The organism is Vibrio sp. 397, assembly GCF_033339395.1.
GTDB classification, from domain to species: Bacteria; Pseudomonadota; Gammaproteobacteria; order Enterobacterales; family Vibrionaceae; genus Vibrio; species Vibrio alginolyticus.
In genome coordinates, this window is the sequence record NZ_JAWOUN010000002.1 from 57,672 (window position 1) to 114,573 (window position 56,902).

58 protein-coding genes and 1 pseudogene (1 of these 59 running past the window's edge) are annotated in these 56,902 nt (G+C 43.6%); 21 read left to right on the forward strand and 38 right to left on the reverse strand.

Annotation, left to right across the window (positions count from 1 at the left end):
* Positions 1–38: 38 nt before the first annotated feature.
* Positions 39–662 (reverse strand): helix-turn-helix domain-containing protein, encoded by a 624-nt coding sequence (locus R7P36_RS03355; RefSeq protein WP_005376429.1) that lies wholly within the window; start codon positions 660–662, stop codon positions 39–41.
* Positions 663–1,041: 379 nt separating this feature from the next.
* On the opposite strand from R7P36_RS03355, the gene R7P36_RS03360 reads away from it, so the two are divergent.
* The 3 genes from R7P36_RS03360 (at position 1,042) to gcvP (ending at position 5,762) form a co-directional block, all read left to right on the forward strand.
* On the forward strand, positions 1,042–2,337 hold the full coding sequence (locus R7P36_RS03360) for a serine hydroxymethyltransferase (protein ID WP_005376430.1): 1,296 nt from the start codon (positions 1,042–1,044) through the stop codon (positions 2,335–2,337).
* A gap of 53 nt (positions 2,338–2,390) precedes the next feature.
* Complete coding sequence (gene gcvH / locus R7P36_RS03365) at positions 2,391–2,771, forward strand: glycine cleavage system protein GcvH (protein ID WP_005376432.1); 381 nt, start codon at positions 2,391–2,393, stop codon at positions 2,769–2,771.
* A gap of 126 nt (positions 2,772–2,897) precedes the next feature.
* Positions 2,898–5,762: an aminomethyl-transferring glycine dehydrogenase gene (gene gcvP / locus R7P36_RS03370; protein WP_213899970.1), complete on the forward strand. Its 2,865-nt coding sequence runs from the start codon at positions 2,898–2,900 to the stop codon at positions 5,760–5,762.
* 238 nt (positions 5,763–6,000) lie between these two features.
* Here the strand turns inward: gcvP and R7P36_RS03375 are convergent, their stop codons facing one another.
* The 3 genes from R7P36_RS03375 to R7P36_RS03385 form a co-directional block, all read right to left on the reverse strand.
* Entirely contained in the window at positions 6,001–6,402 is a 402-nt protein-coding gene (locus R7P36_RS03375; RefSeq protein ID WP_005388788.1) for a VOC family protein, read from the reverse strand.
* A 217-nt stretch (positions 6,403–6,619) separates the two neighbouring features.
* On the reverse strand, positions 6,620–7,447 hold the full coding sequence (locus tag R7P36_RS03380; RefSeq protein ID WP_238762565.1) for an MBL fold metallo-hydrolase: 828 nt from the start codon (positions 7,445–7,447) through the stop codon (positions 6,620–6,622).
* Between the two features lie 266 nt (positions 7,448–7,713).
* Positions 7,714–8,604: a LysR family transcriptional regulator gene (locus R7P36_RS03385; RefSeq protein ID WP_230849480.1), complete on the reverse strand. Its 891-nt coding sequence runs from the start codon at positions 8,602–8,604 to the stop codon at positions 7,714–7,716.
* A 108-nt stretch (positions 8,605–8,712) separates the two neighbouring features.
* Between R7P36_RS03385 and R7P36_RS03390 the strand changes: the two genes are divergently transcribed.
* The 3 genes from R7P36_RS03390 to R7P36_RS03400 all read left to right on the forward strand — a co-directional run bounded on the left by R7P36_RS03390 (position 8,713) and on the right by R7P36_RS03400 (position 11,127).
* Positions 8,713–9,624: a DMT family transporter gene (locus tag R7P36_RS03390; protein ID WP_213899968.1), complete on the forward strand. Its 912-nt coding sequence runs from the start codon at positions 8,713–8,715 to the stop codon at positions 9,622–9,624.
* 196 nt (positions 9,625–9,820) lie between these two features.
* Entirely contained in the window at positions 9,821–10,282 is a 462-nt protein-coding gene (locus tag R7P36_RS03395; RefSeq protein ID WP_213899967.1) for a carboxymuconolactone decarboxylase family protein, read from the forward strand.
* A 104-nt stretch (positions 10,283–10,386) separates the two neighbouring features.
* On the forward strand, positions 10,387–11,127 hold the full coding sequence (locus tag R7P36_RS03400) for a helix-turn-helix domain-containing protein (protein ID WP_170960428.1): 741 nt from the start codon (positions 10,387–10,389) through the stop codon (positions 11,125–11,127).
* A gap of 119 nt (positions 11,128–11,246) precedes the next feature.
* Here R7P36_RS03400 and R7P36_RS03405 read toward each other — a convergent pair.
* Together R7P36_RS03405 and R7P36_RS24785 are read right to left on the reverse strand one after the other, a co-directional pair.
* Positions 11,247–11,399, reverse strand: a pseudogene (locus R7P36_RS03405) (YcxB family protein); the annotation flags it as partial.
* Between the two features lie 235 nt (positions 11,400–11,634).
* A complete protein-coding gene (locus tag R7P36_RS24785) occupies positions 11,635–11,832 on the reverse strand; it encodes a transposase (protein ID WP_033906523.1) in 198 nt (65 codons plus the stop codon).
* A 352-nt stretch (positions 11,833–12,184) separates the two neighbouring features.
* On the opposite strand from R7P36_RS24785, the gene R7P36_RS03410 reads away from it, so the two are divergent.
* Together R7P36_RS03410 and R7P36_RS03415 are read left to right on the forward strand one after the other, a co-directional pair.
* Complete coding sequence (locus tag R7P36_RS03410) at positions 12,185–12,733, forward strand: DUF6795 domain-containing protein (RefSeq protein ID WP_033906564.1); 549 nt, start codon at positions 12,185–12,187, stop codon at positions 12,731–12,733.
* On the forward strand, positions 12,733–13,929 hold the full coding sequence (locus tag R7P36_RS03415) for a lipase family protein (protein WP_318122011.1): 1,197 nt from the start codon (positions 12,733–12,735) through the stop codon (positions 13,927–13,929). The genes R7P36_RS03410 and R7P36_RS03415 overlap by 1 nt, the downstream gene beginning before the upstream one ends.
* A 310-nt stretch (positions 13,930–14,239) precedes the next feature.
* Here R7P36_RS03415 and R7P36_RS03420 read toward each other — a convergent pair whose 3' ends face one another.
* From R7P36_RS03420 to R7P36_RS03440, 5 genes are all read right to left on the reverse strand, one after another.
* Positions 14,240–14,410, reverse strand: a complete 171-nt coding sequence (locus R7P36_RS03420) for a hypothetical protein (protein ID WP_162564176.1) — start codon at positions 14,408–14,410, stop codon at positions 14,240–14,242.
* Between the two features lie 343 nt (positions 14,411–14,753).
* Positions 14,754–15,248: a YcxB family protein gene (locus R7P36_RS03425; RefSeq protein WP_213899966.1), complete on the reverse strand. Its 495-nt coding sequence runs from the start codon at positions 15,246–15,248 to the stop codon at positions 14,754–14,756.
* A gap of 224 nt (positions 15,249–15,472) precedes the next feature.
* Positions 15,473–15,733, reverse strand: a complete 261-nt coding sequence (locus tag R7P36_RS03430; RefSeq protein WP_005376453.1) for a DUF5062 family protein — start codon at positions 15,731–15,733, stop codon at positions 15,473–15,475.
* An 82-nt stretch (positions 15,734–15,815) separates the two neighbouring features.
* On the reverse strand, positions 15,816–16,892 hold the full coding sequence (locus tag R7P36_RS03435) for a threonine aldolase family protein (RefSeq protein ID WP_213899965.1): 1,077 nt from the start codon (positions 16,890–16,892) through the stop codon (positions 15,816–15,818).
* A 137-nt stretch (positions 16,893–17,029) separates the two neighbouring features.
* A complete protein-coding gene (locus R7P36_RS03440) occupies positions 17,030–17,890 on the reverse strand; it encodes an immunity 49 family protein (protein ID WP_213899964.1) in 861 nt (286 codons plus the stop codon).
* Positions 17,891–18,246: 356 nt separating this feature from the next.
* Here R7P36_RS03440 and R7P36_RS03445 point away from each other — a divergent pair, with 356 nt between their 5' ends.
* From R7P36_RS03445 to R7P36_RS03455, 3 genes are all read left to right on the forward strand, one after another.
* The gene (locus tag R7P36_RS03445) at positions 18,247–18,861 is read left to right on the forward strand and encodes a PolC-type DNA polymerase III (protein ID WP_005376459.1); all 615 of its coding nucleotides are present in this window, start codon (positions 18,247–18,249) and stop codon (positions 18,859–18,861) included.
* Positions 18,862–19,034: 173 nt separating this feature from the next.
* Entirely contained in the window at positions 19,035–20,795 is a 1,761-nt protein-coding gene (locus R7P36_RS03450) for an ABC transporter ATP-binding protein/permease (protein WP_154204331.1), read from the forward strand.
* Between the two features lie 492 nt (positions 20,796–21,287).
* Entirely contained in the window at positions 21,288–21,680 is a 393-nt protein-coding gene (locus R7P36_RS03455; RefSeq protein ID WP_005376463.1) for a hypothetical protein, read from the forward strand.
* Positions 21,681–21,720: 40 nt separating this feature from the next.
* On the opposite strand, the gene R7P36_RS03460 is transcribed toward R7P36_RS03455, so the two are convergent.
* The 4 genes from R7P36_RS03460 to R7P36_RS03475 form a co-directional block, all read right to left on the reverse strand.
* Positions 21,721–22,725, reverse strand: a complete 1,005-nt coding sequence (locus R7P36_RS03460; protein ID WP_213899963.1) for a metal-dependent hydrolase — start codon at positions 22,723–22,725, stop codon at positions 21,721–21,723.
* Positions 22,726–23,053: 328 nt separating this feature from the next.
* Positions 23,054–23,512 carry a hypothetical protein gene (locus tag R7P36_RS03465; RefSeq protein WP_005388759.1) on the reverse strand — a complete coding sequence of 153 codons (459 nt, stop codon included), beginning with the start codon at positions 23,510–23,512 and terminating at the stop codon, positions 23,054–23,056.
* A 93-nt stretch (positions 23,513–23,605) separates the two neighbouring features.
* Positions 23,606–24,634 (reverse strand): phospholipase A, encoded by a 1,029-nt coding sequence (locus tag R7P36_RS03470; protein WP_213899962.1) that lies wholly within the window; start codon positions 24,632–24,634, stop codon positions 23,606–23,608.
* 226 nt (positions 24,635–24,860) lie between these two features.
* Complete coding sequence (locus tag R7P36_RS03475) at positions 24,861–25,364, reverse strand: DUF2938 domain-containing protein (protein ID WP_047101474.1); 504 nt, start codon at positions 25,362–25,364, stop codon at positions 24,861–24,863.
* Positions 25,365–25,448: 84 nt separating this feature from the next.
* On the opposite strand from R7P36_RS03475, the gene R7P36_RS03480 reads away from it, so the two are divergent.
* A complete protein-coding gene (locus R7P36_RS03480) occupies positions 25,449–25,856 on the forward strand; it encodes a helix-turn-helix domain-containing protein (RefSeq protein ID WP_031778925.1) in 408 nt (135 codons plus the stop codon).
* Positions 25,857–25,928: 72 nt separating this feature from the next.
* Here the strand turns inward: R7P36_RS03480 and def are convergent, their stop codons facing one another.
* The 6 genes from def to R7P36_RS03510 all read right to left on the reverse strand — a co-directional run bounded on the left by def (position 25,929) and on the right by R7P36_RS03510 (position 31,646).
* Positions 25,929–26,435 (reverse strand): peptide deformylase, encoded by a 507-nt coding sequence (def, locus tag R7P36_RS03485; protein ID WP_005388756.1) that lies wholly within the window; start codon positions 26,433–26,435, stop codon positions 25,929–25,931.
* A gap of 234 nt (positions 26,436–26,669) precedes the next feature.
* Complete coding sequence (locus tag R7P36_RS03490) at positions 26,670–27,134, reverse strand: ABZJ_00895 family protein (protein WP_017635325.1); 465 nt, start codon at positions 27,132–27,134, stop codon at positions 26,670–26,672.
* A gap of 32 nt (positions 27,135–27,166) precedes the next feature.
* On the reverse strand, positions 27,167–27,496 hold the full coding sequence (locus R7P36_RS03495) for a YceK/YidQ family lipoprotein (RefSeq protein ID WP_017820979.1): 330 nt from the start codon (positions 27,494–27,496) through the stop codon (positions 27,167–27,169).
* Between the two features lie 416 nt (positions 27,497–27,912).
* Positions 27,913–29,358, reverse strand: a complete 1,446-nt coding sequence (locus R7P36_RS03500) for an AGE family epimerase/isomerase (protein ID WP_213899961.1) — start codon at positions 29,356–29,358, stop codon at positions 27,913–27,915.
* Between the two features lie 113 nt (positions 29,359–29,471).
* The gene (locus tag R7P36_RS03505) at positions 29,472–30,008 is read right to left on the reverse strand and encodes an AAA family ATPase (RefSeq protein ID WP_149192057.1); all 537 of its coding nucleotides are present in this window, start codon (positions 30,006–30,008) and stop codon (positions 29,472–29,474) included.
* Positions 30,009–30,302: 294 nt separating this feature from the next.
* Complete coding sequence (locus tag R7P36_RS03510) at positions 30,303–31,646, reverse strand: magnesium transporter (RefSeq protein ID WP_033906508.1); 1,344 nt, start codon at positions 31,644–31,646, stop codon at positions 30,303–30,305.
* Between the two features lie 215 nt (positions 31,647–31,861).
* On the opposite strand from R7P36_RS03510, the gene R7P36_RS03515 reads away from it, so the two are divergent.
* Positions 31,862–32,737, forward strand: coding sequence for a universal stress protein (locus R7P36_RS03515; RefSeq protein ID WP_318099296.1), 876 nt, complete (start codon positions 31,862–31,864; stop codon positions 32,735–32,737).
* 43 nt (positions 32,738–32,780) lie between these two features.
* Here the strand turns inward: R7P36_RS03515 and R7P36_RS03520 are convergent, their stop codons facing one another.
* Entirely contained in the window at positions 32,781–33,170 is a 390-nt protein-coding gene (locus R7P36_RS03520; RefSeq protein ID WP_005376487.1) for a MazG nucleotide pyrophosphohydrolase domain-containing protein, read from the reverse strand.
* A gap of 26 nt (positions 33,171–33,196) precedes the next feature.
* On the reverse strand, positions 33,197–33,625 hold the full coding sequence (locus R7P36_RS03525) for a PaaI family thioesterase (protein ID WP_017820983.1): 429 nt from the start codon (positions 33,623–33,625) through the stop codon (positions 33,197–33,199).
* A 211-nt stretch (positions 33,626–33,836) separates the two neighbouring features.
* On the opposite strand from R7P36_RS03525, the gene gloA reads away from it, so the two are divergent.
* Both gloA and R7P36_RS03535 read left to right on the forward strand, forming a co-directional pair.
* A complete protein-coding gene (gene gloA, locus R7P36_RS03530) occupies positions 33,837–34,223 on the forward strand; it encodes a lactoylglutathione lyase (protein ID WP_005376490.1) in 387 nt (128 codons plus the stop codon).
* Between the two features lie 11 nt (positions 34,224–34,234).
* The gene (locus R7P36_RS03535; protein WP_213899958.1) at positions 34,235–35,335 is read left to right on the forward strand and encodes an alkene reductase; all 1,101 of its coding nucleotides are present in this window, start codon (positions 34,235–34,237) and stop codon (positions 35,333–35,335) included.
* 117 nt (positions 35,336–35,452) lie between these two features.
* Here R7P36_RS03535 and R7P36_RS03540 read toward each other — a convergent pair whose 3' ends face one another.
* Complete coding sequence (locus tag R7P36_RS03540; RefSeq protein ID WP_213899957.1) at positions 35,453–35,728, reverse strand: nitrogenase-stabilizing/protective protein NifW; 276 nt, start codon at positions 35,726–35,728, stop codon at positions 35,453–35,455.
* A 241-nt stretch (positions 35,729–35,969) separates the two neighbouring features.
* On the opposite strand from R7P36_RS03540, the gene R7P36_RS03545 reads away from it, so the two are divergent.
* Entirely contained in the window at positions 35,970–37,820 is a 1,851-nt protein-coding gene (locus R7P36_RS03545; RefSeq protein ID WP_213899956.1) for an acyltransferase family protein, read from the forward strand.
* 79 nt (positions 37,821–37,899) lie between these two features.
* Here the strand turns inward: R7P36_RS03545 and R7P36_RS03550 are convergent, their stop codons facing one another.
* From R7P36_RS03550 to R7P36_RS03565, 4 genes are all read right to left on the reverse strand, one after another.
* Positions 37,900–38,370 (reverse strand): RES family NAD+ phosphorylase, encoded by a 471-nt coding sequence (locus R7P36_RS03550; protein ID WP_005376497.1) that lies wholly within the window; start codon positions 38,368–38,370, stop codon positions 37,900–37,902.
* A gap of 1 nt (position 38,371) precedes the next feature.
* On the reverse strand, positions 38,372–38,824 hold the full coding sequence (locus R7P36_RS03555; RefSeq protein WP_017820987.1) for an antitoxin Xre/MbcA/ParS toxin-binding domain-containing protein: 453 nt from the start codon (positions 38,822–38,824) through the stop codon (positions 38,372–38,374).
* 174 nt (positions 38,825–38,998) lie between these two features.
* A complete protein-coding gene (gene katG / locus R7P36_RS03560; RefSeq protein ID WP_213899955.1) occupies positions 38,999–41,173 on the reverse strand; it encodes a catalase/peroxidase HPI in 2,175 nt (724 codons plus the stop codon).
* 186 nt (positions 41,174–41,359) lie between these two features.
* Positions 41,360–42,901, reverse strand: a complete 1,542-nt coding sequence (locus tag R7P36_RS03565; protein ID WP_318122012.1) for a glutamate synthase-related protein — start codon at positions 42,899–42,901, stop codon at positions 41,360–41,362.
* A 156-nt stretch (positions 42,902–43,057) separates the two neighbouring features.
* Between R7P36_RS03565 and R7P36_RS03570 the strand changes: the two genes are divergently transcribed.
* A complete protein-coding gene (locus tag R7P36_RS03570; RefSeq protein WP_005376501.1) occupies positions 43,058–43,537 on the forward strand; it encodes an aminoacyl-tRNA deacylase in 480 nt (159 codons plus the stop codon).
* 175 nt (positions 43,538–43,712) lie between these two features.
* On the opposite strand, the gene R7P36_RS03575 is transcribed toward R7P36_RS03570, so the two are convergent.
* The 3 genes from R7P36_RS03575 to R7P36_RS03585 all read right to left on the reverse strand — a co-directional run bounded on the left by R7P36_RS03575 (position 43,713) and on the right by R7P36_RS03585 (position 46,386).
* Positions 43,713–45,125 (reverse strand): coniferyl aldehyde dehydrogenase, encoded by a 1,413-nt coding sequence (locus R7P36_RS03575; protein ID WP_213899953.1) that lies wholly within the window; start codon positions 45,123–45,125, stop codon positions 43,713–43,715.
* Between the two features lie 125 nt (positions 45,126–45,250).
* The gene (locus tag R7P36_RS03580; protein WP_005376503.1) at positions 45,251–45,823 is read right to left on the reverse strand and encodes a GNAT family N-acetyltransferase; all 573 of its coding nucleotides are present in this window, start codon (positions 45,821–45,823) and stop codon (positions 45,251–45,253) included.
* 104 nt (positions 45,824–45,927) lie between these two features.
* Positions 45,928–46,386, reverse strand: a complete 459-nt coding sequence (locus tag R7P36_RS03585; RefSeq protein ID WP_213899952.1) for an NUDIX hydrolase — start codon at positions 46,384–46,386, stop codon at positions 45,928–45,930.
* 169 nt (positions 46,387–46,555) lie between these two features.
* Here R7P36_RS03585 and R7P36_RS03590 point away from each other — a divergent pair, with 169 nt between their 5' ends.
* Complete coding sequence (locus R7P36_RS03590) at positions 46,556–47,461, forward strand: DMT family transporter (RefSeq protein ID WP_033906499.1); 906 nt, start codon at positions 46,556–46,558, stop codon at positions 47,459–47,461.
* A 79-nt stretch (positions 47,462–47,540) separates the two neighbouring features.
* Here the strand turns inward: R7P36_RS03590 and R7P36_RS03595 are convergent, their stop codons facing one another.
* Entirely contained in the window at positions 47,541–47,855 is a 315-nt protein-coding gene (locus R7P36_RS03595; RefSeq protein WP_005376506.1) for a DMT family transporter, read from the reverse strand.
* A 394-nt stretch (positions 47,856–48,249) separates the two neighbouring features.
* On the opposite strand from R7P36_RS03595, the gene R7P36_RS03600 reads away from it, so the two are divergent.
* Positions 48,250–49,614 (forward strand): endonuclease/exonuclease/phosphatase family protein, encoded by a 1,365-nt coding sequence (locus R7P36_RS03600; RefSeq protein WP_086047445.1) that lies wholly within the window; start codon positions 48,250–48,252, stop codon positions 49,612–49,614.
* Positions 49,615–49,898: 284 nt separating this feature from the next.
* Here R7P36_RS03600 and R7P36_RS03605 read toward each other — a convergent pair whose 3' ends face one another.
* The 4 genes from R7P36_RS03605 to R7P36_RS03620 all read right to left on the reverse strand — a co-directional run bounded on the left by R7P36_RS03605 (position 49,899) and on the right by R7P36_RS03620 (position 52,751).
* The gene (locus R7P36_RS03605) at positions 49,899–50,432 is read right to left on the reverse strand and encodes a hypothetical protein (protein ID WP_033906497.1); all 534 of its coding nucleotides are present in this window, start codon (positions 50,430–50,432) and stop codon (positions 49,899–49,901) included.
* On the reverse strand, positions 50,426–50,812 hold the full coding sequence (locus R7P36_RS03610) for an MAPEG family protein (protein WP_033906496.1): 387 nt from the start codon (positions 50,810–50,812) through the stop codon (positions 50,426–50,428). Before R7P36_RS03610 ends, R7P36_RS03605 begins: the two co-directional genes overlap by 7 nt.
* A 208-nt stretch (positions 50,813–51,020) precedes the next feature.
* Positions 51,021–51,926 carry an EamA family transporter RarD gene (rarD, locus tag R7P36_RS03615; protein ID WP_086047617.1) on the reverse strand — a complete coding sequence of 302 codons (906 nt, stop codon included), beginning with the start codon at positions 51,924–51,926 and terminating at the stop codon, positions 51,021–51,023.
* A 102-nt stretch (positions 51,927–52,028) separates the two neighbouring features.
* Positions 52,029–52,751 (reverse strand): sulfite exporter TauE/SafE family protein, encoded by a 723-nt coding sequence (locus tag R7P36_RS03620; RefSeq protein WP_042520743.1) that lies wholly within the window; start codon positions 52,749–52,751, stop codon positions 52,029–52,031.
* A gap of 444 nt (positions 52,752–53,195) precedes the next feature.
* On the opposite strand from R7P36_RS03620, the gene R7P36_RS03625 reads away from it, so the two are divergent.
* Entirely contained in the window at positions 53,196–53,726 is a 531-nt protein-coding gene (locus tag R7P36_RS03625) for a prepilin-type N-terminal cleavage/methylation domain-containing protein (protein ID WP_042520741.1), read from the forward strand.
* 49 nt (positions 53,727–53,775) lie between these two features.
* Here the strand turns inward: R7P36_RS03625 and R7P36_RS03630 are convergent, their stop codons facing one another.
* Positions 53,776–54,756: a chemotaxis protein gene (locus tag R7P36_RS03630; protein ID WP_025998672.1), complete on the reverse strand. Its 981-nt coding sequence runs from the start codon at positions 54,754–54,756 to the stop codon at positions 53,776–53,778.
* A gap of 684 nt (positions 54,757–55,440) precedes the next feature.
* Between R7P36_RS03630 and R7P36_RS03635 the strand changes: the two genes are divergently transcribed.
* On the forward strand, positions 55,441–56,049 hold the full coding sequence (locus R7P36_RS03635) for a response regulator transcription factor (protein ID WP_017821556.1): 609 nt from the start codon (positions 55,441–55,443) through the stop codon (positions 56,047–56,049).
* On the opposite strand, the gene R7P36_RS03640 is transcribed toward R7P36_RS03635, so the two are convergent.
* Positions 56,046–56,902: the 3' portion of a LysR family transcriptional regulator gene (locus tag R7P36_RS03640; protein WP_033906494.1), read on the reverse strand. The gene runs 31 nt beyond the window's last position; the window shows 857 of its 888 coding nt (coding positions 32–888); its start codon lies off the right edge, out of view — the gene reads right to left on this strand; it ends in the stop codon at positions 56,046–56,048. The two genes, R7P36_RS03635 and R7P36_RS03640, sit on opposite strands and share 4 nt — an antisense overlap.

Below are 56,902 nucleotides of genomic sequence, written 5' to 3' on the forward strand. Positions count from 1 at the left end.
GTTTGCTTTCACTATAGGAAATTTACAAGTATTTATCACTATTTGGCTGTCACCCACAAAATGAGCGCATCTTCCTCGCTAACACTGGTCAACATATGTCCCATATTTGCATCGTAATAAACGCTGTCTCCCTCGCTTAAAACAACAGGTTCGTAAAACTCAGAATAGAACATAACCTCGCCAGATAAGATAAGTAAAAATTCTTCGCCGTCATGACGAACCCAGTCTTTATATTCATCAAAACTACGAGCTCGAATTTGGCTCTTAAACGGCATCATTTTCTTATTGGAAAGTTGTGTCGCGAGCAGTTCATGTTCATAGGTTTGTGTTGGGTGTGGTTTACCTTCATTCTTCTTGGTAACATCCCTGCGCCCTGTCGCTACCTTTTTTCTAGGTGGCTCAAAGAGTTGTGGCATGTCAATTTGTAAGCCTAGTGCCAATTTTTGCATCGCTTGAAACGTCGGGGAGATCTGCTCATTTTCTATTTTGCTCAGTGTAGATCGAGCAAGCCCGGTTCGCTGACTGGCCTCTTCTAATGTGATACCGAGTTTCGAGCGGATATCCTTAATACGCTGGCCCAGTTTTAACGGCTCAATATTTTGGTCATGTTGCTCTTTTGCCAACGTCATCGATGGGTATTCATCGTAAATACTTTCTGCCATAAATCCCTCTATAGATATCCATATTTTTTGTCTTACTCGCATTGTGCATGAAGCACATAGTGGATAGAAGTCCACCAAGTGAATTAAACCGTGCTCTTGTTAACAAATTTTGAAATCTTGTTTCCTATAGGAAATTTTTGGTTGATTGTTCCCGCCACAGGCGCTATGTTACCAACTTGTTAGATGTAGAGATGCATATTTCCGTAAGAGATTGGTAAAAGAAACACGCAATCCAACGGAGTTTTTGCCCAAATTTAGGGCCGGATGTTCACTCTGTTCTGCTACGCAGTTCAGCTGTTTTTGAGGATAAATGAACCACAACCGCAAATCATAACTCATCTATTGCGGGTTCATTTTCAGATTTGGAAGGTCAACTACCATGAATAAGAGTTACCCTAACCACAGCTTGGAAAACTTTTTCTCTACCAACCTCTCTGCGACAGATGATGCTGTCTTTGCTGGAATTCAAGCGGAATCCGCTCGCCAAAACGAACAAATCGAACTTATCGCTTCTGAGAACATTGTTTCTAAAGCGGTAATGCAAGCTCAAGGCACATGCCTAACAAACAAATACGCTGAAGGGTACCCAGGTCGCCGTTACTATGGTGGTTGTGAGCACGTAGATACAGTGGAAGCCATTGCTATCGAACGCGCAAAAAAACTTTTCAATTGTGAATACGCAAACGTTCAACCACACTCAGGGGCACAAGCAAACGGCGCAGTAAAGCTGGCACTGCTTCAACCTGGTGACACCATTCTTGGTATGTCTTTAGACGCAGGTGGTCACCTGACGCACGGCGCACGCCCTGCACTTTCTGGTAAATGGTTTAATGCAGTTCAATACGGTGTTGATCGCGAAACACTAGAAATTAACTACGAAGATGTTCGTGAGCTAGCACTTGAGCACCAACCTAAAATGATCATCGCAGGTGGTAGCGCTATTCCACGTACTATCGACTTTGCAAAATTCCGTGAAATCGCAGACGAAGTAAATGCAATTCTTATGGTCGACATGGCGCACATCGCTGGTCTTATCGCAACAGGCGCACACCCTAGCCCATTGCCACACGCACACGTTGTTACGACTACAACACACAAAACATTGCGTGGCCCTCGCGGCGGTATGATTCTTACTAACCACGAAGACATCATTAAGAAAATCAACTCAGCCGTATTCCCTGGCCTACAAGGTGGCCCACTGATGCACGTTATCGCAGCCAAAGCGGTCGCATTTGGTGAAGCGCTTGGCCCTGAATTTAAAACTTATATTGATTCGGTGATCAATAACGCAAAAGTCCTAGCGGAAGTATTGCAAACTCGCGGTTGCGACATCGTAACTGGTGGCACAGACACGCACCTAATGCTGGTTGACCTTCGTCCGAAAGGGTTGAAAGGCAATAAAGCAGAAGAAGCTCTAGAGCGTGCTGGGATCACATGTAACAAAAATGGCATCCCATTCGATACAGAGAAGCCTATGATTACATCGGGCATCCGTTTAGGAACGCCTGCGGGTACAAGCCGCGGCTTTGGCGCTGAAGAATTCAAACTCATCGGTAATTGGATTGGTGACGTACTGGACGGTTTAGTGAACAACCCTGAAGGTGACGCAGAAGTTGAAAAACGCGTTCGCAAAGAAGTAAAAGAACTTTGCAGTCGCTTTCCTCTATACCAGTAAACGATTTTTTTGAAATCATAATAATTCCTGACAAGTTATTCGGAGATTAAGCAATGGACAAAACACTGAAGTTTGCAGATAGCCACGAGTGGGTACGTGACAACGGTGACGGCACAGTAACAATTGGTATTTCTGAGCATGCACAAGAAATGCTAGGTGACGTGGTATTCGTTGACCTACCAGACGTAGAAGACGAAGTTGAAGCAGGTGAAAGCTTCTCTCTCGTTGAATCTGTAAAAGCAGCGTCAGACATCTACGCACCAATCACTGGTGAAATCGTAGAAATCAATGAAGAACTAGAAGACAGCCCAGAGCTAATTAACGAAGAGCCGTACGAAGGTGGCTGGATCGTAAAAGTGAAGATGTCTGATGTATCTGAACTAGATAACCTGAAAGACGCAGACGAATACCTAAACTCTATCGAAGAAGAGTAATTAGGATGTGACGAAAGCTGTTCCCTAGCCTGTTTAGAGAACAGCTTTTTTTCTAGGTTCGGACGTATAATTTAATTTATCAGTAACGCAAATCCGTTACCCGAACCAAGGAGTAGGTAAAGGACAATGACTGAATTACTTCAAAGCCTCAGCACACAAAACGAGTTCGTTGCTCGCCACAATGGACCAAACAAATCTGACCAACAGAAAATGTTGGAAGCGATCAACGCAGTTAGCCTAGATTCGCTTATCGACGAAACCGTACCAGCACAAATTCGCCTAGAGCAACCAATGAGCTTGGCAGAAGCGAAAAGCGAAGCAGACATGCTGGCAGCCATGCGTAAGTTCGCCGATCAGAACCAAGTTAAACGTACATTCATTGGTCAGGGTTACTACAACACCTTCACGCCGAACGTGATTCTACGCAACGTGATGGAAAACCCGGGCTGGTACACTGCTTACACCCCTTATCAACCAGAGATCTCACAAGGTCGTTTAGAAGCACTTCTAAACTACCAACAAATGGTGATGGATCTTACTGGTATGGAAATCGCGAACGCGTCATTGCTCGATGAAGCAACGGCAGCAGCAGAAGCGATGACACTTTGTAAGCGTGCGGGTAAAAGCAAGAGCAACGTATTCTTCGTTGCTGACGACGTTCACCCACAAACCATCGAAGTGGTAAAAACTCGTGCGAAATTCATCGGCTTTGAAGTCTTGGTTGGTTCTTTAGAATCACTACCAGAGCAAGACGTGTTCGGTGCACTAGTTCAATACCCAAGTACAACAGGTGAAGTTCGTGACCTAACGGACATCATCGCTAAAGCGCAAGCAAACAAAACACTAGTGACTGTAGCAACGGACCTTCTTGCTTCTACCCTACTTAAACCTGCAGGTGAAATGGGCGCAGACGTAGCAATCGGTTCAGCACAACGTTTTGGCGTGCCGATGGGTTACGGCGGTCCACACGCTGCTTTCATGGCAACTCGTGATAAGCACAAGCGTACAATGCCTGGTCGTGTTATCGGTGTTTCTATCGATACCAACGGTAACCAAGCACTGCGTATGGCAATGCAAACGCGTGAACAGCACATCCGTCGTGAAAAAGCGACTTCAAACATCTGTACTGCTCAAGCACTGCTAGCGAACATGGCGTCTTTCTACGCGGTTTACCACGGCGCAGAAGGTCTACGCACGATTGCTCGTCGTACGCACCACATGACAGCCATCCTAGCCGCTGGCCTAACTAAAGGCGGCTTCGAGCTTGCTCACAACAGCTTCTTCGACACCATCACTATCAACACAGGTGCACAAACTGAAGACCTATACGCGAAAGCACTAGCCGCAGACATCAACCTACGTAAGTTGGGTACTCAGCTAGGTGTGAGCTTCGACGAAACCACAACCGTGGCAGATGTAGAAGCCCTATTCGCAGTATTCGGTGTGAAAGAAGAAGTCGCAGCACTATCAACTGAAATCGCAGGCAACGAGTTTGCAGCCATTCCAGAAGCATTGCGCCGCACAACAGAATATCTAACACACCCTGTGTTTAACACGCACCACAGCGAAACACAGATGATGCGTTACCTAAAACAGCTAGAGAACAAAGACTTCTCACTCACGCACGGCATGATCCCACTGGGCAGCTGTACGATGAAGCTGAACGCAGCAGCAGAGATGATTCCAGTAACTTGGCCTGAGTTTGGTTCGATCCACCCGTTCGCACCAGCAGAACAAGCAGCTGGTTACGCAGCACTCGCAAAAGATCTTAAAGAAAAGCTATGTGAAATCACTGGCTATGACGCATTCTCACTACAACCAAACTCTGGTGCATCGGGTGAGTACGCAGGTCTTATCGCGATTCAACGCTACCACGAAAGCCGTGGCGAAGGTCACCGCAACGTATGTTTGATCCCAAGCTCTGCGCACGGTACTAACCCTGCGACAGCATCTATGGTGTCAATGAAAGTGGTTGTGGTTAAGTGTGATGAAGAAGGCAACATCGACATCGACGACCTAGCAGCGAAAATCGAGAAACACAAAGACAACCTATCAAGCATTATGATCACTTACCCTTCTACGCACGGCGTTTACGAAGAGAAAGTGAAAGAAGTGTGTGAAATGGTTCATGCCGCTGGTGGTCAGGTTTACCTAGACGGCGCTAACATGAACGCGCAGGTTGGTCTAACATCACCAGGCTTCATCGGTTCAGACGTTTCTCACCTAAACCTACACAAAACCTTCTGCATCCCGCACGGTGGTGGCGGTCCGGGTATGGGTCCTATCGGTGTGAAATCTCACCTAGCTCCTTTCTTACCAGGGCATATTGAAGACGGTGTAGAAGGCGCAGATTTCGCAGTATCAGCAGCAGATATGGGTAGCGCTTCTATCCTGCCTATCTCTTGGGCTTACATCGCAATGATGGGCGAAGCTGGCCTAACAGATGCTACAAAAGTAGCAATTCTGAACGCAAACTACGTGATGGAAACACTTCGCCAACACTACGCTGTTCTTTACCGTGGCAAAAATGGCCGCGTAGCGCACGAATGTATTATCGACATTCGTCCGCTGAAAGAAGAAACAGGTATCAGCGAAGAAGACATCGCGAAACGTCTAATGGACTACGGTTTCCACGCACCAACTATGTCGTTCCCTGTAGCGGGCACGCTAATGGTTGAGCCAACGGAATCGGAAGATCTAGAAGAGCTGGACCGCTTCTGTGATGCGATGATCGCTATCCGCGAAGAAATGGAGAAAGTGAAAAACGGTGAATGGCCACTGGATAACAACCCACTTGTTAACGCGCCACACACACAAGTTGATCTTTCAGCTGAAGATTGGGACCGCCCTTACTCTCGCGAGATTGGCTGCTTCCCGTCTAAAGCGACCAAATCTTGGAAGTACTGGCCAACGGTAAATCGCGTGGATAACGTATACGGCGACCGTAACCTAATCTGTTCATGCCCAAGCATCGATAACTACGAAGATTAATTTTTGTAGAATCTAAATAAACAAAGGCGAACCGATTGGTTCGCCTTTGTTTTTGGTGTGCCGCCCTAACATTTGTTGATACATCGAGAAGGAATGATGGCTAGTTATTGTTTGCACAAAAGTGATTTAGAAATACAGTGACTTCTGAGAACCTTTGAATTAGCACTAATATCTCAGGCCTTAAAAGCTTGTTGGAAACTCCTCATGAACACTATGTTATACAGGTGCTATGTAGTTTCTAGTTCAGTTGCAGTAAGTCCCATTTATTACCATAGAGATCTTGGAACACCACCACTGTCCCGTATTCTTCCACACGAGGCTCTTCATTAAATACAACACCATTTTTCTTCATCAACTCGTAGTCACGCCAAAAATCATTAGTTTGCAGAAACAGGAAAACACGACCACCTGTTTGATTTCCTACTGCATGCGTTTGCTCCGGGGTACTCGCTTGAGCTAAAAGTAGGTTTGTACCATTGGAGTTTGGAGGAGAAACTTGAACCCAGCGTTTACCACCACCTAGGTTGGTATCTTCAACCAGAGTGAATTGAAGTTTTTGAGTATAGAATTCGATAGCATCGTCGTAATTTTCAACGACTAGAGCAATGTTTCCGATTTGCTGCTGAACAGTTTTGGCCATGATGATTTTCGCTGTGTCAAAACGCTAATTGTACGCTATTTTGAGACTTTTCTAGAAAGCACGTAACGCCTTGCATATGTTTAAGGCACGCAATACGAATGTTTACGCACAGCGCCTTTGTCACTAGAACCTTGATTGAGCAACTTATTAAAGCCTTAGCTATAACTCAAGAGCAAATCTCTAACCTAATAACGAAGGCTGCTCGTATACCACGGTATTATAGTTCTTCTAGTTTTCCCTTAGCTAAATCTTCTTGTTGCTTAAGGAACATGAAGAAGTTTGCCTCACTGATAAACGGGTTACCGCTTGTGCCGAGCTTCTTCCTATTTTCAAAAAGGAAATTTTTATGTGGATGGTTCGAAAGGTTAACGTTCACAATAGGTGCCTGTAGTGAAATTTTTCTAATTTTCTCCATGCTAGTCAGGAACTGGCCAATAACTTCTGGATCATTGCTACTTACGCTATGCCCACCAACGATAAAAGCACGATATTGTTCGCCATTATCTTCAACAGTGAAGTCTAAGGAATAATCACCTTCCGTGTGGCCAGGTGTGAGATAGAACTTAAACTCATGTCCACCAATAGCCATAGAGCTATCGCTTTTTATCTCTATGTCTAAATTTGGAGGAAAGAACTTGTTCTCACCTTCGCTTTTGTTTGATTGCTGTATAGATAGTTCATGAGCGCTTTTGGTCATCACGACTTTGGAACCATACTTCTCTTGAAGTAACTGGGCGCCCCCAACGTGGTCAGAATGCCCATGAGTTACCAATATGTGCGTTATTGGCTTATCTTTTAGCCCTAGCTTCTCTAGGTTGATAGGTATCCACTCAGAGTAAGGGAAGTCAAGCGTATCAATGATAACAAGTCCGTCGTCTGTAGCAATGGCATATGATGAGACCCACTTGTCTCCTACATAATAGACATTATCAAACATCTGAAATGGTTCTACATAACCGTTCTTATCATTCATTGCTGGAACATATTGACTTAAGGAAGCAAAAGACGAAGCACTGAAAAGTAAACCTACAATAATTTTTTTCACGAAATCACACACAAATATATCCTTAATAATTTCTTATAGAACCTCGCGGATGAGAAAGCTCTAAACGATTTTCAGAGGCAAATACAACTGCAAATACTTTCTACTTAGCTTGAGTTTTAGCTGACCGAATCACTTGTAAACTCGAATCCCATTAACTGCCTATGTATTCATGATTCTTTTAGAGGTTAAATAAATGAACTCAATTGAAGCAGAGTCATGAAGCTTCAATTGAGGTTACCGGCACAGCACAATGTGATAAACCTCTTTCAAGCAAACATTTGAATGCGATTTTTCCAATTTAAGACATGTTCAATAAATGCATCAACTCTTGCAGGCCTTTTATCGCGGTCTCGATACATAATGAATACTTCTTTACCCGAGCATTGCCATTCTGGCAACAAAGGCAGCAGGTTATGTTGATCATGATTTAGCTCATGAAAGTAATAGGTTGGAATCCAAGCAATTCCTAAACCATGGATGACGGCGTCTCTAACTAGTAGTACATCATTTGAAGTGAATTGAAACTTTAGCGGATGATCAAATGTTTCATTGGTGATTTGATTAACTAATTTCCATTGGCTGTCGTTGTTTACCGTAATTAGGCGATGATGAACAAGTTGTTCTGGATGGGTAATCGGTTGGTGTTGTTCTAAATAGCTTCGTGATGCACAAAGCGCAAATGGAATCGACCATAATTTCTGAGCAATCCAGTCTTGTTCAATAAGATCACCAAGACGAAAACTAACATCGACACGGTTAGATACAAGATTGATTTTTTCATTCTGTACATCTAAATCGATACATATCTTCGGATGTTGCTCTGCAAATTCATAAACGCACCGCTTTAACCACATCTGTGTCATGTTAATTGGCGCTGATATTTTGATCGTTCCACTTAAAGACTGACGCTCAGTCGCAATTCTCGATGTCACATTATTTAAGCTAAGAAGTAACGGCTCACAGAGTTGATAATATTTTTCGCCATCAGTTGTTAACGCAAAGTGGTGTGCACTGCGGTTAAATAGTCTGCAATTTAAGTTTGTTTCCAGCCTTTTTAACTTCCGGCTTAGCGTGGCTAACGGGACATTAAGACGCTCAGATGCTTGTGTTAGGCTTTGATAGCGAGCAACAGAAACGAATAACAAAAGGTCATCCAAAGAGTGACGTTCCATATTTGGGATTAACCCTCTTAAATTTGGCTATTAAAAATCAAATATGAAATATATAGCATTATCGCGTCAAGTTAATTTTTATCAGGAAGATCTATGTCTAAGCATTTATCAATTTGGTGCGGTGTTGTTGTCGCTATCTTTTTTTGGTCTAGTAACTTTAACGTAATAAAGGCTATTAATAGCGATGTCTCTCCTTTGGATTCAGCGACGTTACGATTTTCCGTTGCAGCTTTAATACTCTTGCTGATAAGAGGTACTAAACGCTCTCCATATGGAACCAAACTCACACGAAAAAGTATGTTGTCGTTGTTTGTTATAGCAACCGTGGGTGTAACTATCCAAAACTTCTCTATTTTCTCTGCAATGAGATTTACTACCCCAGTTAACGCAGCGGTTGTTCAGGCAAACCTACCACTTGTCACTATCTTGTTGTCGGGCTTTATTCTCAAGACTTCCATTTCGGTTAAAACTATTTTAGGTGCACTAATCAGTTTTTGTGGAGTGGTAATCGTCATTACAGGAGGAAATATTCATTCTATTAGCAGCAATAGTAATATTGGTGATCTATACATGTTATTTGCTTTAATTAGTGGGTGTTTATACACAATTCTAGCGAAGCGTTTAACATCTCATATCCCAGTAACTCAGCAGTTACGTTGGGTGTTAAGTATTGGTGCCATTCAAATGGTCGCTATAGCGATGTACCACGGCGACTTTAGCCGTAGCTTAAATGCCATAACATTTAAAGACCTAGCATTAATAGCTTACATGAGCCTGTTTGGAACTTTGATTGCTTATTACTTTTGGATGAAAGGCGCTATCGTTCTTGGTCCAGATAAGATGTCTCCATTATTTAATATTATGCCGGTATTCACTCTACTGATTTCGTTCATTTCTGGTGAGCAGGCTCAATGGGAAAATGTTTTAGGCGTCTTTATCGTTGCGGCTGGTGTGTATATAGGTAACTCAGCACCTTTTGCTCGTTTACGGAAGGTGGTGGAGTAAAAATAGACGCCAACCTTAAGTCGCATTATTTAGAGCAATACTTTGTTAATTGGCATAAGTTTTCTTGGTTTCCAATAGGTACACTTTTCGCTTTCGTCGTTCACTCTTTTATCTAACTTTATTGAGTGCATGTCGAAAATCTTCAATCTTTTGCTAAGAGCGTTTTTTACTATGTAAAAAACAGAGGAGAATGACCATGAAAAAACGACTCAACTATATTGAAGTAGCGCCAAAAGCAATAGAAATCCTATACGCTCAGGAAGCTTACTTCCATGAACAATTTAGCCAATCAGAAACTATGAACATGATCATATGGGAACTGGTTAAGTTACGCATATCGCAAATCAATCAATGTGCATTTTGTATCGACATGCATAGTAAAGATGCGCTTAAGTTAGGTGAAAAGCCGGAACGCATATGGGGGCTTAGTGCATGGAAAGATATGCCATTCTACAGCGCTGCAGAACACGTTGCACTAGGCTGGGCTGAATTACTAACTGCTGGCCTACCAGTAGATGATGATACCTATCAGCTGACCTTGAATACCTTCGGAGAAGAAGCTATGGTCAACCTAACAATTGCGATCAACGCGATCAATAGTTGGAACCGAATAGTTAAGGCATTTAAGCCAAAGGTTGGAGTCTATAAACCTCGATAATTCTATTTGACGGTTCTTACTTGTAAGCCACTGCTTATACCTCAACTTAATAGGATGAAAAGTACATGTGTATCACTTTCTCATTTAAGTTGAGGTTAAATAGGATGATTCATTTGAACTTAGAATTTGATATTTTAAAACCTCAAAAGGCATTAGCTGGCTATGTTCAAGCCATTTGGTCAGCATCCGTCAAACCTGATACGACGCAAACCGTACGTAAACAATTACTCAGTGATGCTGGTACAGGTGTGGTATTCATTTTACAGAATGAAGTACAAATGGATGGTGAGTGGCAGACGCCGGGGGTTGTCCTACTGCCTATAAGCATTCTGGCACATCAGGTCTGCCTACCGCCAGGCGCGGTGATGACTGGCGTACGCTTTCATCCTGCTGTTGGTTATCAACTATTTGGTAAACGTCTAGAACAGCTATTGCGGATTCAAGACGACCACCCTTTGGCTTCTTCTGCACTAGCAACATTTGAGTCTCTGCAAACAGCGCGTTCGCCATATGCAAGGATTTCTACGTTATATCGCTGGGTTCAAACACTGATTGAGGAATATGAACCGCAGTATGTCGGCCACATTATTGACCAACCTACAGGGACCATCAGTCAGCGCCAGAGAGAGCGCAATTTTCAGAAATGGTTGGGGATTACTCCTAAACATTACCAACGCATTAAACGAGTGAAGCACACTTTAGAGCAACTCCGAGCGCAACCCGATCTTACTTTATCGGAGTTGGCGCTGGAGCAAGGTTTTTCCGATCAAGCACACATGACTAGAGAGTGTAAGCAGATTGCGCGCATGACACCGAAGCAGTACGTCCGAAAGAGAAACCTCTAAACCTTATTAGCTTTCTACATCAAACCCAATTGATTCAGAATCGACCATATACTTGTTACAATGTTCGATCATATATCACCTACTTTTTCGATCGCTCATTCCAGCTTGATGTGAGTTGGTTAGCTCGCTTTTGATGCCGCGTGCCGCTCTACCATAAACGCGATCACTTCTTCGCTTAAGCAAGATTTGCTGATGTATTGGCGTTGTTTACCAAGGTGAAGGATAAAGCCCAAATCAGTTTGTTCGAGTTGATAGATTTCATTGATAGCTAGGTAGAGTTGGTAATCATGCTGTTCAACACGACCACAGTATTCAGTGCTTTGGTCAGTCAAGATTCTCAGTATTAGCATAGGTCGAGATCCAACGTTGAAGTATTCTCTCTGAGTGCTTTTCTAAGGTTGTTAGGACTTTTATTACTGGCTCTAGTCAACTAAAGCTTGTACTTGCCTATCTGTCATCGGACTCTCAGCATCCTTTAACACCGCCCAACGAAGAGCTTTTTGCATGTCATTGTTTTTCGAGCGTCATCAACAGCCAGTGTAATAACTGCACAATATGGAACCAGTCGAGAGTAACATTCGCTTTCGGAAGCTCATCTTTGACACCACTCCAACCTGCCCAGGCACATCGATGAGCTTTATAGTGAACTCGAGGTATTTTCGCTGTGATATAGCAATGGTGCTGAAAAAGTTGAGATGGCGCCATGTTTTATCGGTTATAAAAAAACAACCATTTTCGCGGTAGCTATTGTTAACTGGTCTTCATGATAAGAATTCAGAATGAGACAATGAGTATGCAAGCTTACGAAATGGACGTGGATAGGTACTTTAACGAATAGCTCGGTATTTTTTTGCCAGAGGGAGTCTACTTATGTTTACCCCATGAAAGTAATAGACATGTCATTTACATTATTTTTTAAAGTATGCCTAGATATAAGCTTTGACATGACTTATTTTTGAGAATTGGGGCGGTCCTAGGCTAGCACTTGAGAGCATTAGGACATAGTATCGTCTCACGCGTGGATATGGGTTGACCTATGTACAATATTGGTAAACAAATGACTAAAATACTGGTTTCCCTTATGAGTGCCACAATATTATTGCTCTCAACAGGTTGTAACGCAGATATGTTTAATTTCTTCAAATTAAAAAAGTTTCAATACATACTTAGCTCAGAGATCACTGGTCGCTTATACTTAGACGGGAAAGCGTTTACTAGCGAGGTAGTTTATCTACACACGGCTTTTTCTAAAAACCGTTATATCACCGAGACAATTACGTCAGAAAATGGTTATTTTCATTTCCAACCTACATATCACTATCAGACGTTTAAAGAACCTGCCCTTCATGAATCCTCTAGCTACATTGGTATTTACATTTTTGTAGATGGCAAAAAATACTACTTACTAGAGGCTCGCTTTTCTGACGTGAAACCCTATGAATTTATTTCAGATAATCTTCTTGATTTAAGTTGTGAGATTAATTCGGACGAATATCGTTACTTTTTTAAAAATAAATTTGTTGAGAATGGCCTCGATCTTGAAATTATTAGTAGGTGTGATTTGAAAGGATTTTCTGAAAAAATATTACTAAATAAGGACACGTAATGGCAAAGTTAACACCAAAAATGGCTTCAGAAATAGCGGATATTCCTTACAAAGCTTATGAAAATAATGGCCGTTTTATCATGCCGGGCAAAAACAGTTTTTCAAATCACTTTTCTTTTTCTGAAGATGATGTATTTGATGGTTTTACAGGCGGTGTAGCGGGTTTATCCAATGTACCGGTATTGCGTAAAGTTATCCCTGGCTTGATGAGAACTTCAGAGGCGTTTGCAGTGGTTGGCACTGGTAAAGGTTCTACATTTGAGAATGAAATTGTCATTTCAATTCGAGGAACACAAAATGCTAATGACTGGATCACAAATGCGAATATAGGGGTGAAAGGATCACCAAACGGTTCGCCCGCTCATGCTGGTTTCAACAATTGTTTTCAAAGTCTTAGCCCCAAGTTGAAGCAGTATATTATGCAGATGAATCCTAAACCAAAACGTATACATTGCGTTGGGCACAGCTTAGGTGGAGCACTCGCATCACTTTGCGCTGATTGGGTGCGTAATGAGATGAAGCTCAGAACCACCTTATACACCTTTGGCGCTCCTAGAGTTGGTCTGGAAGCATACGCACGCTCATCGGAAAAGCTAAACGATGGTGTTTATCGATGTACGCATGGTGCTGATCCTGTACCCAAAATACCGCTTTGGCCATTTATTCATGCTCCAATCTCAACAGGCGAGTACCGCTTGGACTCTGGCACTGGGTTAAGCATATCAGCCCATTTGATGGCAAGAAACAAAAATCCGGGTTACTTAAACACTGCTTCCTCGGATTCTTGGGGAGCGTTGAAGAGGAAATCGAATGACCACTTATTTACCCCTATCCGTCTAAAGTATGAGCAACGAAATCAAGCTTCTTTTTCGGAGTATTGGGCCGATAGAATACAGGGCGCACTTATCACCTATTTGAAAGATGTGGCTCTTTTGTCAACGGTAACGATTCAAGCAGGCGTGATTGCTGGCTTGACCTTTTATGATTGGCTTTCAAGAAAGCTAGAAGCCGTTGCTAAATCATCTAAGCGCAATGAAGAGCAACTAAAAGGCTTATTAGGCCATATGCTTGTTTTTGCCGGTCACTATGGGACCATCGTTGAGGATCTATCCGCCCGATTCATTAGATGGGTTTTCGAAAGAACCATTGGACGACTAGTCAGAGTATCTAAACAAGCGATATCGTTGCTAAGTTAACCTAACCATTGCAATGGCATAGTAACGTGAATGCTTAGTTAGAGGTGAACTCGTCACCTCATAAGTTAACTGGTGACATTGACATAACGCCGCTAAATGGGATTCTTATTAAGCACTTTTTAGATGAAACTTTCTAACCAAATCGGGTCGCGATTTATCAAAACGAATTTGAAAATAATGAATTTTTCACTATTTTCAAATTCGTGATTAGGAGCCAAAATGTAGGTTTACAGTTTCAACTGTTTTTGGATTTCTGTTGGAAAAGTAACTTAAACAATTGACATTAAATAGATTTAATGGGAAATGGCTCTTACAAAACCCGAACTGCGCCCCCTTCCAAGCTGATGATGATGTAGGTTCGATTCTCGCTGTACACTCCATTCTCATAGGCTACTTTACCTAAAGCTTCGAACGCCTCCCATGGGGCTCGAATCGCAATTCCATGGATAGCCCCCTCAAATCGAATAAGTTTCTTCCGCATAGAAGTTACCTTTAGACGCATAAGTCCAACACTGGCCACATGAACTTTATTAGGGAAAACCCAACAAACTAACGAATGTCAAACCTTTGCCGAACATAGTAATCGAGCAAAAATGCTCTAGAAGTTGGCGTCATCACTGTAGGCTCACAATAAACTATCTCATTGTCACTTTTTTGGTTCAGTTTACACACTAACTCCGCAGCACACTTAAGGAGTCCATATACTGGAAAGACGCAACCAGAAACACCGAGTGTAGTGGTTCAGATTTTGAGTCTGAATCAGAGCTACCCCATAAGCATCAAACCCTAAGATCAAAAAAGCAAACCCACGGACTCGCTTTTTGTTAGCTCGCTTTTGATGCCGCGTGCTGCTCTACCATAAACGCGATCGCTTCTTCATTTAAGCAAGATTTGCTGATGTATTGGCGTTGTTTACCAAGGTGAAGGATAAAGCCCAAATCGGTTTGTTCGAGTTGGTCGATTTCACTCCAAGCGAGGCTGCGATCGATTTTACCGCTTTTGTAGCGCACGCCATCTGTATTCACTTCAAACACCACTTTACTGCCGCGGCTTGAGCTGATGGTTTGACGCCACAGCCACCAAGTTCTTTTGAAGTAAACGCTGCACGCTTCAATCACACTCAATACGATAAAGAACCAACCGACGTAACCGTTAGGTAGCAGTTCAAACTCCAATAAAACCACACCAAAGATAAGAAACAGCATCCCTTTTAGGTACGCTTGTGGGAACTTCGTTGGCTGGCTAGTTTGATCATAACACTCAGCAAAAAATGGCTTGTCGAGTGTGTATTCTGTAGTGAATTCGAAATCTTTAGACATGTATGGTTACTTCAAGGCTTCTATAAATGAGTATTCTTGGTTGCACTCTCGCAACGCATGCATTGTAGCGCTTCTCGGGATTTATCTTTAGTCCTTTTGATTCTGTTTTGTAAATCAATGATACCGCCACGCAAAAAGACCTCGGTGCTCTCGCCAAGATCAAACAAGGCGAACCATTTGGCTCGCCTTGCTAATTAACAACCTGTGTGACTTGTTGAGGTTTTCTACTTTAGAGGGTCGTTGTCTGGCAACGCACTGTGTATCCATACTGCCAGTCGGTGTTTGATGCTTGCGCCGTCTAGCTTGCTTTCCGGCAATGGCGTGATCTGTTTTGCATCGACCAAGAATAGGTAAATCGCTTTTACTCTTAGAGGTTGTGGTGACTGAGGAAGGTCAAAACCTTGTAGCTTCGCCATCTTCCCACCAATCTCTAGTGCCTTCTTAACCAGTTTGTCTTCATTGTGAAGCTTGGAGCTTTTTGACATTGATAAATCCTCTTCTTCGCTTCAATTAAGAATACATGAAGTGTCACGTATGGCGTGTTAGTAAGCTCGCATATTGATAAGTTTATGCCTTCTTACCGAGTAACTGATTGAAAAACGACCTTAATTCGTCATCACCAAGATTGAGCAGGTAGTCACCAACATACCATTCAACAATCGATTGATTTGGATGTGCCGTGACTTGCGGGTTACCAAACCAAATGCCCTTTTCCGTGGCAAACGTGTATTGGAGTTCTTTCAACTCTTCACAGCTAAATGGCAGGATAAGGTGCAACATGTTTGCTTGAGGCTGGGTTGGTCTTACCGCCAAAGGTGGGAACTCTTCAATGATCTTGTAGATTTGTTTTGTTCGCTCAAATAGAACCGGCATTTGTGACAACCTTTCATCAAACTGCATTGCCGCAGACACCACATAAGGTGTTCTGTGATACAGGTTGCCACCTTGCCGCTTCATCCACAATGAAGCCAGTTCAATGAACGACTTTGAGCCAAGCAACATAGATCCACCCATGCCGTTGATGCCTTTGTAAAGTGAAACATAGGTCGTATCAAAACCAGCGGCGATCTCGCGGTATTCTTTCTGATAGTAAGCTGCGGTTTCCCAAAGTCTTGCGCCATCCATGTGGAGATGAATGTCATTTTCGGCACAGTACGTTTTGATTTCTTCCAGTTCTTGCCATGAAGGTAGCTGACCGCCAATTTCACGCATCGGGAGTTCGTAAAGTACGGCTGCGATTTCATCCGGCCACGCAGTGAGATCCTCAAGCTTCCATGTTTGGTAAGGGTTCCCTACTGGCAAAATACTAAAGCGATGTTGAAGCTGATAGCCTTGTTTTTCATGCACCGGAATATGGCTAGATGCGTGCATGGCGACAATAGGATTGCGCTTTTGTCTTGTGACAATTTCAAGCACTGTTGGCTGCGTCATCGTCCCTGTTACAACAAAAAGCCCTGCCTCGTAACCCAGCAGATCGGCAACCTTTTGCTCGAACGCTTGAATCGTTTCTCCCTCGCCGTAGACATCATGATTCACATTGTTTTCTTCACACCACTTTGCCATTTTCGCAAAGTGTTCGGCTGGAGAGTCTTCTTTATTGCCAGGGAGATGGGTATGACAAAGCTGTTTTAGGTGAGCGCTCATTGTTCTGTCCTTTGAATCAAAGCTTCAACAATGTAACTTGTTAAAACGGAGGCGTAAACTGCATTTTCGCGATGTGTTTTCTGCGTATGCTTCCATGCTGAACCTCCGATTGGACATAGATTTAACTTAAGAGTGATTTACGCAGAACGAAGATCATGCTCACCGTAAACAAGCCATTTCGGTAAATATGCGGCTTCTGGAATCGTCCAACCATACTTATCGTATGCCAATGCAGCAAGACCAGTCAGTTTCAGAGAAACATTTCCTTTTGGCGAATAGCGAACATCTTCATTCATGTAGAACTGGTAATGCGCCTCTAACGCATCTCTTAGTGCTTTTTGATAGTGTTCCTCATCGCCATCGATAATGGCAACAAACACATTCACAAATGGAATAAACAAAGAATGGACATATGGCACTCTGGTTGACTCTAAGTATTGCGGGGAGGATTTCTCCATCACAGTTTGCAATAGCTCAGGCAACGCTGATGAATTACCAAATACACCGCTAACGAATTCGACCAGGGCAACATTAAACGGCGTCTTTATAGACACTAATGACTCATCCATGATGGTCATCAGCTCTACGCAGCGCCAATCTCTCGCTGCCATCGCTAAACAGATTTCATCCAACCATGCATCCATTGTTCCTCCTGCAACAGAACGGTTACCCACTTCCGAAAAGTGTCGGTGCCCAACGGAGAATTCAACAACTTGGTCTGAATGATTGGCCAGCAAGTACACGTTATTCAGTAACTCGAGTGCTCTTTTTATATAAGCTGGCGAGGCCTGATGTTGTCCGAATTCGGAAGCAGTGAAGAATGCATCAAGCGAATACCAAGCGTCGCTACTCATTCTTTTGAGAGGTTGCTGATAAAAAGATTGTTTTTCATCAAGCATTCTTTCCCAGAAGCTGTAAAAATTTTCATCTTCCTCACGAAAAATACGCAATTTTCTTTCTTCAGGTATATCTAAATAGTGATTTTTTATTGTTTCCATCGTTCCCTAGCCTCGCATTATAAGTTGTTCTAATTTTTTGCTGTGATGATATTCACCCTCTAAATCAAGCCGTGAATGATGCCGAAGTTGATTTATAAAATCAATTTATAATCAGTATGTTGTATCGAAAGTTAATGCTTAATTGAAATGAATCGAAAAGCCGAAAAACATTTGAAATATAAGGCTACCGCACAAGCCGCGATGGGTAAGCCAGAACGTACCTGTCCATAAACAGTGGACGACGAACACTGACTTTGTGGAGTAAAGATAGACAGATATTCACCATTGTGTTCGCCTTTCTTTTTCTGTCGCTTTCGATAATACTCTTGCGCAACATTACTCAGCTGGAAAATTTTATGCCTCAAGCAAACTCTGTGGTCGTACTCGACTTTGAAACCACAGGTCTCTCTCCTACTTTAGGTGATCGCGCAATAGAAATTGGTGCAGTAAAGTTAGTCAATGGCGAGGTTGTCGATAGTTTTCAGCAACTCATGAATCCCGGTTTCAGAGTGAGTTCTTTTATTGAGAACTACACCGGCATTACCAACAATATGTTGCGATCGGCACCAAGCTGCGAAGAGGTAATGGCGTCATTTAGTGAGTTCATTGCTGGCGAGAACCTTATCGCTCACAACGCGTCCTTCGATAAACGATTTTTAGATGCAGAGCTTGAACGAATCAACTGTGGTTATTCGGGTGAGTTTGCTTGCTCCTTACTGGTAGCAAGACGGCTCATTCAAGAAGCCCCATCACATAAGCTAGGTGAACTTGTTCGCTATAAAAATATCGACAACGACGGTGTTTTCCACCGTGCACTAGCCGATGCGCAAATGACAGCCAAGCTTTGGCTCTTAATGGTCGAAGGGATAGAAAACTCAGGCGTCGAAAAACCAAGTTTTCAGTTGATGCAAACAGTTAGTAAAACAGCCAAAGGAAAAGTCGACCTGCTACTCGCCAAAAGCCGTGCGTAACCCCCTCCGAACTAAAAGCTGGTTCTAGTCTCTTCGACGTTTAAGTGATTTTCGATATACATGCGATATTGGTTATCCCAGTGAACTTCCTAATCCGAAAGCGGTAGTTCGCTGGTCTCACCAACCAAACTGGCTTACTATGCCAGGTACCTAAAACGCTTTGTGAGTCACTCATGAGCAGAAAAAATAACAAAAATCTCAGCATTCTTCTTAAACTCAACACCTTTATTGCACCGTATAAATGGCGGGTTGCGGCGGCCTTGGTTGCCCTTGTTGCGACAGCAAGTTTGACGTTATCCGTTGGCTATGGAGTACGCATACTTATCGACCAAGGCTTTGCTCAGCAATCATTGCAAGAGCTTACCAATGCGATTCAGTTTATTGTCGGTGTCACATTGTGTATTGCCATTGGGACTTTCTTTCGCTTTTACCTTGTCTCTTCCGTAGGTGAGCGCGTTAGTGCGGATATTCGCCTTGCGGTGTTTAACCATGTGATTACGCTGCATCCGAGCTATTTTGAGACCAACAGTAGTGGCGACATTATGTCGCGCCTGACTACCGATACCACATTGCTGCAAAGCATTATTGGTTCATCGTTCTCGATGGCGATGCGTAGCGCTTTGATGTGCTTTGGGGCCATCGTAATGTTGTTTGCCACTAACGTTAAGCTCACGCTGATTGTGCTTGCTTCTGTGCCTTTGGTTTTGGTACCAATTTTGTTTTATGGACGACGCGTGCGTGCGCTCTCTCGCAAAAGTCAGGATTCAATGGCCGATGTCGGAAGCTACGCTGGAGAAGCGATAGAACATATTAAAACCGTGCAAAGTTTTAGCTCAGAGTCGCATGAACGAGCGGCTTTCGCTGTCGAGGTGGAAAAAGCTTATGAAATAGGTAGACAGAGAGTAAAGCAGCGAGCGATCCTGATATCAGGCGTTATTGTGATTGTGTTCAGCGCGATTGCAGGTATGCTTTGGGTAGGCGGCAGCGATGTGATTCACGGAAAAATGTCTGCGGGTGACCTAGCCGCATTTGTGTTTTATGCCATTATGGTTGCCTCATCGACTGCAACCATTTCCGAAGTCATGGGTGAATTGCAAAGAGCCGCAGGTGCTACCGAACGGCTGATTGAGATCCTTCAAGTAGACAGTGATATTAAAGCGCCAAGCAACCATTTGCCTGTCCGTTCCGACATGCCTGCTGAGATTAACTTTAATTCGGTGAGTTTCAACTACCCTTCTCGCCTAAATCAACCAGCAATCAAAGAATTAAATCTAACCGCTGAACAAGGAAAAGTACTGGCGTTAGTCGGCCCTTCTGGTGCAGGTAAAACAACACTATTCGAACTACTGCAACGATTTTATGACCCACAGCAAGGGCAAGTGTTGTTTGGTGGTGAAGATATTCGACAGTTCGACCCAAACGAGCTTCGACGTCAAATGGCGCTCGTACCACAACAACCAGCGCTGTTTAGCCATGATGTTTTCCATAATATTCGCTACGGTAATCCTGAAGCGACGGATGAACAAGTTATCGAAGCCGCGAAAAAAGCCCATGCCCATGAGTTTATTGAGAAGCTTCCCGAAGGCTATCACAGCTTTTTAGGGGAGCGCGGCGTTAGGCTATCGGGCGGACAAAAGCAGCGTATTGCGATTGCTCGCGCGATTCTAAAAGATCCAAAAATCTTACTGCTAGACGAAGCTACCAGCGCCCTTGATAGTGAAAGTGAACATCACGTTCAACAAGCACTTGAAGCTCTAATGAAAGGACGCACAACGCTGATTATTGCTCATCGTCTTTCGACTATCCAACATGCGGATAAAATTGCGGTGCTCGACAATGGCGAGTTAGTCGATGTCGGTAACCACCAATCATTAATGCAAAGCTGTGAGTTGTATCAGCGACTTGTGGCATTGCAATTTAAGCACTTGGAGTAACGCCTAGTTAAGCGTTCAAAAGTAAGCAAAGGCGGACCAAATAATTTAATAACAGGAGTTTAACGATGTTTTTGTGTCAGTCCAGCGAGCCTTGGCGAGACTAAGAATCTAGCTCTGAGTGGTTAATGAGATAATTTAGACCATGAAGAGCTAGGATAGAAGATCCCACATCATGTCCCATCGTCGCTGTACAAGGTGACGAAATACAAAAGATGCCACTCGCAGTTAAACGAGCGGCATTAAACCAAGCAGCTCGCCTTTTAACAAAGGAATTCCAGTAAGAATCCAGTAACCAGCGTATTCTCCCTTCAACTAGAAATACTCGTTCACAACTACCATATAAAACCCAATCAACTTCATTTGTAACAATTCAGGTTTCAAAAATAGGAAATCATTACTGAAAAAGTTTACCGCGTTTTGTGTTGCTATCTATGGTTACAATGTTTGAGACATCAATGCCTTCAAACCAAGCAACACAAAAGCGGCACCGATATGAACAGCGAAGCGAAACAACTATTTTCTTATCTATGTCAGCGATACGATGCGCTTTCTCAAGAGCTTGAGTCTCGCCCTTTTCCTGAATTTTCTGAGACTATTACTCATCCTCTTGGGCACTGTTTAGTCCGTTGCCCAGCAGGTAGCCAACGCTTTTCTATTGTAGCAGTCAACTTTGCACCCTCCGTTCGCGGGCAAGGCGTGCTTACTGCATTTATCGACTACATCAAAAGCAATCCTTACCACTACCAAGGTGTTGAGGTTGCAATCATTGAAAACAAGAACTTAGCTAAACGGCTTTTGTCTCTTGGCTGGAAGTACAAGTCCCTGTTTGGCAAGATTTTCTTCGCTAGCAAGCCGACCCTAGTAAAGGACTTTCAGTCTGCGTAATAGTTATTACGAAACCGCATCGACATCCAAAGTAAAACCATCACTCAAAATCCGTAAGCATGTTGAAAAAAACTTGGCGATCTTCTGCAGTACTTCCTCGATGAGCAGTGTATTCAACGTGCGCGTCTGCGCTGGCTTTTGGGGATAGATTGATGCCCCATAACGCATTAATTTGGTTTGGTACGATGGAATAACGCATATCAACAATTCGCATTTCATTATTCGGATCCTTCGCTACAAAACCGTTTGAAAACCAACGGAAACGTTCGATGTCTTTTGCTTGTTGCGATTGCGGGTTTAGCCACGGAAATTGCTCTTTTATATTTAACTTTGGAGTTGATTCGCCAGGGTAAATTTTTATTGAACGCCCCACCCTTACGGCATCTACATAGTAGCTCTCTTCCGTTTCATAAATTAGTTTCCAAACCAAAAGATTGCTGAAACTTGGTTTGGCTTTTAATTGTATAGCGTTGTGTTGTCGCTCTTTGACGATTTCCCAACCAGCTACTTCTGCTCTATCTCGTTGTATCGTTCCAAGACTTAGGTAAGCCAGGCACCATAAAAATGCAATGCGGGCATAGTTTGGGCTTCGCTTCAGTGCAACAAACAAAAGCAATATTAAAATAGGGAGTGTGAACGCGGGGTCGATTACCGAAATAGTGTTCCAAGCATAACGCGTGTTGCTTATCGGCCATAGAAGCTGTGTTCCATAACTGGTGCATGCGTCTAATAACGCATGGGTACTATAACCAAGCGCGCAGTAAAACCAACTCTGCCGGAAGCTTAGTCCTCGCTTTTTTGCGAACAATGGATGCAACACCAAAGCACAAATGAAACTACCAAACGGGATAAACAAGAGCGAGTGAGTAAATTGGCGATGGTATTCCAAATACAGCAAAGGATCAGTTGAAGAACGGATGAGCACATCTAAATCCGGAGCCATCCCAGAGACCACGCCCAACACGCCAACAACTGCAAGGTTTCGCTTGTTGCTCACGGCCAGTGGCAAAGCTGCACCCAATAAACCTTGCGTTAACGGATCCATCGTTCACTTCCTTTAGATAGATGAAGCTCAGCTGGAAAGCGTACACGCTCAATAGTCGGTTCCAATTTAAAAACCAGAAGGTTCTTCGACATAAATTATCCGCATTTAAGTGGAAAACAATACACGACTTAGTCATGCATTTGCTTGTTTAGCAACAAACACCTTGATTTAGTGTAAGAAGGAATCACGCCGTTCGCTAGTGAACGAACAAATCTGAGTCTAGGCTTGTTTGGTATTTCAAACCCGAAGGTTTATCTGACGCGAAAAAACAAGGCGATCCAAATGGCTCGCCTTGTTTCTAATTTACTGAACGATAAACGACAGGTGTTTAGTCTTGAGGATTCTCTTTCGCGTTGATTTCAGCGTAAGTGTGCAGCAGCTCCGTCAATGTTTTTACCCACGCAAAAACATCCGAAGGTGCATTTTCGATTAGTTTTTCCACTAGAGCACAGTGTGTTTCTAGCGTGATGGCCTCTTCCAAACGGAATGAGATCGCGTAGAAATGCCAAAGCACCAATCGCGTCATTCGCTCGCTATTTTGCTTTGCGTTGTCTGAGTCATCAAACGCTTGTTGAATTTCACTCAGTGCGATTGCTGTCATGCGTAGCATTGCATCAAGACGTGCAGACAACATGCGGTCTTCACTATCCACTTCTTCTTGATCAAAAGTGAACAGCTCATTCATCACGTCTTCTGGCACCATTTTACTGATCATACGAGCACTAAACTCTTCCAGCTCATGGCGAGGCATAGTTACAAGACAATCGAAGGTGTAATCACGAAGCATAAAATCACTCTAGGTTAGAAATCAATTTCAGCCTCGCATTCTAAATATTGAAATTTCAATTGCCAGTGTTAATTTCTATCCATCTACGAAAAACTACAAAACACCGTTGATTGCAATACCAACACCAATCCGCTGCTGATTATGATCATAGTCGATCAAGCTCTTACCATAACCCGCTGAGTATTGTGCGTACCCCTGAACTTTGCCCCAAATCGGAAATGACACACCCAGTTCTGCAAAACCCTTATGTGTTTGAAAGTTCTGGCGACCTAAAAAGGTAAACTCGTAACCATTCCACTTGTAAGCACTCGATAGCTCAAAGTGTCCCATATAGTCTTCGATATCCGGGTTATCATCACCTTTGGGATCATTAGGCGATGTCTTTTCATCTTCAGGTATACGCCACCAAGGCTGGATAGAAACCGCAAAATTGTCTTTTGCAAAGGTTAAGTTGGCATAGACACGGTTCCAACTGCGCGATAGCTCCTGTCTCTGACCGTTAGACTCATGTTCAATACCAAAACCTAACCAAGTCGAACCATCAAGTGGTTTCCAGTCTGTTGGGGTGTAGTAAAAAAGCTCTGGACGATAATTGGTTTCACGGAATGGACGAGATGCTGCACCCGTGTATACCTGCCAAAATGATTTAAGAGTCATTCCAAAAAACAGACCATCGCCATCAAACAACAAGTCATCATAGTTCATTGGTACTTTAAAACTGATTTGGAACTCCGCCTCTTCCTTACGCAGTTCATCGCCGTATTTGGTGTCGGCATACGCGCGTTTATTTACACGATCACTGTATGTAAACGGAAGAATATAGTTAACGCGATGCGCGACTAGGCTAAACGGTTCGAACGCGTTTTCTCGTTCTGATTCCAAACGCTTGTCGACCAAACTTTCCTGAAGTTCTTCAGGCTCTTCAATTTCTGGATCAGCGGGCACTGTGCTGGTTACTGTGTCAAGCTCACACTGCGCGCGAATGCTCTTTATGGTTTCTTCACTTTTGCTTTGCTTTATTTTGTCTAGCAAACATAAATCATAAGCACTGGCTGTTTCTCCCATCGCAACTGGCGCTGCCAATAAACTCAGTATTGATATCCCTGCCACTTTTGAAGCCATCTGAAACCCTTAATATTCTTTATGTCAAACCAGATAATTTTAGTTTTTCTTGGTAAACCGCTTGCCATTCTGACGTTAAGGCAATGTTAAATGTCCGCCGACTTTACGTCTTGGATAAATGCAACAGACTTTAGACATATCGGTCAACTATGATCAAAGCGCAAAAAACAACCAAGAGTTGAGCATCATAGATAAAAACCACTCGTTTGCATGATGCTCATGTTATCTATGCAAAATACTGGCTCGTAACTTTGATTGCAAACCCGGCTATGAATAAACCCAAACCATAACCCAAATGCGCCAATGTGCTAAGAAAACGGGCTTTCCAAGGTGTTGGGGTTTTACTCGCAGCAAAACCAAATCCTAGACAAGGTTGAATGACCAAAAATGGGAAGATCAACGTTACCACGCCTGTAATTAAGCTGGGCATTAGACTGGGCTCTACCAACCAATGATGACCAAAAACAGTAACGTGAGCCAAAGCGAAAGTAACGCCGATGGCATAATGAAAAAACCAGCCCAGTGACTTTTCTCCCGGCATCGCCTCTGACGCCATAATTGGCGCATGCATAAACTTTCCTTGGGGCATGTACAAAACCCAGCGCGCAACCAACGCATAGTTTAATGAAGGAATACCAAACACTCTCCTTTGTAACCATGCCCATAAATCCATTATCAAAGTGGCACCAATCCCTATTAGCACCGCTTGCAATCCCATTAAAAGCAGCATTTTTCTCTCCTCAAGTTTTTGATTTGTTAAGGTCTTAGTTGCATGCTACAACTTAAAGCCAACTTGAAGTCAATGGGGAATAATATGGATATTGCAGAAGTGGTTAGAAAATCAGGATTGCCGACTTCAACGCTCAGGTATTACGAACAGCTGGGGTTAATTCGCTCGATAGGAAGGAATGGATTGAGACGCCAATATTCACCAGAGGTACTCAATACACTCAATTTAATTAGTTTGGGGCGTATCGCTGGAATATCGCTAAACGAAATGGCAGAAATGTTGAATCAATCAGAAGTTTCAAAGCCATATATCGATCGTGACTTACTAACGAAAAAGGCACTTGAGATTGATGAGCAAATAAAACGTTTGAAAGCGGTGCGAGACAGCCTAAACCATGTTGCCACCTGCCCTCATGAGTCACATATGGACTGTTCTTCATTTCAGAAGCTTATGAAGGTCGTAAAGCGTTATGTCCCCCAAAAGCAGAGATAAACCGCTCTCCCTACCGTCCTATTCTTGATTTACAAGGAAGTAACTCGCGGTTGTGAGTTACTTCCTTTCATATTACTTAGCTTGCGATTTTACGTACTTCTTCACTTTTTTCATCGCCATTTTTTGCTTTAACGGTGAAAGGTAATCAATGAACAAGTTACCCGATAGGTGGTCAATTTCGTGCTGCATCACAATCGCCAAGAACTCATCGCTCTCGATTGTAATCGGGTTGCCATCACGGTCTAGTGCAGAAACAACAACTGACGTGTAACGCTCTACATCTGCGTAGTACTCAGGAACAGATAGGCACCCTTCTTGACCAAGTGCTTTGTTTTCTCCGCTCACCACTTCTGGGTTAACCAAGATTAAAGGATCATTGCGTTCGTCAGAGATATCGATGACAACAACCGCCTCTTTTCTGCCTACTTGGGTTGAAGCTAAACCGATACCATTTCCCGTTGCGTAAAGTGTTTCTAGCATATCGTCTATCAGCGTTTGTACTGTCGATACATCAGTGACTTTTTCTGCTTTTACTTTAAGCCTTGGGTCTGGAATGGAGAGAATTTCGAGGACTGCCATACTTACCTTTCATATCTATAAATCGTAATTCGTGGCGAATTATACACACGTTTCTTGATACATAAACCTGCTAAGCTATCTTGCGCACAAGGCATAAACCATTAACTCAAACTACAACACAATCAATGGGTTTGCCTTTTAGACAAAAAATCCTACAAACAGGAAACTAAAACGCCAGCACATTATGGCTGGCGTCTTGTCATGATCCTAATTGAATCGTTTGTTGTATTTTATCTACTGACTTTCCTTGGCTTTGAGTAACACTCTAATCGCCATTTTCTCACCACTTTTTAAAATTAAGTAGGCGATGCCAATCGTTATTAGCATTATGATAGCAATAAAAATACTTACCCCACCGAGCTCAGATAATAAATAAAACGGAGAAATATCTAACGACATTAAGATAAGAGAGAACACTACCAAACTTGCTAAAGTCCACAGTAAAACAGCATACCATCTTGTTTTTGATGGCATTACATCTCCAGTCTTGTAGCCGAAGTAATAACCAACACTCATGGCTGGGATTAACGTGCTAAGAAAGCCTGTACCACTCATTTCTATCCCAACAATATATTCAATGGCCAACAGCAATGCAGCCCAACAAACGGACGCCAGACACAACAGAGACGTAACAAGAAGTACCGATGGTGGCTGGTTTATTTCTGATTCTGAATAGTTATTTTTTAATTCCACTTTCATTTCTTTCCATTTATTTGAATAAAATAAGCGTTTTAGATCATGCTTCCGCTTGGACAACCTAGAGAAACAACACCGCCATAACTCGTTGTTGGCGTAACTACCATGACTAAATCAACAGGAAGAAACACAACGTCCGTTGCTAACGACAAAGGAATGTCAATCAATGATAGTGGGTATAACGCGATAGAAGTAATATCAGCTCTTAAATAGCAAGGTTGTCGTGCGACTGATAACGCGGTGCCTGAAAACGGCTTTCCGTATCCGCCACCAGCATGCGCATCTATAGACGAACACCCCACCATTAAAGATGCTGACACCACAAGAAATACAACTTGTAGCTTTTTAAATAGTTTTATTTTCATTTAACCTAGATTCCAACTAACTATTATTTTTACAACTAAACCCTCTCTCAAATTGTATGTTCAATGAATTTACTCATATGGGCCAAGTGCAACCATGTTAATACGTTCTATGTATTAGAAACAATTCATTTATTTCCAATGACACTAGTGAGATCATGCGACGTGATTGGAATCTCACTTAAGTTTTCATGGATCTATCGCGCTGAAAATTGAAGCCTCTACCTGTCATAGAATAAAAAGCCGTCAAAACCAGTGGTTCTGACGGCTTTTTGTAAGCGCCCCGTGGGCAATACCTACACCATTACTGCTTGAAGCTTATCTAGTGACAGACCTAGATAGCTAATAGTCGCACTTGCTGTCGGAGGATTTTATTGGCTTTTACGCGGACTTTAACCAACACATCACCATCGACCAACCTAAGGTCGAATATTGGTGAATGTCGCGATGGTGACTCCATCACTTTGTGACGACAACGATTTTACGTCTGCGCTAAAGTAATACGGATTAAGTGGCATTTTACTCTCGGCTAGTCGCGCGTAGTAAAGCTTGGCGGGCTGTTTTGCCATTTGTTGCGCGTACAAATACCCGACCAACGCATGTTCAAACTGGTGGTAACCATTTCCCCAATGGAACGCTTTGGTTGATTTAGGACTCAGACCGACTCCTCCATATTGATGATCCACCCATACGTCCATAAAAGTGGGTAACGTGTATTGAAGCGTTTCTTTCATCGAACCATCAACAAGGGAAACTGTCATCGCCGCTTGATCGAGCTCTGCCCATTCCCAAGACGAGCTATAATGCTTGTGCGGTCTTGATTGCCAAGCAGGAATGCTCTCTTGCGTCCATTTACTCTGCCATTCTGGTGAGAAAAGCGCTTTGACTTGCTCAAAGTTTTGCTGGTATTGCGCTTGTTTAAGTGTGTGTTTCATTCCTTTGAAACCAAACTCTGTCCAATTGGAATTCTCCAACAACTGACCAGTGAGATACGTCATCCAATACGCTTTGATGGTGTGTCCAAAATCATTGTGTTTCGCATCTGGCATCATTACCGCTTTGTGGTGTATCGCGCCATAAAAGCGCCGCTCTTTGTCGGAGTGGTAGTTATCCAGCATCACTTGCGTCAGCCACTCCAGATCTTGTTTCCACTTGGCTTGCGCTGGTTCTGGTAAAAGTGGCGCCGTTAACAACAGGTAGCCATTAATTTGGTCAAGTTGAGCGACTAGCTCTTGCTGCTTCGCACTTTCCCCATCACCGTCTTTCAAAACCCAAGCCAGACCGCGATCATCGCTTCGTCGGTATTGTTTAAATATAAACGCTTGCTGGTCGATAAGCGCTTGTTCGACCTTTGGATCTTGAGTCAAGTAGTAGTACATCGCCAAACCCACTAAGGCGTAAGCTTGGTCTTGAGAAGTTCGTTGTTGCCACTCCATCCCCGGTTTCCCACTACGCGTAAAGCTCACAAACCCGCCGTTTTTCTCATCTTGTAGATGATCAATCAGGTAATAAGCCCCTTTCTTTGCTAGCTCTAATGCTTGCTTGTCACCCGTAAGATGAAAAAGTACGCCATAAGCGTAAGTTTGGCGCGATTTCATGCGGGTGTACTCGCGATCGAAGTGCGGGCTAATCCACCCTTTGTTTAATTCTTCACACGGCTTTTGTGGGTCGAGAATGACACCGTTATCACAACGAAAAGTCGGAAAATTCCCCGCAGGTTGTCCATGCGCGCTTTCCATCATCCAATATGGGGCTAGGCCATTCGTCACATGGTTTAACCAATCATCCCCCGAAGGCAGGCCTACATCAGCAAAGCTGCTCATGCTCGTCGTTGCGAGCAATAAGGTAAGATATTTAAAAGACATAACACTCAATTAAGTTATTGAATTTTATCCAGTATAAATAACTCCCTTTACGCATATTGTCGTCGTGGTCACAATCGCCTTACGCATTTGTTTGCATCAATCATCTTTCAGCCTTATTCGATGATTGAGCCGCGAATAAACGCTACTCTGTCTTCGACTGACATTTTGGGCACTTCGATCAATTGATAACCAAATTTGTGATAAGCGCTGGCCATCTGTTGATACGTAGCCACCGCTTCAGAAAAATCTTGCTTTCGCTCTTCGTCGTTGCTGAATATCGATGCCCAAGGTGGAAAAATGAATACTTGAGAATGATAACGAAGCATCTGGCAATGCGTGATGAGCTCATGCGAGATTGGAAGTTGTTCCAACTTACTGTAGCCATATACGTCCACAATACTGCGATCAAAAAACACGTCCCCTTGGTGGGCATTGAAAGCTCGGTAATTACTCACTTCTGCCTTCATCATTTCGTCTCGAAAAGCTTGTTTGTCATTCCAAGGTAATGCTGAACCGTGATTGGCAACCTGCGTTTGTATTACTTGACGGCCGGTTTCTGGCGCGCAGATAAAGCCTTGTGTTTTTAGTTGTTCGATAACCGAGGTTTTTCCTGCACCGGGGCCACCAGTGAATACGATGAGTTTGTTCAAAATCTTTTCCTTATTTTTTTGTTTGAGTGAAGTAATGCGTGTACAGCCAAGAAAATTGGCATCATTTGGCGTTTGAAATTGGCATGGCATTTGGTACGCCAGCGTTAAGCGAGATCGTTAGTGGAAAGTTTTGGGGTAGAAATGAGCAGTGGAAAATATTGATGAAATAAAGCTTAAACGGCGTGTTCAGCGTTTATGAAAAACGGAGGAATTTTGAGCGAACCAAACTTGCCCAAAATATTGAGTTGAGAAATGAAGAGATTGGATCATTAGGTTAACGCGTCAATTGGCTTTCTATATCAAGAAAATGGCACCTAAGCCTAAGAACGCAAAGAAACCGACGACATCGGTAACGGTCGTCAATACTACCGAGCCAGCCACGGCGGGGTCAATGTTAAACTTCTTCAACGTGAATGGTATCAACGTCCCCGATGCCGCGGCCGCCAAACTATTGAGGAAAATTGCACAACAGATAATAAGCGCCAATGGCCAAGAGTCAAACACCATGTAGACGACACCCGCGATGACTAATCCCATGATCAAGCCATTAATGGTGGCGATTTTTAATTCCTTATTCACCAATAGCTTCAAGTTACTTTGGTGCAAGTGGTTCAATGCGATACCCCGAATGGCCACCGCTAAGGTTTGGCTACCTGCGATGCCGCCCATACTCGCCACAACGGGCATTAAGATAGCAAGCGCAACGACTTGCTCGACCACATTATCAAAAAGCCCAATGATGGCGGAGGCTACGAAAGCGGTCAGCAAGTTAATCACCAACCAAAGTGCTCTTAGCCTTGTAGCCACGCTTAATGGTGTAAACAAATCTTCTTCGCTTCGTACGTTTTCTGCCACTACAGCTTGTAGGCTGAGTTCACGCAAGGTAATCGCGATGGTCGCCATCGACAAGACGCCCATAATTTTGCCACCAGCCATGATAGGAAACCAATGTGCTCCACCATCAATCGAGACTTGTTTGCTGACGCTTTGAATCGTTTGAATATCTTCTAGAATTGGCGTAACTACGGTCAAGTCGGTAAGTTTGATATGATTTTCGTGCAGCAACAGGGTTTGCGGCTCTATCGTACCAATCACACCACTTGCATCACGCACAATAATCAACCGCACTGGACTTTGCCCACGTTTTAGCAGCTCGGTTTTGATGCCTCCTACGCTGTTTTTAGGGTTTGCGACCAGAAAGTGAGGCTCGGCATAACGTCCAACTTTGTTGTCTTCATACGACAATGCTTGTTGGATATGCGCGACAGACTCTTCACTTTGATCAATAAGGTATTCATCTACAAATTCGGTCGGTAGAAAGTCCGCAAAGATGATCAGTTCAGAATCAGTTATGTACGCCAAGCGTTCATGTTGTAAGTCTTTATTGAGTGATTGATGAATGTGCTTGGCGGTGTCGTATCGGAGCAAATTTAATACCGTCCAATACTTCTCAGGCGGCACTGCTTCTATGACACGTTTACGGTAAGCAATGTTGACCGATTCCAAAATGTTCGCAATCTGTGCTTCTTGATAGTCTTTCAAAAAGCTCAAGTCTTCGGTCGATTCTATCGCTTTAATGATCTCAGCAAGCAAATGTGGCACTTTGCGGTTAATTTGCAATTGGTTGGAATCTATCATTACTTTTACCTATAGCTTTCACTACCACATTCGCCACATTGACGATATGTGCTATCCGAAGGCATGAATTCTTGATGTTAAAATTCTAGGCGATAGTTGACTTAATTGCGGAATTTATATTTCGCTCGCAGAAACAAAACGCCTCTGCATCAGTTCATGGTATAGACTTGAATGTGTGTCAGGCTCATTCGCCTTGTTTGATAATGGAGTAATCAATGGCACCTGTATTTTTTCTGACTCAGCAGGCCGCCTTACCAAGTCGTAAGGTGCTTCGTAAAGTGATTCAATTTTCGACAGCGCTGGCTCAGCCTATTGTAGTTTTAGTGGAAGACCATCGCCGAAGTGAAGATCACGCATTCGCTCATTTTCTCAGTTTCAACTCTGACCATATAGAAAAAAGACAAGCTGAGTTTGAAGCTTGGACCTTAAAGTTCAACGCATTAATTTTCGAACTTTGTGAAGAAGAAGAGCTTGAAACACCAACGCTCTCTTACGAGCATTTCAAAGGGAGCCATTGGGTTGAGCAAGTTGCGAAACGACTTGTTGACCACACTGACTTACTGCTCGTGGGACACTTTAACAAACACGAGATTCAAACGATGCTCACAGAACTAGCACAACAAGATTGCGACTTGTTGCTACTGAGTGAGCGGTCATGGCCTTCTCACGCCAACATGCTTTGTGCAATCGACCCACTTCATCGAGGGGATGAAAAGTCGATAGTAGATAAAGCCATCGTCTCGCGAGGCTCAAAATTAGAACAAACCTTAAGCGGGAAAATGACGCTCGTTTACTGCCGATACGTCGCACCATACCTCTCTCGCTATCGTGCAGAGATATTAAGCAATCAAAAAGCAGGCATTACAGATTTTATTAGTGCGCAAAAGTTAACGCGAGTTCCATTACTATTACCGGAAGGAAACCCTGAAACGGCGTTACCAAAAGCAGTTAAGCAATCACAAGCAGCGATTTTGATTATGGGGGCATGTAAACGAAGCATGTCATCTCAATTTTGGTCTGGCAGCACTGTAGACACGTTACTTGATCAACCACCTTGTGACCTACTGTTGGTCAACAGTTCCAAGGGCTGACTAGGTATTCCCTATTAACCAACCCTTTCAATACCAAGCGCAGTTATTGGCTCTTTACATCTTCTAACTGCGCGGCTTCGTGCTCTGCGTTCAAGGCTTGTTTCTGCTGCTGTTTTATCTCATCCCAACTGCGTCCCGACTCAATCGCAGATACACGCTGATCGTATTTGTTGCAGGCTCTTTCGAGTACTTTCTCAGGATCTATGCCCTTTTCTCTTTCCAGCGCTTTTAATACGTTAAGATAGTTCCACAACACATCGCCTAACTCGTCTTCCAAATGACAAAGGCGATCCTCACGAATCTCTTCGCGGACTTCATCAACTTCTTTGCCAATGGCCTCTAGATAAGTCTCTACGCCTTTAAACCAAGTGTTGGTTTGGTCATATTGAGATTTTCTCGTCGCAATTGCATACAGCTCATCAAATTTCTTCATTGCCTCTCCGTAGAACACGTTTTTATTTATGCCTTTTTAGGACGAATAAACTTCCCTTTAGCCGTCACTCTAACTTCGCTATTGACCCGCAATTGAGCCACCAGTTGATATATACCGCGTCGTTCACCTTCACAGTGTGCAGTAATCGTGACTCGATCATCTAACTGAATAGGTGCATGGTAGCGCACATCCAACTGCGCCGTAAGGGCTTGAATGTCTCTAGATAACAAACAATGCGTCATTGCACCATCGAGAAGCGAACTGGCAATACCACCATGCAACAGGTCTGTGTAACCTTGATGACGCGGTAAAACGTGAAACTCTCCGACAACAGAACCATCGGCTAGGTATTGGTAGTTCACGGCCAAAGAGTTCGGATTCACATTAATTGAAGAACAAACCGCACATTGATGATGAGATTCGTGAGTGTAATGACAGTAGCTGTTTGTGGACATGATAGTTACTCGGTTTCTCAAAAGATTAATTAGCATATGCCAACAATTAAAAAGAAACGGCGAGTAATCTTTGTTTGCATGTTGCAGGGCCAGCAACCTCGCTTTTCATAACACTAAATAATCATTTTAATAATTAACGATAATTTCCAGTTTATTTAGAGTGGCGATATGGTTTGCATAGTGATTACGCAACGTTATGAAAAGGCGACTTATGAAGTTTCTCCACACGATGATCCGTGTTGCTGACCTAGACAAATCGATCGAATTTTATACAAAGGTTCTGGGAATGAGTGTTTTGGATCGTTTTGAAAACCAAGAATACCGTTACTCACTGGTGTTTGTTGGTAACCCTGATCAACCAGATGGCGCGACCATCGAGCTAACTTATAACTGGGATACCGACAGTTACGACTTGGGTAACGCATTCGGACACATGGCACTGGGGTCTGAAGATATTTACGCCGCTTGCGAAAAAATCAAAGCGCTTGGTGGCAACGTTACTCGCGAGCCAGGTCCAATGAAAGGCGGAGAAACTCACATCGCCTTCATTAAAGATCCCGATGGTTACCAAATCGAACTCATCCAAACTCAAAAATAACGAGGTTTCCTATGACAGACGCATTATTTCAACCCATTCAACTTGGCTCTCTCTCATTAAAAAACCGTATCGTTATGCCTCCGATGACGCGCTCTCGTGCTTCTCAACCAGGTAATATCGCTAACGACATGATGGCGACCTACTATGCTCAACGTGCTGAAGCGGGCCTAATCGTTGCTGAAGGCACACAAATTTCGCCAATGGGTCAAGGCTATGCATGGACACCAGGCATTTACAGCCCAGAGCAAATTGCTGGCTGGAAAAAAGTAACTGATGCAGTGCACGAGAAAGGCGGCGTTATCTTCGCGCAATTATGGCACGTTGGTCGTGTGACTCACCCTGATAACATTGGCGGTGAGCAACCTATTTCTTCTTCTGCGCTAAAAGCAGAAAACGTGAAAGTGTTTGTCGATAACGGCACAGACGAACCGGGCTTTGTCGACGTGGTTGAGCCACGTGAAATGACCAAACAAGACATCAAGAACGTTATTGAAGAGTACCGCCAAGCCGCACTAAACGCGATAGAAGCCGGATTCGATGGTATCGAGCTTCATGCAGCGAATGGCTACTTGGTTAACCAGTTTATCGATTCTGAAGCGAATAACCGCACCGATGAATACGGTGGCTCTATTGAAAACCGTCTGCGTTTTCTTGGTGAAGTGATAGAAGCGATGACGCAAGCTATTGGCGCTGAGCGTGTTGGTGTTCGTCTTGCACCATTCACTTCGTTAAATGGCACCGTTGATAGTACGCCAGTCGAAACCTACACCGCCGCTGCAGCGCTGCTTGATAAACTCAATGTGGTTTACATTCACATTGCAGAAGTAGATTGGGACGACGCGCCAGACACTCCGCACGACTTTAAAACCGCAGTTCGTGAGGCGTATAAAGGCACACTGATCTATGCCGGTCGTTACAACGCAGAAAAGGCGCAACACGCGATTGAAAGTGGTTTAGCTGACATGATTGGCTTTGGCCGTCCGTTTGTTGCAAACCCAGACTTACCAAGCCGCATCAAGCATGGCTATCCACTGGCAGAACATGACCCTGCCACATTGTTCGGCGGCGGTGAAAAAGGCTTAGTGGACTACTCTGCGTACCACGCGGGTTAATTCATCTACGTAAAGCTGATTCGCAACTCGCGACAAACCAATAGCTAACCCAAAAGAACCTTGCTCTTCCCCCTGTGACGCCAAGATGCAGGGTTCTTTTTAGGCAAGCCACCAGAATTAACGTCTTTGACAAGATGTACAACCTCGGCACGCAGAGCGCGTCTTTTTACTGAGCAAACGGCGTTGTACTTTACAGTAAGCATTCTTTAAAGCACGACGACCTGAAAACCAATCATCCGGTTTAGTGAGGATTAAGTAGCCGTTAAACCTCTTAACCAACTCGGTTCGGTTGTTTTCGATAAATCTGCTATCAAACTCGATGTCGAAGTAATCCAAAGCCTCTTCGATACAAGTAAAGCTGGCAATTTTTTCCTGAATCGTATTCTCTGTCATCGTTTCTTTAGCGTAATCATTTTCAATGAAGTCTAAGTGCCTCGCGCTTTACGTTCTTTGATTTAGCGCTTCTTAAGATCATTCTTTATGGGGTTTCCATATTGAAATTCAATTTGGGAATTCGTTAACCCACCTAGCATTTTCATTTTGACAATCACTTTAAGGCACTGATTTAAATAAACATTATTTCTGGTTCATATTTTGCTCTACTTCATTAAACGGAATGTTGGAGCAACACGATATGACTTACAGAGCAGAAGTAGACGGATTAAGGGCGATTGCTGTCACGTTGGTGATTTTGTTTCATGCAGGAGTTGAGCAATTCGCTGGTGGCTTTATTGGCGTCGACGTGTTTTTTGTGATCAGCGGCTATTTGATCACCACCATCGTGATTAACGACTTAGAAAACCAGAAGTTCAGCCTTGGTGATTTTTATGAGCGACGCATTCGTCGCATACTCCCCCTCTTACTGGTGGTGATCGCCGTCAGCTATTTGATGTCTTGGTGGCTATTTTTGCCGCAAGCACACAAAGACGTTGGTCAATTTGCAGTGTCTTCCATTCTCTCTTCATCCAACATTCTTCTGTATTTGAAAGGCCACAATTACTTCGGTTTAGAAGATCAAGCCAACCCACTGTTCCACACATGGAGCTTGGGCGTTGAAGAACAATACTACATTGTCATTCCTTTGCTACTCATGCTACTCGCTCGTGGCAAAAACGCGTTTTACCTGACTTTTTTTATCACGGTATTTGTGCTGAGTTTGATGACTATTGTCTACGCGAGCAACGATCCTGATTTCGCTTTTTACATGATCTTCTCTCGCGCTTGGGAGCTGGCAACCGGTTCATTACTCGCATTAGTGATGAGAAAAGTCCAAGTTCAATCTAACGATACTCTAGCAACCATTGGCATCGTTTTGATATTGGCTTCCGCGCTTTTGTTTGAAAAATCGCAAGATGGCGCGGGCATTACGCTGCTGGTGCCGGTCATCGGTAGCGCGTTGGTGATTTTGTTTGCCTCTAAAGACAATGTCTGCGGTAGATTACTGAGCCTAAAGTGGGTCGTGTTCGTCGGCTTAATCAGCTACAGCTTATACTTGTGGCACATTCCATTATTTGTCTTTTACCGCTACGTGTTGGACACAACACAAGACATCAATATCCCACTTTACGTTGTCACTCTTTTTGTACTTTCTTACTTCACTTGGCGCTTTATTGAAAAGCCGTTCCGTAGCCGAAAAGCCATGAGCATGCGCACTGTGTCCGCGGTTATTGTGTTGTTGACGTTGCCCTTGCTAACGCTCGGCGTTATCGGTCATCAGAACGGTGGTTTTCCAGAAAGAAGCGCATTTTTCGAGGCCATGCGCGTTAACAACGGTTATGGTTTAGATTGCAACGGCAACACCAACGTTAACGATGTGTGCTCGTCTGCACCGCAGCCCGCCATCGCTGTGTTAGGCAATAGTCACAGCATGGTTTACGTGAAGCGTCTATCCGAAGTAACACCAACTGGCGTGGTGCAACTTACTCAAGATTCCTGTGCGGTCGGTTATGTCGACATCCTAGAAGCTGCTGGCTCAATTTCTTGCCGACAGTTCTTCAATGAGGCTGTCGATACCATTCTAAGTACCCCTTCCATTCGTCGCGTTGTTATCTCTTCTAACTTCAATAAAGAGCTTTCACAAGCCGATTATGAAGCATCATTAACCAAATTATTGAATGAACTGAAAGGAAAGGAAGTGGTCGTTTTCGGTCCAACCCCTTCTGCACCGTTTGCGGTAGGAGAATGCCTTTGGAAAGCGCGTTTGTTTGGCGAGACAGAAGAGTCTGCCTGCGACTTTTCTCCCAAACAACATCACCCTCAAAACGTGGCGAAGTTAGTGAACTACTTTGAGCAATTTGAGCACGTTGAGTTTGTCGACTTGACCGATGCCATTTGCAGAAATGGCGTATGTCGAATGAGAGTTGGAGCAAACAATGCGATGTATACGGATGACAGCCATTTATCTTACAAAGGTGCTGAGTTGGTGCTTGGGCATTACCTCAACACTACAAATGAAGCGCAACAGTTCACTTACGACCGACAATAACCAAGGAAATAAACTTCTATGCTTCAGCGCTTATCTCAGGTAAGCGCTGAATGCTTTAAAGCAAGACAAAGCTAGGCGTCTATTTGAAAATGCGCGGATCAAACGCGAAATCGAGCTTTTCGGCTTTCTTGATGATCTCTTTCATTTTGGGATGATTTGGATTCACCACGTAGTTTTTATCACGAGGTGAAATCGTTGAAGGCACTTGCAGCGCGGCAAACTCTGGATGAGGATCATTGAGAAACTGATCACCAATGTACTGCGTAGACTCGCTCGCCGGTATTGCTCGCCACGTCACAGGGAGATCTTCTTCATCTAAGGTGGCGATGAGGTATTCTGGCATTTCAATACGATATAAATCGTAAAGTTTGGTGATAGCAGGATCGTTGTTTACGTGCACAAACACTTCCAACGAGCAAAGGGATTCCGATTCAGAGAAGTAGAGGGCTTCGGTTCCTTTTGAGTTCCATCGCCCTCCAAATAACTTTGCGCCAACGGGGCTGAATGGCGTGTCAGCAAATTTCTTTTGTGTGAGACGATAGAGCTTCATATTACGAGAATACCCCGTGCTCTAAACGGCCGATCAAATCTTTTACGATTTCAAAATCCACCGTGGTCGAGACCATATCAAGTGGACGTTTTCCACCTAAGCCATACACATTCTCTCTCATCCATTTTAACGCGCGCTCTTCGTCGTCAAACAGTTCTGTCGCGAGTTTCAATAACATCGCTAATCGATAGATTGCATCACTTTCTTGCGTATTGAAGCGCTCATCGTTTTTTAGACGACGCTTGATCGTGCTAACAGGTATCAATGTGACGTTTTGAAACTCACTCTGAGAAAGCTTCACACGCTCAACAATATTGCGATACACCTTTGGCTCAAAGCCTTTGTGAACCGCATCAGTGCGACCTGTTTCAGCGTCTTCAATACCCAACATAAACCAGAAATTGGCTTTATGAGGTTGTTTCGGTTTGAAGCTTTTTAATGCTGCAGTTGCCATATCAAGCTCCTGTGGTTCATATGGTCCGGTTATTATGGTTCAAATGAGCTTAATTTTCAATCAAAGTAACAATCAAAGTAAAAAGATAGGTAAAGAAAAAGGCGAGCTTTTCGCCCGCCTCTCTTACTTATTCATCAACTTTGTTTACGCATCTATCGATGAACATCGTTTCACTTATTGCAAGTCAAAACGATCCGCGTTCATGACTTTCGTCCATGCGGCGATGAAGTCATGGATGAATTTTTCCTGATTATCATCTTGCGCATACACTTCCGCATACGAACGCAGGATCGAGTTTGAACCAAAGACAAGATCCACACGGGTTGCCGTCCACTTCACAGCGTCGGTTTTACGATCACGGATTTCGTACTGATTAGCACTTACTGGTTGCCACGCATATGACATGTCAGTAAGGTTCACGAAGAAATCATTCGACAAAGTGCCGACTCGGTCAGTAAATACGCCCTCTTTTCCACCGCCGTAGTTACTGCCTAGAACGCGCATACCACCGATAAGTACCGTCATTTCTGGCGCCGTTAGCCCCATAAGCTGAGCACGATCTAATAAAAGCTCTTCTGGCTTAACCGCGTAGTCTTTCTTCAACCAATTTCGGAAACCGTCAGCAACAGGCTCAAGTACTTCGAACGATTCCACATCCGTCATCTCTTGGGTGGCATCACCTCGGCCTGGCGCGAATGGTACGGAAACATCATGACCTGCGGCACGCGCAGCCAGTTCAATACCTACGTTACCAGCAAGCACGATAGCATCTGCAACACTACAGCCCTCTTCTGCTGCTATTTTTTCTAACACCGCAAGAACACGTCTTAGACGTTCAGGTTCGTTCCCTTGCCAATCTTTTTGTGGAGCCAAGCGAATTCTCGCGCCATTTGCACCGCCTCGGCGGTCAGAGCCACGGTAAGTACGCGCACTATCCCACGCCGTACTTACTAACTCACTAATGGATAGGCCACTTGCTTCGATTTTTGTTTTTACTAAATCAACATCGTAGTCTGCCTTACCTGCGGGCGTTGGGTCTTGCCAAATAAGATCTTCGCTTGGCACATCAGGGCCGAAATAACATGATTTTGGTCCTAGATCGCGGTGTGTCAACTTAAACCAGGCACGAGCAAAAACGTCATCAAAGTACGCAGGGTCATTTTGGAACTTTTCTGCAATCTTACGATATTCAGGGTCCATTTTGAGCGCCATATCGGCGTCGGTCATGATTGGATTGTAGCGCTTAGAACCGTCTTCAACATCGACAGGCTTGTCTTGTTCTTCAATGTCGATTGGCTCCCATTGCCATGCGCCAGCTGGGCTCTTTTTCAGTTCCCAGTCATACTTAAATAGTAGGTGGAAGTATCCGTAGTCCCATTGTGTAGGGTGCGTTGTCCAAGCACCTTCAATGCCACTCGTTACCGTGTCACGGCCAATACCACGTGTTTTGTGGTTAATCCAGCCAAGACCTTGCTCATGAACGTCTGCTGCTTCGGGCTCTGGGCCAAGGTTTGCGGCATCACCATTACCATGACACTTACCCACCGTGTGACCACCAGCTGTGAGCGCGACGGTTTCTTCATCGTTCATTGCCATTCGCGCAAAGGTCACTCGCATGTCATGTGCTGTTTTGAGAGGATCTGGGTTACCGTCTACCCCTTCAGGGTTCACATAGATAAGACCCATCATTACCGCAGCAAGCGGGTTTTCTAAATCTCGCTCACCAGAGTAGCGGCTGTTATCAGCGTCACTTGTGGCTAACCATTCTTGCTCAGAGCCCCAGTAAGTGTCTTTTTCTGGGTGCCAGATGTCCTCTCGTCCAAACGCAAAGCCAAAGGTCTTAAAGCCCATGGATTCGTACGCCATGTTACCGGCAAGGACAATCAGGTCTGCCCAACTTAGTTTGTTGCCATATTTTTTCTTGATTGGCCATAAAAGGCGTCGAGCCTTATCCAGGTTGGCGTTATCTGGCCAAGAGTTGAGAGGAGCAAAGCGTTGGTTGCCTGTAGCAGCACCGCCACGGCCATCCGCAATACGATAACTGCCCGCTGCATGCCATGCCATTCGGATCATTAAACCACCGTAGTGTCCCCAGTCGGCAGGCCACCAGTCTTGGCTATCAGTCATTAAATCTTTTAAATCTTTTTTAAGTGCTTCGACATCTAGCTTTTTCAGTTCTTCTTTGTAATTAAAGTCCTGACCAAATGGGTTGGTTTTGGAGTCGTGTTGATGCAGGATGTCTAAGTTCAAGGCATTCGGCCACCAATCCATCACCGACTTATCTGTAGATGTTTGCCCACCATGCATAACTGGACATTTACCTACCGAACCGCCGTTTGCTTTGCTCATATAATGCTCCTTCGTGTCGTGGTTGTGGTAACCACTCTTTGTTATTCAATAAATCGAATATCCACCTCAAACAGCGTAGTTCATACACTGTTTTTTTAGTTAACGCCAAGTCAAAATTTCAAACATTTCAGCGAATAAATAATTGTTATCAAACATGTACCTATATGTAGAAAATATGGATAGAGATCAGTTTAAGTCCATACCTGAATACTTAATCCCAGACAGCCTCGCCATGTTGTGATCCCAGGTCGCTAAATCATGATGACTAAATTCACTCAGAGCGTGATGACCACACGCCCTTGCCATAACTTGCATGAGCTCGACCGAGGATTCGAAGAAATTTTTCAGTTGCTGGGATGACTTTTCAACGTCGAGACGCTGCCTCAAATCGGCATTTTGTGTCGCAATGCCTGCCGGGCAATTATTGGTGTTGCAGATGCGAGCGGCGACACAACCGATCGATTGCATCGCACTGTTTGCTATCGCTACTCCGTCTGCTCCAAGTGCCAACGCTTTGACAAAATCCGTAGGAACTCGCAACCCACCGGTGATGATTAATGTGACGCGGTCACTTACGGCTTTTTCATCTAAGTACTTACGTGCACGAGCTAATGCAGGGATGGTGGGTACACTAATATGATCACGGAACATAGTTGGCGCCGCACCCGTGCCACCACCGCGACCATCTAAGATGATATAATCAGCCCCAGCATCAAGCGCAAACTGGATGTCTTGCTCAATATGGTTGGCACTGAGTTTAAATCCAATTGGAATACCGCCTGTGATGCCACGAACTCTGTCAGCAAACTTTCTGAAATCGTGAGTAGTGTGAAGATCTTTGAACGTTGGTGGTGATATCGCTGGTTGTCCCTCGGGGATGCCTCTCACCTGAGAGATCTTACCTACATTTTTATTTGCAGGCAGATGACCACCCGTGCCCGTTTTTGCTCCTTGCCCGCCTTTGAAGTGAAACGCCTGAACATTAAGAAGCTTAGATTCGTCGTAGCCAAATTGAGCACTAGCAAGCTCATAGAAATACCGTGAATTGGCGGCTTGCTCTTCCGGTAACATGCCACCCTCACCAGAGCAAATCCCAGTCCCTGCCCACTCTGCACCTTTTGCTAGTGCAATTTTCGCCTCTTCAGAAAGTGCGCCAAAACTCATGTCCGACACCAACAAAGGAATGGCGAGTCTGAGCGGCTTACGCGCGTTTGGTCCCACAATCAACTCGGTAGACACAGGAACGTCTTCCAACAACGGTTGTGTCGCCATTTGCGCCACCATGATTTGTATAGCATCCCAATGTGGTAGCAAATGCCTAGGAACCCCCATTGCAGCCATCGGACCATGATGACCGAGTTTAGAGAGTCCTTCTCTCGCTAATTGGTGGATAAACTCGAGGGTTAGTTCTTCTTGAGTAGCAGACGCCGTTGGTTTGTCTCTTTTCTCTCGCTTTTGTTCCGGTCCCTCTTTACCGACTTGCTCTGCGGTAAATCGCTTGTGTGTACCATCACAAAAAGGAGCATTGGCGGTATGCTTACATTGGCAGAGATAGGCATCTTCGTCTTTTTCCGCACTAAAGCTCATTGGCTTTAAGCCGGTTCCCGAATGAGACCCATCGCAGTAAGGTTGATTTTTAGAACGCCCACATCGGCAGAAGTAATATTCTTGCCCAGCTTTCAACTCTACTTTGATCGGCTTGTTATCAGCGATGATTGGCTTGCTCATGTTGCCCCCTATTTATTATTGTTAACCATGCTTTCTCGCTGGCTTGCAATAAGCGTAGAACAGGAGCGTAAAGAGCGTCAGTGTCGCCGAGTAAAATGCGCGATTGTCGCCCGACTAACCTATACTTTTTATGGGTCTCATACACGTGGAGGCTATATGACGATTGCAACCCGATTAGATGAATATTTGACTGAGCATAACATTCACTTTCAAACCGTGAATCACAGCCACAGTCATAGCTCGCTACAAAGTGGTGTTGCAGCAGGTGTGCCTTTAATGAATATCGCAAAAGGTGTGATTCTAGAGGATCATGAAGGGCGTCATATGATGGCGGTCTTACCTGCCAACAACAAAATCAGTTTGTCGCGATTAAACGACGAATTTAATGCCACCTTCCACTTGGTGAAAGAGCGTATGGTTTACCGACTCTTCACCGATTGTGAACACGGCGCTATTCCACCGATTGGTAGCCCTTACCACATGTCGACAGTTTGCGATGAAAGATTAGCAAATTTGGAACATGTCTATCTCGAAGCTGGCGATCATGAAACTCTGATTAAGCTGGACAGAAAGGCGTTTAAAGAACTGATGAACGACTGTAGATATCTAAGATTCAGCAGTGAAGTTCTGCATTAAACTTGCCAAAACCTCTCGACATTTCCTGAACAAGGCTCTTTCAACAAGAGCCTTTCTTTGTTTTGTTGGTAGCACGCGAAGGAAGTTTCTCGGACTTTGGTGCCCAGCGTTTCAGAGCATATAGAAACAAAAAACCGCCTATTCGGGCGGTTTTTTATCAATCAAATCATAATTATTATCGAACAAAGATCTTTTGGATCGCTTTTATCGCCATACCCCTACGGCGCATTAATACGCTCGTTCTTGGCAACCATTTCGGTGTGTGAAGAATGGTTTTCGCATGACTAAAAGTTCTGAATCCTTCCTCTCCGTGATAATGCCCAATACCCGATTCACCAACGCCACCAAAAGGTGCATCTTCAGCGCCAACATGTAAAACCGTATCATTAACGCCGACGCCACCACTGTGCGTGTGGCGTACAATATGTTTGATGGTCGATTTGTCGTCCGACATAACATACAGCGCAAGTGGTCTTTGGTGCTGATTAATGTAGTCAATCGCCTCATCAACGGCATTGTAGGGCTTAACAGGTAGAAATGGCCCGAAGATCTCCTCTTGCATGATTCGCATATTCGGCGACACGTCCGTGACCAAATGAGGATACAGAAGTCGTTCCTCTTGGGGCGACGCTTCAACAGTGTGAAGGTTAGCACCTTGCGCTTTTGCATCCTCAAGTAGCGCAGTCAAACGATCATATTGTCGTTGGTTGACAATATGGGTCAGCTTTTGATTCTTGTTGGATTTTAAATAGAGCTTTTCAAAACGTTTTAAGAATAGCGAAATGAACTCTTCGACACGTTCTTGCGGTACAAATGCGTAGTCAGGCGCGACACAAATCTGGCCTGCATTAATGCATTTACCAAACAAGATAGCATCAACGGCTTTCTTCATGTCTGCATCTTTTGCAATGATCACCGGGGACTTTCCACCCAACTCTAACGTCACCGGGGTAAGGTTTTCCGCTGCCGCTTTTGCCACTGCGCGGCCAACACTCGTAGAACCCGTGAACAAAAGGTGATCGAATGGCAGTTGGCTGAATGCTTGTGCGACGTCTGCTTCACCCTCAAAAACTTCGACATACTCAGACAACCCACGGCAAATATCGACGATGACTTTATTGGTTTTTGGCGTAAATTCGCTGAGCTTCATCATCACGCGGTTGCCAGCAGCCAATGCTGTCACTAAAGGCGCAAGGCTCAAAATCACAGGAAAGTTCCACGGTGAAATGATCCCGACGACACCTAACGGTTGATACTGAACGGTGACTTTAGAAGGTGCGAGCAATAAGCCGGATTCGCGCTTGCTGGGTTTGCACCATTTTTTTAGTCGTTTGAGGGTATAATTAATATGCGAGACCGTTGGCAAAACGTCGGTCATAGCGGTATCAAATTCTGAGCGATAGCCAAAATCGTCACTTAACGCTTCAACCAGCGCTTGTTTGTTCTCAAGCAGCGATTTTTTTAACAAAACGAGGTGCTGTTTACGTTCATCCAAACTAGGATAAGGCTCGGCTGCATATGCCGCTTTTAAGCGTTCGAGGCTTTGCTGTAACAAGTTATCTACTTCAACCTCTGTGATTGCGTTCATGATGCTTCTCCTAGCCTAGTTTCTACCAATGACGCTCCAAGTTAACACGAGCGCAACAATGTTACTATTGTAGCGCTCGTGAAGTTAGAGTTCGAACTCTGATTAAAATATCTCTGGGGTGGATACTACATCAAACGTAGTTCATAAATGCCTAGTCGTTGAGAGCGGTCAAGCATATCAAACTCATGATCAACGTATTCTTTTAATGTGGCGCCTGCACGCTCAGCAATATTGATGCTAGCGATGTTATCTTCCATACAATGGAACTGAATGAATTGTGCGTGCCCTTTCCGCTTCAAAAAAGGGATCAATACTGCGAGTACTTGATCAATCACACGATGGCCTCGCCCATTGTTGGCAAGCCAGTAGCCAATTTCAGTAACACGCGTATGTGAATCCACACCTTTAATGCCAATAACACCCGTAAGCTGCTCATCAAAATAAATTGCACACCAGTGGGAATCCAGCGCGTTACTGTTCACTCGCTGGGAAATGTAGTTCACGGCCTCTCGATGATTCGTGACAGAATCCGTCCAAGGTAGATAGCCCTCAAGGCTCTCTCGGTGAGTGTTCACAACCTCTAGTAAAGCGGACGCGTGTTTCGTATTGAGGGGCTCAATTGAGATCCTTTGCGAGACGGAAAAACGCTTCTGTAAGTGATTTCCTTGATACGTCTCTTGGCATGTGACTTCATCCATAGATGTTATTCCTTTTTATTGTGAACGCTCAGCGCAAATCCTAACGCTTCATTTTATGAGAACAAACCTCTCTATAAAAACTAATCAAAGCCGTTGCCGTTCATTTAGCCCTTTTGATCGATCAGCGTAAATGGCGTTAGTGATGCCACATCTACATAATGCTTCCATACATGTTCATAGAGGTGATGCTGATTGGCAAACGGAGCCAGCTGCTTAGCTTCTTCAAGCGTACACCAGCGATACTCTGTATGCTCATCGTTAAGAACAACTGATTGGTTAGGCGGACAAAATAGCACAAAACATGGGATAACCATGATACGGTTATTTTTTGCTTCGTAGAACTGCTCTAGAAAGTCTGCTGTATGTAACTCAACTTGGTCAATTAGTGTCTCTTCTTTTAACTCTCTTAAAATGGTTTGCCACCCGGCTTCACCCGCTTCGATACCACCTGCAACATGGCACCAATAGCCACCTTTTACGCGTTTGAGTAACAGCATTTTTTCTATGTCATCAATTTTTGAAATGACAACGCCTGAAACATGCGTTGCTTTTATCGGGATCATGTAAGCTCCTTAAATATCGAGTTTTTATTGTTACGCTGAAGAGAGGCAGATTAATTGCTACGTATTCTACTGTTTATTCATCTTGTCGACAGAAGTGTTTGAGTTGAGAGGATTTAATCGCTAACTAAGTATGCTAAAGTGAGATCTGTCGCAACAAATGAGCAGTAAAATGTCCAATTCATTCAACACTATGATTCCCATCGGTGTGCGCTTTATGGTGCTTTCCGCGTTCGGCTTTGCTCTGATGTCGGCTACAGTAAAGCACGTCGGCAACTACGGTATCCCCGTTTTTGAAATCGTTGCAGCAAGAGCGCTCGTTTCACTTATCATTAGTTATTTCGATGTAAAGCGAAAACGAATTTCTGTATGGGGCAATAATAAGCCATTACTATTTGCACGCGGTGCTGTGGGCACGATGGCTCTGATGTGTGTATATTATTCAGTGACCACCTTACCTTTGGCAGAAGCGACGATATTCCAATATATTCATCCGGTATTTACTGCACTACTCGCCGTATTTTTCTTGAAAGAGCGCATCCAGCCGTCAACTTTCCTTTGTATTGCGTTGTGCTTACTCGGCATCTATATCATGGTAAGCCCAGAAACTGGGCAAGGCTCAGATAGCGCTTTACCAATGTTTAGCGTCATGATTGCGATCTTAGGCGCATTTGGTAGCTCAATTGCCTACGTCATCGTCAGAAAACTGAGTCAGACAGAAGACAGCTCAGTGATCATTTTCTATTTCCCGTTGGTTGCTCTCCCCGCTTCACTCTTACTGATTGGCGACGATTTTGTAATGCCCGATCTATATCTGACTTTCATGTTGGTTCTAGTTGGTGTCTTTACCCAAATTGGGCAATTGGGGTTAACCAAAGCGATGCAAACTCAACAAGCGGGTAAAGCCTCCGCTTATTCGTATATCCAGATCGTATTTTCTGTGTTGTTAGGCATCATTTTTTTTGGCGAGGTTCCGATCATTTGGACGTACGTCGGTGGCGGTCTGATTGTTACAGGCGCATTAATTAATGCGTTTGGTCATCACTTACGGTTACCTTTTGTTAAGCGCAACGCTTGATATACCTACCTAGAACCGTAAACACGACATTTAGAAAAACAGCCAGAGTGACTCTGGCTGTTTTGTGTTTAGCCTAACGTTAAGCTGATATTTTTAACCCTGCGATACCAGCGACAATCATTAGCAAGCTTAAGGCTTTGATAAGTGTTGCTGGCTCATTGAACAGATAAATACTCACGACTGCCGTGCCTATTGCGCCAATCCCTACCCATACGCCATAAGCAATGCCTAAAGGCAAGGTTCTTAACGCAATGCCAAGCAACCAAAAGCTCAATAACATAAAGACAATAGTGAATGCCGAAGCACCGAATTTGGTAAACCCTTGTGAATATTTAAGACCGACAGCCCATGCGATTTCACACAAGCCCGCAATGAAGAGAATTCCCCAAGCCATGTCACATTTCCCAACGAGATGGGGTCGTCCCCGAGAAAAGATAGAGCGGTGAGGTCGTCCTCACTTCTGATTGACTGCTTAATATATACAGAAATTTGAACATAAAAAATAAAACACGGCGATAAACATACAACTCAAACATCTCATGCACGCTTAAATTCTACGCTTTTCTTTTTAACGGTGGCGGGCTCTCTATTTCGCATCAATAACGACACCGTTTTTTAACAATTTACATATAACCTTCTGGTGTTGAAAGTGTTGCATTTATTGCACAAATCACACAAAAACTAATTGAACATGTAAATATGAAAACGTTTGTGTGACTAATATCGCTTAAAACAATGACTGATGACTTTAATATTCAGCCGAATTAATTATAAGGTATGACGTACCCATGAAAGCAATCAAAACCTCTATCGCTGTCCTTGTTGGCGCCGCTCTACTATCTGGATGTAATGACGATACTGAATACGTCAATGTTCAGCCTAAAGAAGTAAAAATAGCGACTTACAACCTCTCTTTTGACCGCGCTACCTTCGAAACTTTGGTAGATGAAATGCAAATTGAACCAACGCAGCAAGCTGCTTTGGTCACCTCTTATTTAGACGGTTCAATCGCAGCCGAAGACAAAACCACTGCGGAAAAAGTCATTCAAATTCGTAACGTTGCAGCAATCATTCAAAAGAATCGTCCTGATGTTCTCATGATGGCGGAATACAACAACGATGGAACAGGTGAAAACAAAGCAGCCATTGAAGGATTCCAGAAGAACTACTTGTCTGTCGCGCAAAGTATCGATGGCGCGGGCGGTGAAGCAAACCTTGAGCCTATTGAATACCCTTATGCTGAATCTTATTCAACCAATACAGGGTTGTTGAGTGAGTTTGATCTTGACAACAACGGAACCGCAGGTCAAATGCCAGGTGATGCATGGGGCTTTGGCATGTACCATGGTCAATATGCATTTGCCCTTATGTCTAAGTATAAAATTGACACGGCAAACACACGTACATTCCAAGCATTTAAATGGAAAGATATGGAAGGTGCGAAAATTCCAACCATTACTATCTGTGACGGTTCGCAAAAGATTCCAGACGGCATGAAGTGTGGTGATGAATGGTACTCAGCGGAAGAATGGGATCAAGTGCGTCTATCTTCGAAAAATCACGTCGACGCGCCAATCATCATTCCAACTCGCAATGGCGAGGAAGTTGTACACTTGTTGATGTCTCATCCTACTCCACCAGTATTCGACACCGGTAAAAACAAAGCGCAAAACGCAGCAGAAGTGGAGTTTTGGCATCATTACATTCAAGGCAAAGACTATTTTTACGACGATGCGGGTAAAACAGGTGGCTTAACGAACGGCACTAAATTCGTAATGATGGGTGATCAAAACCTTGATCCAGTGGCTGGTGACGGTATTAGCTCTGTAATGCAAGAGCTGCACAACGATCCATTGGTTAATCAAACCGTGATGAATGGTGAGCTTTACCCAACAAGCTTTGGTGCAGCTGAACACGCTGTTGACCGCAGTTCAACTCACCCATATCCGAATCGCATCACTTCAACGTTTGGCTTAGGGGTAGACTATGCCTTGCCTTCAGCAAATTTGAATGTAATAGACTCTGGTGTGTACTGGTCAGCGTCTTATGAAGAAGGCCGTAAACTATTTAACGATGCACGTATCGGTAAGTATGGTGATGGTAAGGATGTATCTTCCGACCATCGCATGATCTGGATTAAAGCACAGTTCTAGACTGCATAAAAAAAAGCCAACCACAAGGAGTCGTGATTGGCTGTATATATTTGTGAACAAGATGGTTCACTAACAACGTCAGTTGGCTAGGTGACCCTCGGCTTAGAAAGGGTCACTCATACTAAAGCATGAGGCGTGCCAACTTTTCAGCGCACAAAAACAGGTTGTTATTTAATCACTTTCATTAAAACTTAACCAATAGCTACTGTTTGCTCACCGAATAAATTGCAATTTGCAAACTACCATTGGCATTTCGCAATAAATCTGATCTTTAGCTATTGCTTTTATTGCTTCCTAGCTAAGTCGCGTGCAAGGATTAACGCAAGTCCGAATACTTGCAAGAAGAGTCCGATATTCTTGTACCAAGCGATCTTTTCATCCTGCTTTGCCATTACCTCATTGAGCTCTACATTCTCAATGTAGTAATTATCGATGCGGTCTCTATACGAAGCTTGTGCCTGATTTATCTTTGACATTAGTTGAGGAAGTTGATCAATTTTTATTTCATCCGACTCGTTGAGAACCCAAGAAGATAAATGCCCTGCTAATACCTCTTCTAGCTCTAAAGGTATCGCTACGCTCTGACTTATGTGCACATGCAGCAGTAAAGCTTCTCTTTTCCTTTCTAGGGTTTCCACACTGTTCCATGCGAGTTGGATGGAATACAAGTTTTCTGCTGTTTGCTCTGCGAGCTGCGAGTGCTGTTTACCCAACTTATCAAGGACTAAGCTAGTAACGATGATCGCGCCAATATTCAGTACTAATCCAATCAGAACGAGTACCCAAGGTGGTGGAATGTAACGTCGCAGACTTACCATAACTTATCGTATGGCAGGTAAATCATATTTAACACAACCAATGAAAGTATCACCAGAAATGTCACCTGCATCCCTCTAATGCGCTTTTTCAAGTCTTTTTTCAATATGCCTTTAGCATGAATAACTCGACCAATTACAAAAATAATACCGGTGAGATGTATCCATGTTGGGTAAGCACTATTGAATTCTAAAAGTGCCATTAAAATTAGGGTGATGGGGATATATTCTGTCGCATTGCTCTGGGCACTACGAGTAATTTGTAGAGCCTCTACCCCACCATCGGCATAAGCAATTTGATTTAAGCGACGTTGCTTAATTACTTGAACAGCCAACCAAATAATGAGTATTGCGAGAATGTTGGCATACAGCGCTGTGATCATATGTCGTCCTTCTTGATCTGGTTTTCACTTATATAAGCGTGTCACTTGGCTATAACTATAGCGGTATCACTATGATAATGCGTCAAATAATCTCAAGTTATGATTTCTATTCGGGCAAAAAACGAAAGCCAATGCTTTATGGTATTAAAAATGCCCTCAAATGAGGGAATAAGAATAAAGAAGCTAATATGTGAGAATATTGAAACCACTATAAGGGGTGTTTGACCAGCTTTTTGCGCCGATGCCCTTTGACAATACTTTCAAAAATTGTGAACAACAGCCCCACCCATATAAATGCAAAGGTCACCGCTTTCACTTCGTCAAACAGTTCGCCAAAAAACATAACTGCCAACACAAACTGCAAGCTTGGCTCGATGTATTGCATTAGACCGACGGTTGATAAATTAGTTATACGTATTGCGATAGAATAAAATACAAGTGGTAAAATTGTGATAGGTGCACTGCCAAAATACAAAAGCAATGTTGTGGTATCTGTGCCCGAAGCCAGTTCACCAGTTGCCCATTGTTTATAGAGCAAATATGCGAGTGCAACTGGAGTCAGTAACAACGCCTCAACAAACAAGGTTGTACTCCAGTCATAATTTATCTTCTTCTTGTACAACCCATACAAAGCAAAGAACAACCCCATCGTTAGTGCGATAACGGGTAGCTGACCATAGTGAATCACTTGATACATAACACCAATTGTTGCCAACACTATTGCAATAAGTTTGCCTTTTGAGAGCCTATCCCCAAGAATAAATACGCCCAGCGCAACAGATACTAATGGTCCAATAAAGAAGCCTAAGCTGGCATCGATGACCCGATGATGGGTCAAAGCCCAAGTGAACGCACTCCAAGAAATACACATCAAACTGCTCGCCACAAACGTGTACCACAAGGATTTTTTATCAAGCCAGATTTCTTTCCAATTCAGCCCTCGACGGGTTATCCCAAGTACAATTAGAAACCCGACAGGTACAGACCCAATGATTCGCCATGCTAGCAACTCATCCATAGAAGCATTTGGTAAATAACGATAATAAATTGGTAGCAATCCCCAGATCACAAAGGAGAATGCTGCCATAAAAGTGCCATAACGAGTGTTATTCATAAAACTATCGCCCATCTAAACGACCAATTTGGCGTAAGTAAACAAGTCCGCCATACATAAAAAGGAATGCAATCCCGCAGTGACTTTATGATGCAGATGGCATTATTGGCTCAACGCTTGTACGACGGCGGTAAAGCCACTCACAAAACACAACATAAGTGCCCCAAACCGAATCTTTTCTTTTGGTAACGACTGGGTAGTTTTCATTGCTAGCCAGTAACCAAGCGCCGCAGCAGGTAATAGAGGAATAGTAATGACCAAATGATGCAATGTGAAGAAGCCCACTGGGATTTGTACTATTAGTGAAATAATCGAACTGAAAACAAAAAAAGCCGATAAGTTGCCGCGTAACTGATTTGCTTCTTGATGCTGCAACAATAACGCCATCGGAGGGCCTCCAATCGCAGAACTGGTACCAAACAACCCAGAAAAGAAACCAGCACATGTCATACGCGAAGGCGTAGGCTCAACCCGAAACGGTAAAACACTCACCACGACTGCAAACAGCACCAACAAACCAATCCAAAGCGTGAGAGTTTGTGTAGATACAAAAAAGAGTAGCAAGCCACCAGCAATTGATCCCGGCACTCGCCCAATCAACGCCATCTTTAAGCCGCCGATTTCAACACTACTGCGGTGCTTCATCGCATTCATCAACGAAATAAATAACGCGACTAAACAGATTGGCGCAGGAACATATTCTGGCGCCCAAAGAATCAGTAAAGGTGCGGCAACAATAGCCAAGCCAAAACCGATTGCGGTCTGGACATAAGAGCCAAGAAATATCAAACCTATTGCAAGGAAGTTTATCGAATCGAATTCCATTTAGATTATTCTTATATTTGAAAAATAAACACAAAACCAAAGCACATTCACATGGTGAATACCTCAGGCATACTGCGATATGAATTCCGCGTAGCATTCATCAAAGTGAATAAAAAGACAATCCATTTGTGCGGTTCGCCCTCATTTGCATTTTGTATTTCATTCCGCTGATGTACATGTTTGCTTACATCGAAGAGGATTCATGCTCGCCTGTTCACGCAGCATTTCTTCAGCGGAATTAATGACCTCTTAAAATCTAGCCGAATTAGACCCGTGAATTCTCCGTAGCATTTAATGGATTCAGTCAATTAGTGCGGCGTCGGTATAGCACTTTACAACTCACCTCTTTATACTATTGATCGATTTATCATTACCGTACTTATTTACACAATAAACAAGTGTACGGTCAGTGTTTTTCTACCTTTAACTTGCTGTGAAAATAATATGAAAAAACAAACGGGATTTACTCTAATAGAGTTAGTCGTAGTTATTGTCGTGCTCGGTATTCTTGCTGTCACTGCCGCGCCACGCTTTTTAAACCTTCAAAGTGATGCACGTGAAGCTCGTTTGGAAGGAATGAAAGGCGCTATTGCGTCAGCATTAGGCGTCGGTTATGGGAAAATGGCGATTGCGGGATTGGAAAGCAAGCCTTACGTTTCAAACTTCGTAGACAGTGCTTTAATGGCAGATTTACCATTTGACGGCTGTAATATTGGTGGTTCAAAGCGCTGTGTTTTTTTATATGGATATCCTGATTCTGATAGCGAATCGATGAAGTTACTCGTGCAAGGACTGAACGAAGAAGACTCGGATTGGAAAACATTTCATCACCCGGCTGGTTCAACAACTCGCGAAATGGTCATTGCTGCAGCCGACGAAAAAAGAGCTAGCCTTACACAATGTGGAATTTTATATGGGCCACCGCAGACTCCAAACGAGAGTTACACCTTAGAGATTCTTCCCTGCCCTCAATAAAAATAAGGCTGCCAATCGGCAGCCTTATTTGTTTCATCTGATCGGTTTTTTACGCAAAGTTAAACACGTATTTATCCATCATATTCACCATGCGGCCAATCTCTGGCTTGGTAATCGTATCATTTGCGCCAAGAGATAGTGCTTTCGCTCGGTTATCCTCACTCATCAATGACGAGAACATAATGATCGGCATTTCATGAAACGCTTCGGTATCGCGTAGTCTCTTCACTAAGTGCATACCATCCATTCGAGGCATTTCTACGTCCGTAACCACCGCATCTAATAGCTCTTTAACTGGCAAGTTTTCTTCTTTCGCAACCTCGATCAAGCTCATCAACTTCTCATGCGCCTCACCACCGTCTTTACATGTGATCACATTGTAGCCTGAAGAAGCTAATGTATCTTGGATCAAAGAGCGAATAAATGCTGAGTCATCCACCACCATGATCGTTTTAGCATTACGCTTACCGACCATTCTCTGGTTGAGATCCACCGACTTGTCCCCTTTCACATCGTATTTTTCCATACTCAGTTCTGGGTTGATGTCTGCGATGATTTTTTCAAAGTCGAGAATCATGATCAGGTTGCCTTCTTTACGGACAACGGCTACTACACAATCTTGTTCGCCCGCTTCCAAAAACTGACTTGGTGATTCCACATCATTCCAAGAGATACGATGAATACGCGAAATGCTGTCAATTAAGAAGCCATTGGTCATTTTGTTGAAATCCGTAACGATTACAAACTTGCGCTCCAGATCTTGTCGTGTTGGCACACCTAACCAACCAGCTAAATCCACTAAAGGCGTCAGTACATCTCTGGATGAGAACACACCAATCATATGAGGTTGTGCGTTTGGATAATCGGTTGTTTCTGGCACGCGAATCACTTCTCGTACTTTCGCAACGTTAATGCCGTAATAACAAGTTTTTGTGCTGCCATCTGGCAATGTTTTTTCTAAATGAAACTCGATGATTTCAAGCTCATTGGTACCACTTTCTGTCAAAATGGTGCTGGTTACGTTACTCATAAAGCCAATTATCCAACCAAAAATACGCATCAGAAAAAGTTTGATGCAAACGCCATGAGAAGCCATTCTCTGGCTAAAAATCCAAAAGTCCTTTTTAGTCGTTACAACAAAATTTGTAAACCATCAAAAGGACGGCTAACGCACATTTCCATACCAAACCATGTAAAATTGTCTCATTTTTGAACACGACATTATGAGTGGCCAAAGTGCGAATTAACACCTCCACTTTTAGCGGCAGAGTCAATGAAAAGTTTAGAAATAATTTGAAGTGATGTTCAGCGTCAATAGCCAAACCTATCCAACAGATATCAGTACAAAGTTGGCTAGCGTGCTCATGCCTGGTGTATAACAAGCTCTCTTCAAGTGGCTTGGTATAAAACTGCGCTTGCTAACACACGGGTTTAAATCGAAGCGCTAGAAACATCACAAGAAAATCTGAAGGCATAGAACACTGAAAGAACACTTTCAGTTTGTTAGTTTTCTGTCAACGTAAGTTTCAAGCAATCATCCTATCACTAGGTATTTCAATACCTGACATCGCTATTCCCATAATCAAGACACTGATTTTCACTTTTGGAAAGAGTCATTTTCCTTCCTCTTAGCAAGGTTTTTCCTACAATCCTATTCATCCAATTGCGCTGTCGCCTGACAGCACACTAGTTGATGTATTAGGTGAGGTTCACTTTGAATAATGTTCTTATTATCGACGCTCAACCATTGTATAGCGAAGCACTTGCTTCTCTAGTTGAATCTGTAATCAACGCAGCTGAAGTGATTCAAACCACTGACAGTGCGGAAGTGATGGATCTTGTTCGAGGCCAAAAGATTGATTTGATTATTTTAGACGTAGTGCTTGGCGACCGCGATGGTATGCGTTTAGCCAAAAACATTTTAGCGACGGGATATCGTGGCCGACTGTTATTTGTTTCTTCACGTGACTACTCGAGTCTTTCTAAAGCCGCGTACGAAATGGGCGCAAACGGCTTCTTAAGCAAACATGAAACAAGAGAGACCATTATTGACGCAATTGTGAGTGTTTCACGCGGTTACTCAATGTTTAAGTCGACTCACACACCATCGTCGGGTAACGTAACACTTTCAAATCGCGAAGCCATGGTGTTCCATTATCTTGTACAAGGCTACTCAAATAAGAAGATTTCTGAACAACTTTCACTCAGCGCTAAAACAATCAGCACCTACAAAACGCGTATTCTGAAAAAGTACCATGCGGACACGTTGATTGAACTTCTGCATACTATCCCTCAGTCAGAAAACATTGAGTTTTGCCGCTAAGCGCTCATGTATTTTGCAATAGCACCGATTAACAGCTGGTGCATTGCATCATGTCTTAAGCTTTGCTTCACCTGTACAACCACTTTTGGCCAGCCATCTGGGTAAAAATGCTCTGGCACTCTTATAAATTTATATCCATCAATTGGCGCCTGATATTCAAGTAACACGGTTGCGGCGCTTTTTTGCTTAATTAGCTTCAATACGCTGCTTACGTTGTCTAGAGCCGCAATACGGTTGATGACCATACCGTGGCTTTCCATTGCACGCTTAACGAGCTGCTCTTTCTCTTTCCAACCGATAATCTCTAACATGATAAAGGGAAGTTTGGCCGCTTCTTCCAGGGTGGTAATTCCCAGCTCTTCAGGGACAACTACCACAGCAGGCGCATAGCCGATGAACTTCTGATAAACAGATTTCGGAACATCCTCGTTGAAGTAATGTAACTGCGCATCCACTTTGCCTAGGATTATCTCTTCTATCGTATACTCTGTAATCGTTGCTATCGAAATGTGCGCCTTGGGAAACAGCACCATTAAATCCATTGCAAGTAAATGCCCAAATGAGTATTGAGCGGTTTGCGGTAAACAAATGGTGATGTCTTTTTCGTAATTTTCCGGTTCAAACTCATCTCTAATTAGACAAGTTTCAAGCTTCTCGAGTGCATCGGAAATTTTAGGTAATTGACGTTTTAAATAGTCCGTCGGTTCCATGTGATGAGGATGCCGAATAAACAATTCATCGTTTAGCTGGAGTCGCAATCGGGCAAGGTATTTGCTAATTGACGCTTCACTCTTCCCCATCGCTTTCGCAACGGGCTTGAGCTGACGGTGCTTATCCAGTAAGACAAGTATTT

What these genes read in the sequence shown, in the direction of transcription:
- R7P36_RS03355 (WP_005376429.1), bottom strand. Translation starts at nt 662, where the DNA reads ATGGCAGAAAGTATTTACGATGAATACCCATCGATGACGTTGGCAAAA.
- R7P36_RS03360 (WP_005376430.1), top strand. Translation starts at nt 1,042, where the DNA reads ATGAATAAGAGTTACCCTAACCACAGCTTGGAAAACTTTTTCTCTACC.
- gcvH (WP_005376432.1), top strand. Translation starts at nt 2,391, where the DNA reads ATGGACAAAACACTGAAGTTTGCAGATAGCCACGAGTGGGTACGTGAC.
- gcvP (WP_213899970.1), top strand. Translation starts at nt 2,898, where the DNA reads ATGACTGAATTACTTCAAAGCCTCAGCACACAAAACGAGTTCGTTGCT.
- R7P36_RS03375 (WP_005388788.1), bottom strand. Translation starts at nt 6,402, where the DNA reads ATGGCCAAAACTGTTCAGCAGCAAATCGGAAACATTGCTCTAGTCGTT.
- R7P36_RS03390 (WP_213899968.1), top strand. Translation starts at nt 8,713, where the DNA reads ATGTCTAAGCATTTATCAATTTGGTGCGGTGTTGTTGTCGCTATCTTT.
- R7P36_RS03395 (WP_213899967.1), top strand. Translation starts at nt 9,821, where the DNA reads ATGAAAAAACGACTCAACTATATTGAAGTAGCGCCAAAAGCAATAGAA.
- R7P36_RS03400 (WP_170960428.1), top strand. Translation starts at nt 10,387, where the DNA reads ATGATTCATTTGAACTTAGAATTTGATATTTTAAAACCTCAAAAGGCA.
- R7P36_RS24785 (WP_033906523.1), bottom strand. Translation starts at nt 11,832, where the DNA reads ATGGCGCCATCTCAACTTTTTCAGCACCATTGCTATATCACAGCGAAA.
- R7P36_RS03410 (WP_033906564.1), top strand. Translation starts at nt 12,185, where the DNA reads ATGACTAAAATACTGGTTTCCCTTATGAGTGCCACAATATTATTGCTC.
- R7P36_RS03415 (WP_318122011.1), top strand. Translation starts at nt 12,733, where the DNA reads ATGGCAAAGTTAACACCAAAAATGGCTTCAGAAATAGCGGATATTCCT.
- R7P36_RS03420 (WP_162564176.1), bottom strand. Translation starts at nt 14,410, where the DNA reads ATGCGGAAGAAACTTATTCGATTTGAGGGGGCTATCCATGGAATTGCG.
- R7P36_RS03425 (WP_213899966.1), bottom strand. Translation starts at nt 15,248, where the DNA reads ATGTCTAAAGATTTCGAATTCACTACAGAATACACACTCGACAAGCCA.
- R7P36_RS03430 (WP_005376453.1), bottom strand. Translation starts at nt 15,733, where the DNA reads ATGTCAAAAAGCTCCAAGCTTCACAATGAAGACAAACTGGTTAAGAAG.
- R7P36_RS03435 (WP_213899965.1), bottom strand. Translation starts at nt 16,892, where the DNA reads ATGAGCGCTCACCTAAAACAGCTTTGTCATACCCATCTCCCTGGCAAT.
- R7P36_RS03440 (WP_213899964.1), bottom strand. Translation starts at nt 17,890, where the DNA reads ATGGAAACAATAAAAAATCACTATTTAGATATACCTGAAGAAAGAAAA.
- R7P36_RS03445 (WP_005376459.1), top strand. Translation starts at nt 18,247, where the DNA reads ATGCCTCAAGCAAACTCTGTGGTCGTACTCGACTTTGAAACCACAGGT.
- R7P36_RS03450 (WP_154204331.1), top strand. Translation starts at nt 19,035, where the DNA reads ATGAGCAGAAAAAATAACAAAAATCTCAGCATTCTTCTTAAACTCAAC.
- R7P36_RS03455 (WP_005376463.1), top strand. Translation starts at nt 21,288, where the DNA reads ATGAACAGCGAAGCGAAACAACTATTTTCTTATCTATGTCAGCGATAC.
- R7P36_RS03460 (WP_213899963.1), bottom strand. Translation starts at nt 22,725, where the DNA reads ATGGATCCGTTAACGCAAGGTTTATTGGGTGCAGCTTTGCCACTGGCC.
- R7P36_RS03465 (WP_005388759.1), bottom strand. Translation starts at nt 23,512, where the DNA reads ATGCTTCGTGATTACACCTTCGATTGTCTTGTAACTATGCCTCGCCAT.
- R7P36_RS03470 (WP_213899962.1), bottom strand. Translation starts at nt 24,634, where the DNA reads ATGGCTTCAAAAGTGGCAGGGATATCAATACTGAGTTTATTGGCAGCG.
- R7P36_RS03475 (WP_047101474.1), bottom strand. Translation starts at nt 25,364, where the DNA reads ATGCTGCTTTTAATGGGATTGCAAGCGGTGCTAATAGGGATTGGTGCC.
- R7P36_RS03480 (WP_031778925.1), top strand. Translation starts at nt 25,449, where the DNA reads ATGGATATTGCAGAAGTGGTTAGAAAATCAGGATTGCCGACTTCAACG.
- def (WP_005388756.1), bottom strand. Translation starts at nt 26,435, where the DNA reads ATGGCAGTCCTCGAAATTCTCTCCATTCCAGACCCAAGGCTTAAAGTA.
- R7P36_RS03490 (WP_017635325.1), bottom strand. Translation starts at nt 27,134, where the DNA reads ATGAAAGTGGAATTAAAAAATAACTATTCAGAATCAGAAATAAACCAG.
- R7P36_RS03495 (WP_017820979.1), bottom strand. Translation starts at nt 27,496, where the DNA reads ATGAAAATAAAACTATTTAAAAAGCTACAAGTTGTATTTCTTGTGGTG.
- R7P36_RS03500 (WP_213899961.1), bottom strand. Translation starts at nt 29,358, where the DNA reads ATGTCTTTTAAATATCTTACCTTATTGCTCGCAACGACGAGCATGAGC.
- R7P36_RS03510 (WP_033906508.1), bottom strand. Translation starts at nt 31,646, where the DNA reads ATGATAGATTCCAACCAATTGCAAATTAACCGCAAAGTGCCACATTTG.
- R7P36_RS03515 (WP_318099296.1), top strand. Translation starts at nt 31,862, where the DNA reads ATGGCACCTGTATTTTTTCTGACTCAGCAGGCCGCCTTACCAAGTCGT.
- R7P36_RS03520 (WP_005376487.1), bottom strand. Translation starts at nt 33,170, where the DNA reads ATGAAGAAATTTGATGAGCTGTATGCAATTGCGACGAGAAAATCTCAA.
- R7P36_RS03525 (WP_017820983.1), bottom strand. Translation starts at nt 33,625, where the DNA reads ATGTCCACAAACAGCTACTGTCATTACACTCACGAATCTCATCATCAA.
- gloA (WP_005376490.1), top strand. Translation starts at nt 33,837, where the DNA reads ATGAAGTTTCTCCACACGATGATCCGTGTTGCTGACCTAGACAAATCG.
- R7P36_RS03535 (WP_213899958.1), top strand. Translation starts at nt 34,235, where the DNA reads ATGACAGACGCATTATTTCAACCCATTCAACTTGGCTCTCTCTCATTA.
- R7P36_RS03540 (WP_213899957.1), bottom strand. Translation starts at nt 35,728, where the DNA reads ATGACAGAGAATACGATTCAGGAAAAAATTGCCAGCTTTACTTGTATC.
- R7P36_RS03545 (WP_213899956.1), top strand. Translation starts at nt 35,970, where the DNA reads ATGACTTACAGAGCAGAAGTAGACGGATTAAGGGCGATTGCTGTCACG.
- R7P36_RS03550 (WP_005376497.1), bottom strand. Translation starts at nt 38,370, where the DNA reads ATGAAGCTCTATCGTCTCACACAAAAGAAATTTGCTGACACGCCATTC.
- R7P36_RS03555 (WP_017820987.1), bottom strand. Translation starts at nt 38,824, where the DNA reads ATGGCAACTGCAGCATTAAAAAGCTTCAAACCGAAACAACCTCATAAA.
- katG (WP_213899955.1), bottom strand. Translation starts at nt 41,173, where the DNA reads ATGAGCAAAGCAAACGGCGGTTCGGTAGGTAAATGTCCAGTTATGCAT.
- R7P36_RS03565 (WP_318122012.1), bottom strand. Translation starts at nt 42,901, where the DNA reads ATGAGCAAGCCAATCATCGCTGATAACAAGCCGATCAAAGTAGAGTTG.
- R7P36_RS03570 (WP_005376501.1), top strand. Translation starts at nt 43,058, where the DNA reads ATGACGATTGCAACCCGATTAGATGAATATTTGACTGAGCATAACATT.
- R7P36_RS03575 (WP_213899953.1), bottom strand. Translation starts at nt 45,125, where the DNA reads ATGAACGCAATCACAGAGGTTGAAGTAGATAACTTGTTACAGCAAAGC.
- R7P36_RS03580 (WP_005376503.1), bottom strand. Translation starts at nt 45,823, where the DNA reads ATGGATGAAGTCACATGCCAAGAGACGTATCAAGGAAATCACTTACAG.
- R7P36_RS03585 (WP_213899952.1), bottom strand. Translation starts at nt 46,386, where the DNA reads ATGATCCCGATAAAAGCAACGCATGTTTCAGGCGTTGTCATTTCAAAA.
- R7P36_RS03590 (WP_033906499.1), top strand. Translation starts at nt 46,556, where the DNA reads ATGTCCAATTCATTCAACACTATGATTCCCATCGGTGTGCGCTTTATG.
- R7P36_RS03595 (WP_005376506.1), bottom strand. Translation starts at nt 47,855, where the DNA reads ATGGCTTGGGGAATTCTCTTCATTGCGGGCTTGTGTGAAATCGCATGG.
- R7P36_RS03600 (WP_086047445.1), top strand. Translation starts at nt 48,250, where the DNA reads ATGAAAGCAATCAAAACCTCTATCGCTGTCCTTGTTGGCGCCGCTCTA.
- R7P36_RS03605 (WP_033906497.1), bottom strand. Translation starts at nt 50,432, where the DNA reads ATGGTAAGTCTGCGACGTTACATTCCACCACCTTGGGTACTCGTTCTG.
- R7P36_RS03610 (WP_033906496.1), bottom strand. Translation starts at nt 50,812, where the DNA reads ATGATCACAGCGCTGTATGCCAACATTCTCGCAATACTCATTATTTGG.
- rarD (WP_086047617.1), bottom strand. Translation starts at nt 51,926, where the DNA reads ATGAATAACACTCGTTATGGCACTTTTATGGCAGCATTCTCCTTTGTG.
- R7P36_RS03620 (WP_042520743.1), bottom strand. Translation starts at nt 52,751, where the DNA reads ATGGAATTCGATTCGATAAACTTCCTTGCAATAGGTTTGATATTTCTT.
- R7P36_RS03625 (WP_042520741.1), top strand. Translation starts at nt 53,196, where the DNA reads ATGAAAAAACAAACGGGATTTACTCTAATAGAGTTAGTCGTAGTTATT.
- R7P36_RS03630 (WP_025998672.1), bottom strand. Translation starts at nt 54,756, where the DNA reads ATGAGTAACGTAACCAGCACCATTTTGACAGAAAGTGGTACCAATGAG.